This is a genomic window from Bifidobacterium avesanii, assembly GCF_009299475.1.
GTDB classification, from domain to species: domain Bacteria; phylum Actinomycetota; class Actinomycetes; order Actinomycetales; family Bifidobacteriaceae; genus Bifidobacterium; species Bifidobacterium avesanii.
The window spans coordinates 1-57,671 of sequence record NZ_WBSN01000003.1 but is presented as its reverse complement, the minus strand read 5'-3'; the positions used below and the strand labels follow the sequence as shown (position 1 = coordinate 57,671).

The 57,671-nt window shown below is 66.7% G+C and carries 40 protein-coding genes, 4 tRNA genes, 1 rRNA gene and 2 pseudogenes; 28 read left to right on the top strand and 19 right to left on the bottom strand.

Features of this window, described 5'->3' with window-relative positions; genetic code table 11:
* Window positions 1–441 precede the first annotated feature (441 nt).
* The 4 genes from DSM100685_RS02585 (at window position 442) to DSM100685_RS02570 (ending at window position 3,468) form a co-directional block, all read left to right on the top strand.
* Window positions 442–1,038: a metalloregulator ArsR/SmtB family transcription factor gene (locus DSM100685_RS02585; RefSeq protein WP_152349800.1), complete on the top strand. Its 597-nt coding sequence runs from the start codon at window positions 442–444 to the stop codon at window positions 1,036–1,038.
* Between the two features lie 155 nt (window positions 1,039–1,193).
* Window positions 1,194–2,642, top strand: a complete 1,449-nt coding sequence (locus tag DSM100685_RS02580; protein WP_152349799.1) for an MFS transporter — start codon at window positions 1,194–1,196, stop codon at window positions 2,640–2,642.
* A gap of 128 nt (window positions 2,643–2,770) precedes the next feature.
* The gene (locus DSM100685_RS02575) at window positions 2,771–3,034 is read left to right on the top strand and encodes a FitA-like ribbon-helix-helix domain-containing protein (RefSeq protein ID WP_152349798.1); all 264 of its coding nucleotides are present in this window, start codon (window positions 2,771–2,773) and stop codon (window positions 3,032–3,034) included.
* A 2-nt stretch (window positions 3,035–3,036) separates the two neighbouring features.
* Window positions 3,037–3,468, top strand: coding sequence for a type II toxin-antitoxin system VapC family toxin (locus tag DSM100685_RS02570; protein WP_152349797.1), 432 nt, complete (start codon window positions 3,037–3,039; stop codon window positions 3,466–3,468).
* 9 nt (window positions 3,469–3,477) lie between these two features.
* Here the strand turns inward: DSM100685_RS02570 and DSM100685_RS11255 are convergent.
* From DSM100685_RS11255 to DSM100685_RS02560, 3 genes and pseudogenes are all read right to left on the bottom strand, one after another.
* Window positions 3,478–4,476 (bottom strand): annotated as a pseudogene (locus DSM100685_RS11255) (ATP-binding cassette domain-containing protein); the annotation flags it as partial.
* Between the two features lie 95 nt (window positions 4,477–4,571).
* Window positions 4,572–5,622 (bottom strand): annotated as a pseudogene (locus tag DSM100685_RS11250) (ABC-F family ATP-binding cassette domain-containing protein); the annotation flags it as partial.
* A 313-nt stretch (window positions 5,623–5,935) separates the two neighbouring features.
* Entirely contained in the window at window positions 5,936–6,685 is a 750-nt protein-coding gene (locus DSM100685_RS02560) for a type 1 glutamine amidotransferase (RefSeq protein WP_152349795.1), read from the bottom strand.
* Window positions 6,686–6,823: 138 nt separating this feature from the next.
* Here DSM100685_RS02560 and cysS point away from each other — a divergent pair, with 138 nt between their 5' ends.
* Complete coding sequence (gene cysS / locus DSM100685_RS02555; RefSeq protein ID WP_152349794.1) at window positions 6,824–8,464, top strand: cysteine--tRNA ligase; 1,641 nt, start codon at window positions 6,824–6,826, stop codon at window positions 8,462–8,464.
* A 221-nt stretch (window positions 8,465–8,685) separates the two neighbouring features.
* On the opposite strand, the gene DSM100685_RS02550 is transcribed toward cysS, so the two are convergent.
* Complete coding sequence (locus DSM100685_RS02550) at window positions 8,686–9,591, bottom strand: cation transporter (protein ID WP_152349793.1); 906 nt, start codon at window positions 9,589–9,591, stop codon at window positions 8,686–8,688.
* Between the two features lie 362 nt (window positions 9,592–9,953).
* Here DSM100685_RS02550 and ffh point away from each other — a divergent pair, with 362 nt between their 5' ends.
* On the top strand, window positions 9,954–11,585 hold the full coding sequence (gene ffh, locus DSM100685_RS02545) for a signal recognition particle protein (protein WP_152349792.1): 1,632 nt from the start codon (window positions 9,954–9,956) through the stop codon (window positions 11,583–11,585).
* 192 nt (window positions 11,586–11,777) lie between these two features.
* Window positions 11,778–12,836, top strand: a complete 1,059-nt coding sequence (locus DSM100685_RS02540) for an endonuclease/exonuclease/phosphatase family protein (RefSeq protein ID WP_152349791.1) — start codon at window positions 11,778–11,780, stop codon at window positions 12,834–12,836.
* 132 nt (window positions 12,837–12,968) lie between these two features.
* Here the strand turns inward: DSM100685_RS02540 and DSM100685_RS02535 are convergent, their stop codons facing one another.
* Complete coding sequence (locus DSM100685_RS02535; RefSeq protein WP_152349790.1) at window positions 12,969–16,484, bottom strand: glycoside hydrolase family 2 TIM barrel-domain containing protein; 3,516 nt, start codon at window positions 16,482–16,484, stop codon at window positions 12,969–12,971.
* A 744-nt stretch (window positions 16,485–17,228) separates the two neighbouring features.
* Here DSM100685_RS02535 and DSM100685_RS02530 point away from each other — a divergent pair.
* The 5 genes from DSM100685_RS02530 (at window position 17,229) to DSM100685_RS02510 (ending at window position 21,917) form a co-directional block, all read left to right on the top strand.
* Window positions 17,229–18,830 (top strand): glycoside hydrolase family 30 protein, encoded by a 1,602-nt coding sequence (locus tag DSM100685_RS02530; protein ID WP_152349789.1) that lies wholly within the window; start codon window positions 17,229–17,231, stop codon window positions 18,828–18,830.
* 169 nt (window positions 18,831–18,999) lie between these two features.
* Window positions 19,000–19,458 carry a 30S ribosomal protein S16 gene (rpsP, locus tag DSM100685_RS02525; protein ID WP_152349788.1) on the top strand — a complete coding sequence of 153 codons (459 nt, stop codon included), beginning with the start codon at window positions 19,000–19,002 and terminating at the stop codon, window positions 19,456–19,458.
* A 4-nt stretch (window positions 19,459–19,462) separates the two neighbouring features.
* Window positions 19,463–19,696: an RNA-binding protein gene (locus tag DSM100685_RS02520; protein WP_150354689.1), complete on the top strand. Its 234-nt coding sequence runs from the start codon at window positions 19,463–19,465 to the stop codon at window positions 19,694–19,696.
* Window positions 19,697–19,716: 20 nt separating this feature from the next.
* The gene (rimM, locus tag DSM100685_RS02515; protein WP_152349898.1) at window positions 19,717–20,304 is read left to right on the top strand and encodes a ribosome maturation factor RimM; all 588 of its coding nucleotides are present in this window, start codon (window positions 19,717–19,719) and stop codon (window positions 20,302–20,304) included.
* A gap of 536 nt (window positions 20,305–20,840) precedes the next feature.
* A complete protein-coding gene (locus DSM100685_RS02510) occupies window positions 20,841–21,917 on the top strand; it encodes a tRNA (guanosine(37)-N1)-methyltransferase TrmD (protein ID WP_152349787.1) in 1,077 nt (358 codons plus the stop codon).
* A 13-nt stretch (window positions 21,918–21,930) separates the two neighbouring features.
* On the opposite strand, the gene DSM100685_RS02505 is transcribed toward DSM100685_RS02510, so the two are convergent.
* The 3 genes from DSM100685_RS02505 to DSM100685_RS02495 form a co-directional block, all read right to left on the bottom strand.
* The gene (locus DSM100685_RS02505) at window positions 21,931–24,369 is read right to left on the bottom strand and encodes a cation-translocating P-type ATPase (protein WP_204314203.1); all 2,439 of its coding nucleotides are present in this window, start codon (window positions 24,367–24,369) and stop codon (window positions 21,931–21,933) included.
* A gap of 70 nt (window positions 24,370–24,439) precedes the next feature.
* Window positions 24,440–25,243 carry an ABC transporter permease gene (locus tag DSM100685_RS02500; protein WP_152349786.1) on the bottom strand — a complete coding sequence of 268 codons (804 nt, stop codon included), beginning with the start codon at window positions 25,241–25,243 and terminating at the stop codon, window positions 24,440–24,442.
* Window positions 25,240–26,073 (bottom strand): ABC transporter ATP-binding protein, encoded by an 834-nt coding sequence (locus DSM100685_RS02495; RefSeq protein ID WP_152349785.1) that lies wholly within the window; start codon window positions 26,071–26,073, stop codon window positions 25,240–25,242. Before DSM100685_RS02495 ends, DSM100685_RS02500 begins: the two co-directional genes overlap by 4 nt.
* Before the next feature lie 133 nt (window positions 26,074–26,206).
* Here DSM100685_RS02495 and DSM100685_RS02490 point away from each other — a divergent pair, with 133 nt between their 5' ends.
* From DSM100685_RS02490 to DSM100685_RS02455, 8 genes are all read left to right on the top strand, one after another.
* Complete coding sequence (locus DSM100685_RS02490) at window positions 26,207–26,899, top strand: response regulator transcription factor (RefSeq protein ID WP_204314205.1); 693 nt, start codon at window positions 26,207–26,209, stop codon at window positions 26,897–26,899.
* A 13-nt stretch (window positions 26,900–26,912) separates the two neighbouring features.
* Window positions 26,913–27,962, top strand: a complete 1,050-nt coding sequence (locus DSM100685_RS02485; RefSeq protein ID WP_152349784.1) for a sensor histidine kinase — start codon at window positions 26,913–26,915, stop codon at window positions 27,960–27,962.
* Between the two features lie 478 nt (window positions 27,963–28,440).
* Window positions 28,441–29,697 carry an MFS transporter gene (locus DSM100685_RS02480; protein WP_152349895.1) on the top strand — a complete coding sequence of 419 codons (1,257 nt, stop codon included), beginning with the start codon at window positions 28,441–28,443 and terminating at the stop codon, window positions 29,695–29,697.
* Window positions 29,698–29,953: 256 nt separating this feature from the next.
* Window positions 29,954–30,253 carry a hypothetical protein gene (locus DSM100685_RS02475; protein WP_152349783.1) on the top strand — a complete coding sequence of 100 codons (300 nt, stop codon included), beginning with the start codon at window positions 29,954–29,956 and terminating at the stop codon, window positions 30,251–30,253.
* Between the two features lie 158 nt (window positions 30,254–30,411).
* Window positions 30,412–30,484 (top strand) — tRNA-Gly (locus DSM100685_RS02470).
* A gap of 9 nt (window positions 30,485–30,493) precedes the next feature.
* Window positions 30,494–30,565, top strand: a tRNA-Val gene (locus DSM100685_RS02465).
* A gap of 46 nt (window positions 30,566–30,611) precedes the next feature.
* Window positions 30,612–30,684: transfer RNA gene (locus DSM100685_RS02460), tRNA-Val, on the top strand.
* Between the two features lie 16 nt (window positions 30,685–30,700).
* A tRNA-Ala gene (locus DSM100685_RS02455) sits at window positions 30,701–30,773 on the top strand.
* Window positions 30,774–31,253: 480 nt separating this feature from the next.
* Here DSM100685_RS02455 and DSM100685_RS02450 read toward each other — a convergent pair.
* From DSM100685_RS02450 to DSM100685_RS02415, 8 genes are all read right to left on the bottom strand, one after another.
* Complete coding sequence (locus DSM100685_RS02450) at window positions 31,254–33,095, bottom strand: ABC transporter ATP-binding protein (protein WP_420837368.1); 1,842 nt, start codon at window positions 33,093–33,095, stop codon at window positions 31,254–31,256.
* Between the two features lie 53 nt (window positions 33,096–33,148).
* Window positions 33,149–34,957, bottom strand: coding sequence for an ABC transporter ATP-binding protein (locus DSM100685_RS02445; protein WP_152349782.1), 1,809 nt, complete (start codon window positions 34,955–34,957; stop codon window positions 33,149–33,151).
* Window positions 34,958–35,251: 294 nt separating this feature from the next.
* Window positions 35,252–35,836, bottom strand: coding sequence for a MarR family winged helix-turn-helix transcriptional regulator (locus DSM100685_RS02440; RefSeq protein WP_152349781.1), 585 nt, complete (start codon window positions 35,834–35,836; stop codon window positions 35,252–35,254).
* A 209-nt stretch (window positions 35,837–36,045) separates the two neighbouring features.
* Window positions 36,046–37,899 carry a beta-glucuronidase gene (uidA, locus tag DSM100685_RS02435; RefSeq protein WP_152349780.1) on the bottom strand — a complete coding sequence of 618 codons (1,854 nt, stop codon included), beginning with the start codon at window positions 37,897–37,899 and terminating at the stop codon, window positions 36,046–36,048.
* 382 nt (window positions 37,900–38,281) lie between these two features.
* The gene (locus tag DSM100685_RS02430; RefSeq protein ID WP_152349779.1) at window positions 38,282–38,740 is read right to left on the bottom strand and encodes a hypothetical protein; all 459 of its coding nucleotides are present in this window, start codon (window positions 38,738–38,740) and stop codon (window positions 38,282–38,284) included.
* Between the two features lie 212 nt (window positions 38,741–38,952).
* Window positions 38,953–40,455 (bottom strand): amino acid permease, encoded by a 1,503-nt coding sequence (locus DSM100685_RS02425; protein ID WP_152349778.1) that lies wholly within the window; start codon window positions 40,453–40,455, stop codon window positions 38,953–38,955.
* 69 nt (window positions 40,456–40,524) lie between these two features.
* Entirely contained in the window at window positions 40,525–43,989 is a 3,465-nt protein-coding gene (locus DSM100685_RS02420; RefSeq protein WP_163200797.1) for an FtsX-like permease family protein, read from the bottom strand.
* A 124-nt stretch (window positions 43,990–44,113) separates the two neighbouring features.
* Window positions 44,114–44,815: an ABC transporter ATP-binding protein gene (locus DSM100685_RS02415; protein WP_152349777.1), complete on the bottom strand. Its 702-nt coding sequence runs from the start codon at window positions 44,813–44,815 to the stop codon at window positions 44,114–44,116.
* Between the two features lie 152 nt (window positions 44,816–44,967).
* On the opposite strand from DSM100685_RS02415, the gene DSM100685_RS02410 reads away from it, so the two are divergent.
* From DSM100685_RS02410 to DSM100685_RS02400, 3 genes are all read left to right on the top strand, one after another.
* Window positions 44,968–46,416: an amino acid permease gene (locus tag DSM100685_RS02410; RefSeq protein WP_152349776.1), complete on the top strand. Its 1,449-nt coding sequence runs from the start codon at window positions 44,968–44,970 to the stop codon at window positions 46,414–46,416.
* A gap of 221 nt (window positions 46,417–46,637) precedes the next feature.
* A complete protein-coding gene (locus DSM100685_RS02405) occupies window positions 46,638–48,053 on the top strand; it encodes a hypothetical protein (RefSeq protein WP_152349775.1) in 1,416 nt (471 codons plus the stop codon).
* Between the two features lie 559 nt (window positions 48,054–48,612).
* A complete protein-coding gene (locus tag DSM100685_RS02400; RefSeq protein WP_239512595.1) occupies window positions 48,613–50,724 on the top strand; it encodes a UvrD-helicase domain-containing protein in 2,112 nt (703 codons plus the stop codon).
* A gap of 149 nt (window positions 50,725–50,873) precedes the next feature.
* Here DSM100685_RS02400 and rrf read toward each other — a convergent pair.
* A 5S ribosomal RNA gene (rrf, locus tag DSM100685_RS02395) occupies window positions 50,874–50,990 on the bottom strand.
* A 137-nt stretch (window positions 50,991–51,127) separates the two neighbouring features.
* On the opposite strand from rrf, the gene DSM100685_RS02390 reads away from it, so the two are divergent.
* From DSM100685_RS02390 to DSM100685_RS02370, 5 genes are all read left to right on the top strand, one after another.
* Window positions 51,128–51,514: a DivIVA domain-containing protein gene (locus tag DSM100685_RS02390; RefSeq protein ID WP_163200799.1), complete on the top strand. Its 387-nt coding sequence runs from the start codon at window positions 51,128–51,130 to the stop codon at window positions 51,512–51,514.
* A 62-nt stretch (window positions 51,515–51,576) separates the two neighbouring features.
* Complete coding sequence (locus tag DSM100685_RS02385; protein WP_152349773.1) at window positions 51,577–52,713, top strand: lactonase family protein; 1,137 nt, start codon at window positions 51,577–51,579, stop codon at window positions 52,711–52,713.
* A gap of 71 nt (window positions 52,714–52,784) precedes the next feature.
* Complete coding sequence (locus DSM100685_RS02380) at window positions 52,785–53,111, top strand: type II toxin-antitoxin system RelB/DinJ family antitoxin (protein WP_152349772.1); 327 nt, start codon at window positions 52,785–52,787, stop codon at window positions 53,109–53,111.
* 69 nt (window positions 53,112–53,180) lie between these two features.
* Window positions 53,181–53,498 (top strand): hypothetical protein, encoded by a 318-nt coding sequence (locus DSM100685_RS02375; RefSeq protein WP_239512596.1) that lies wholly within the window; start codon window positions 53,181–53,183, stop codon window positions 53,496–53,498.
* A gap of 247 nt (window positions 53,499–53,745) precedes the next feature.
* The gene (locus DSM100685_RS02370) at window positions 53,746–54,834 is read left to right on the top strand and encodes a helix-turn-helix transcriptional regulator (protein WP_152349770.1); all 1,089 of its coding nucleotides are present in this window, start codon (window positions 53,746–53,748) and stop codon (window positions 54,832–54,834) included.
* A 325-nt stretch (window positions 54,835–55,159) separates the two neighbouring features.
* Here the strand turns inward: DSM100685_RS02370 and DSM100685_RS02365 are convergent, their stop codons facing one another.
* Window positions 55,160–55,717, bottom strand: coding sequence for a hypothetical protein (locus tag DSM100685_RS02365; protein WP_152349769.1), 558 nt, complete (start codon window positions 55,715–55,717; stop codon window positions 55,160–55,162).
* Window positions 55,718–56,003: 286 nt separating this feature from the next.
* The gene (locus DSM100685_RS02360; protein ID WP_152349768.1) at window positions 56,004–57,299 is read right to left on the bottom strand and encodes an MFS transporter; all 1,296 of its coding nucleotides are present in this window, start codon (window positions 57,297–57,299) and stop codon (window positions 56,004–56,006) included.
* Window positions 57,300–57,671: the final 372 nt, after the last annotated feature.

The following is a 57,671-nucleotide window of genomic DNA, read 5'->3' as shown; positions in this document are numbered from 1 at the left end:
GCCGAACCAGTCCCGCCAGCGGCCGCCCGCCGGACGGTTCTCGCTTCCCGCCCAGCAGACGGTTCTCTCCGGTGGCCAATCTCGTCCGGCGGTCATCGATTCCCATCCCGGCCAGCCGACAGGCCACGGAACGACTGCATTCTCCGCGTAATCGGCGAAATTCCAACGTTCGGCCCGCAAATGCCGCCCTTCCGTGGTCGGACGGAACGGCTAACGGGACATGGAACGATCACATTCCCACGTAGTCGGCGGAATACCGATGGCCGGCCGATCAATGACACCGTTCCGCGGTCAGGCCCAGCATATTGTCCGCCGGCCTCTCGCATCCCATTGGCTCTCCCGCCCGGCCCGACGATTTTATACAAGAATTGTTGTACAATATTTCTTGTAGATCGAATTCGACAATCGGACATCAGCCAATCAGCGGAAAGGACGGCAACCATGGCCGAGGAAGACGAAGGCCCTGCAAGCCCCACCGGTCGGCCCGTGCACACGATCACTGATTTCGCCCAGCTCAAGGCGCTATCGCACCCCACGCGCATGCGGATCCTCACCACGCTCAGCGACGAACATCCATGCACGGTGGGCGACATCGCCGAAGCGCTCGGCGAATCGGCGGGCACGGTCAGCTATCACCTCAAGCAGCTCGAGAAGGCCGGCATCGTCACGCAGTCGCCCTCCCCCGACGGCGACAGGCGCAAAAGCTGCTGGACCGCCAATCAGGGCGCCTTTCAGTTCAGCGTGAGTCATGACGACAATCCGGCGCTGGCCGACGCGATGGATCAGGCGGGGCGCGAGTTCTATCTGGCCGGTCGGGAACGCTACCAAGCGAAGGCCGAATCGTTGCCCGCCGAATGGCGCAAACCCGCGCAGAGCGTCGCCTCCGTCATCCGCCTCACCGCGGAGGAATACCAGAGGATGTCCGACGAGTTTGCCGAGCTCACCCGCAAGTGGGCCGACGTCAACCTGCAGCACACGGAAGGCGACGGGTCGCAGCCCGTGATGCTCGTCACCGACCTGTTCAAGTGGGTGCCGTAGCGGGACGATTCCATAGCCGCGCGGATCCCAGACCCCACCGGCGGGGCAAACTCCACAACGACGGGACGGATACCGCATGGCGGGCGCACCCACGCACCCACCATCCCATCGACGCCCGTCATCCCCCAAACCCCCGAAGAAAGTCAGGCCAGACCATGGAAGATACCACGAAAGACGGCACTCCATACACGTCGCACACCGAAACCAAAACCGAAGTCACCTCGTCCAGTCCGGCTGCGTCCCCCGCCCCGGCCGAATCCCTGTGGCGCAACGTCCAATACCGCCACTGGTTCACCGCGGACACCGCCGCCGCCATGGGACAGTCCATGCGGTCGTTCGCCATCTCGCTGATCGCCTTCGCGCTCACACAGTCGCTAGCGCTGGCCGGCTGGCTGGGAACGGCCACCATGATCGCCTCGCAGGTGAGCGGCGTGTTCGGCGGCACGGTGGTCGACCGGCACGACCGCAGGACGCTCATCATCGTCAACGCATGCTGCGGCGTGATTCTCTGGGGGCTGACATTCGCGTCGCTGGCGCTGCATCTGCTGAACTTCACGGCGTTCGCGATCATCACGATCGCGGCGTCCACGGTCAATGGGCTGTTCGGCAACGCCACCAACGCCATACTGCGCTCGATCATCCCGACCGCGCAATATCCCAAGGCGCAGAGCCTCAACCAGGGACGCGATTCGATGATCAGCATCGCCGGCTCCCCGATCGGCGGCGCGCTGTATGCCATCGCCCCGTGGCTGCCGTTCGCGGTCGCATCGCTGATGTTTGCGATTTCCGGCGTGAGCGCGACAAGACTGAACACGGCAACGCGCGCCGGCAACGGGGATAACGGGGGCAACGGGGAAGATCGGAGCGACCGGGATGACCGGGATGAGCGCAACGGCCACGGCGACGGCACTGCAACGGCCGCGAAGGTGACCGCAAAGGAGCCGACGGCCACGAAGCGGACGCCCACGGCGCGCAATTCATTTTTCTCCGACTTTCTGGAGGGCTGGCGCTGGATGCTGCGCTGCCGCACGCTGCTCGCGCTGACGCTGATCGCCGCCTTGGTGAACTTCGGCATCAACGGCATCTTCTCCACGGTGAATCTGCACCTCGTGGGCACGCACGTCGATTCGGTGCGCATCGGATTCATAGAGACGGCGATGGGCGTCGGCACGCTGCTGGGCGCGCTGATCGCCGCGAAGGTGACCGACCGCATGCCTTTGGGCACGGGCATGGTCGCCGTTTCCGCGGTGGCATTGGCGGCGCTGGCCCCGCTGCTGTTCAGCGACGCCTACCCGACGATCCTGGCATGCGCGCTGGCGGTCAGCCTGCCGATTCCGGTCGTCAACTCGCTCATCATGGGCTTTGTGTTCGCCAAGGTGCCGGACGAGATGCAGGGCCGCGCGGGATCCACGTTGGGCACGCTGTGCATGCTGCCGATGATGTTCTGCTCGGCGATCGCCGGTTCGCTGCTGCCGCACATCGGGTTCAGCGCGACGATCGGGCTGTTTTGGGCGGCGTTGGCGGTCAACGTGGCGATCGTGCTGACCGTGCCGTCCGTGCGCTCGATTCCGGCCGCCGACCGCTGGGATGAGGTGGCGCTGTAAGGACATGCGGCCGGGCATTCTTTCGGGCAGGTCTTCGGACACGCCGGCCTTCGCGCGCTTCGAACATATGTGCTAGCATTTTGCTTACACATTATGACAGCAAAACGCTAGCATACAGGAGGCGCGCCATGGGAACCATCACCATCCGCAAGGTGCCGGACGAGCAGATTCAGCTGCTCAAGGACGTCGCCGCGAAGAACAACCGCTCCATGGAGGCCGAGGCCCGGTCGATTCTGGAGGAGTACACCGCGCAGTATGTGAGTCAGAAGATCATGAGCTCAACCGATCTCATGGCGGAAATGCAGCGACTGCTTGACGGCGAAGGCCTCGACCCGAATGAAGAGCTGACGCCGCCCCGCGACCCATACATGCGGCCCGTGGATTTGGGGTGATCATGATCGTTCTGGATACCAATGTGGTCAGCGAGATCATCAGCCGACCGAAACCGAACGAAGCCGTACGGGACTGGATCATCAGCCAACCGTTGACGGACATGTATCTCACCAGCATCACGGTGGCCGAGCTGCTTTTCGGCGTCGCGCTGCTGGACGAATCCCGCAAGAAACAACGCATCAAGCAGGCCGTCAGTGCCTGCATCGAGACGTTCCGCAACAGAACGATTCCATTTGACAGCCGGGCGGCGCCTCATTACGCCGTGATCGTCGCGGCCCGGCAGCGCATGGGCAACCGCATCGGCCCGCAGGACGCGATGATCGCGGCGATCGCGCGGTCGCGGGGCATGGCGGTGGCCACGCGCAACGTCAGGGACTTCGAGGGGACGGGCGTGGAGCTCATCAATCCGTGGGAACGACCCCGATCGGGCTGACCGCCACGCTCACTCCCCCAGCTGTTCGGAGAGTTCGAGCCATTCGGCTTCGAGGTCGTCGCTTTCCGTGCCGATGGCGGTGAGCTGCGTGTTGAGCTTGTTGAGGCCCTCATAGTCGGACGGATCGTGCGCGGCCATCTCCTGCTCGAGCTTGTCCTTCTGCTCCTCGAGCTTGGCGAGCTTGCGTTCGATGGCGCGGACGCGCTTGCCGGCCTCGTGGTACGCCTTGCCGGTGAGCTTCGACTGGCCGCCATTCGACCCGTCCGCGCCGGACGCGCCATCCGCGGCGGCGGAGGACCGACCGGCAGCGGCCCCGGCAACCTGGGAAGCCGGCGCGTTCTTGGCCTTCTCGATCATGTCCAGGTAGTCATCCACGCCGCCGGGCAGGTGCCGCACCTTGCCGCCGATCAGCGCGAACTGCTGGTCGGTGACGCGCTCGAGCAGATAGCGGTCGTGCGACACGACGATGAGCGTGCCGGGCCACGTGTCGAGGAGGTCCTCCATGACGGCGAGCATGTCCGTGTCGAGGTCGTTGCCGGGCTCGTCCATGATGAGCACGTTCGGCTCGTCGAGCAGGATGAGCAGCAGCTGCATGCGGCGCTTCTGGCCGCCGGACAGGTCGCGGATGGGCGTCATGAGCTGCGCGGAGGAGAAGCCGAGGCGTTCCATGAGCTGGCCGGGCGTGACCTCCTTGCCCTCCACGATGTAGCTCGGCTTGTAGCGCGAGAGCACTTCCTTGATCTTGTACTTGCCGAGCTTCTCCAGCTCGTCGAGCCGCTGGGAGAGCACCGCGAACTTCACGGTCTTGCCGATGTTCACATGGCCCACGGTCGGCGTGATCGTGCCGTCGATGAGCTTTAGGAGCGTGGACTTGCCGGCGCCGTTCGCACCCACGATGCCGAAGCGGTCGCCGGGACCGATCAGCCACGTCACGTCGTCGAGCACCTTGCGCCCGGAGACCGTGACCTTGCGCGCGGCGGAGGTGACGGGCTCGGCGTCGGCGCCATCAGCCACGACGGCATGAGCGGCAACGGAGACGGAGGCATCGGCGTTGGATGAGGCGGGGGCAGCAGCAGTGGCCCCTCCAGTGGCCTCCGCGGCCACCGCCCCGGTCACGCCGGCGTCCACGAGCCGCGGGTCGGACATATCGTCCACGGCGATCTCCACGGACCCGTACACCTTCGGCTCGGCGTACAGCGACGGCACGATGTCCCCGCCGTTCGCCGCCGCCTCGCCGCGCGCCACGGAACCGTGCGTGTGCTCGAACACCTGCGTCACGTCGATGAGGTCCACCACCTGCTTGCCGAGGCGCGAGGTGGCCATCTGTCTGAGCTCGATGGAGTTGCGCATGGGCGGCACGTCGGCGATGAGCTCGCGCGCGGCCTTGACGTGGAATTTCTGCTTGGTGGAGCGGGCGCGGGCGCCGCGGGACAGCCACGCGAGCTCCTTGCGGGCCAGGTTGCGCCGGCGTTCCTCGCGCACGTCGGCCTGGCGGTCGCGCTCGACGCGCTGCATCATGTACGCGCTATAGCCGCCCTCGAACGGGTCGATCACGCCGTCGTGCACCTCCCACATGGACTCGCACACCTCGTCGAGGAACCAGCGGTCGTGCGTGACGATGAGGAACGCGCCCTGACCGGACGGCCAGCGGTTGCGCAGATGCTCGGCGAGCCAGTGGATGGTCACCACGTCCAGATGGTTCGTGGGTTCGTCCAGCGCGAGGATGTCCCAGTCCTTGAGCAGCAGGCGGGCCATGTCCGCGCGGCGACGCTGGCCGCCGGACAGGGAGCCGATCTTCGCGTTGAGGTCGATGCCGCCGAGCAGCGCCTCCACGATTTCGCGGGACTTGGCGTCCGCGGCCCATTCGTAGTCCTCGCGGCCCTCGAGCGCGGCTTCGCGCACGGTGGCGTCGTCGTCGAGCGGATCGCGCTGGGAGAGCATGCCGAAGGTGAGGCCGTTGCGCTTGGTCACGCGGCCGGAATCCGGGGTCTGCGTGCCCTCGAAGAGTTTGAGCAGGGTGGACTTGCCGTCGCCGTTGCGGCCGACGATGCCGATGCGGTCGCCCTCGAAGACGCCCTGCGTCACATCCGTGAAGATGGTTTTGGTGGCGAAGGCGAGCGATACGTGTTCCAGTCCCAAGTCATAAGTCGGCATAGTGCCTCAATGTAGCGCCACGCCTAGGCATCGGGCCCGACGGCCTTCGCCCGTCCATTCGTTCGGCCATTCGCAGCGAGAGCAACGACGGGGCTGCGGCGGAGGCTGTGACAATGGCCGTGACAAAGACCGCGCATGCACCGCGGAGGCCAACGCGAAACGTTGGAAAATGGCGGTTTTTATGACAGTGTGACAGTGGCCGGACGGACTCCGTCACGGTCAGCGTCACGGAACGAACTTTGTCACGGCCAACGTCACAGCTGCCCGCCACCGCCGAACAGCCAAACGACCGGTCAACCAGCCTCCCGCGCCCCTACTTGTCGCCCTTGTCCGCGTTGGCCGCGAGCGCCTTCGCGTACGTGTTGCATCGGGCCGCGAAGCCGGAAAACACCTGTTCGGCGAGCGGCTCGAGCGTGGGGTTGAATTCGGCGAACTGGTCGCGCAGCTGCGACTTGGAAAGCCCGGCGGCCTTGAGGTCCTTGACCATGGACGGCTCGGCGAGCCAGTCCTCGAGCAGCTGGGCGGTCACCTCGAGGTGGAACTGCATGCCCAGCGCGGAGCCGACGCGGAACGCCTGCACCTTGGTGCCGGACGTGCGCGCAAGCAATTGCGCGCCTTCGGGCAGGCCCACCACGTCGTTGTGCCAGTGCAGCACGTTGATCTGCTTGTCCCACATGGAGAAGAAGTCGTGCTTGTCCACGCGCTTGATCGGCGCGAACCCGATCTCCGGCGCCGGCCCCTTGGAGAGCTTCGCCCCGAGCGCGGTGGCGATGATCTGATGGCCTAGGCACACGCCGAGCACCGGCTTGCCCACGCTCACGGCGGCGCGCACCAGCTTGGCCTCCGCCTTGAGCCCGGGATAGTCGTCGTAGTCGAGCGCACCCATGGGACCGCCCATGACCACCACTCCGGCGACGTCCTTGAAGTCGGGCAGATCGGGGTTCTTCTTCGACGCGATGTTCATCGTCTGGTATTCGAGCCCCAGATCCTCGAGATTCTGCAGGATCCTGCCCGGACGCTCCCAAGCGACGTGTTGGAGGATAAGCACTTGCGGTTTGGCCATGTCTCCCATTGTGTCACCTCGCCGTTACCTAATTGCGTTCGCCGATTCGCGTTTCCGACCGTCACCCTACACGCCCGTCCCGTCACAGCGTGGAACCGCACCGCCGCCTTGTCTGGTTTCGCGCATACGCTCATGACTATGGGAACAAGCCAAGAACCGCAGAATTGCAACACTTCCGAAGCAGAACACCCGCTCGCCAAGGCGGCCGCGGGCCTGAAGCTCTATGACACGGCCTCGCACGCCGTCTCCGCGTTCACGCCGATCAAGCCCGGCAAGGTGGGCATCTACGTGTGCGGTGCCACCGTGCAGTCCTCGCCGCACATCGGCCACATCCGCGCGGCCGTGGCGTTCGACGTGGTCCGCCGCTGGTTCATGCGGCTCGGCTACGACGTCACGTTCGTGCGCAACGTGACGGACATCGACGACAAGATCCTCGACAAGGCCGCCGCCGCGGGTCAGCAGTGGTGGGCGCGCGCATACTTCTACGAGCGCGAGTTCACGCACGCCTACGAGACGCTCGGCGTGCTGCCGCCCACCGTGGAGCCGCGTGCGACCGGCCACGTGCCGGAGATGGTCGCGCTGATCCAGAAAATCATCGACAACGGACACGGCTACGTGGTCACCGACGCCGACGGCAAGCCGACCGGCAACGTGTACTTCGACGTGGCGAGCTGGCCGGCGTACGGCGAACTGACCCACCAGAAGGGATCCGCGGAGGTGGACGAGGCCGCCGCCGTGGCCGACCGCATGGGCCCGTCCGTGGACGCGACCGGCAACGACAAGTACAACCCGGTCGATCCGGCCGACGCCTCGCCGGACAAGCACGATCCGCGCGACTTCGCCCTGTGGAAGGCCCCGAAGGACACCGATCCCGAAACCGCGCGCTGGGCGACGCCGTTCGGCGTGGGGCGCCCGGGCTGGCACATCGAGTGCTCGGCCATGAGCCACCGCTACCTCGACGGCATGTTCGACATCCACGGCGGCGGTCTGGACCTGCGCTTCCCGCACCACGAGAACGAGATGGCGCAGACCCGCGCGGCCGGCTACGAGTCCGCGGCCCGCTGGATGCACTCGGCGTGGGTGACCACCAAGGGCGAGAAGATGTCGAAGTCGCTGGGCACCGGCCTGTCCGTGCCGAGCGTGCTCGCGAACCACTCCGCGTGGGTGGTGCGCTACGCCCTCGGCTCCGTGCAGTACCGCTCCATGCTCGAGTGGTCCGATCAGGCGCTGGCGGAGGCGCAGGCGGCGTACGACCGCGTCTCGAACTTCATCGAACGCGCCGGCGCGGCGGTCGGCGAGCAGCCGTCCCGCGAGGAGATCGAGGCCGTGGGCGCCGACGAGCTGCCCGAGGACTTCGTCGCCGCGCTCAACAACGACGTCAACGTGCCGGGCGCGCTGGCCGCGATCTTCGGCGAGATCCGCAGGGGCAACATCCTGCTCAGCCAGCTTGAGACGAAGTCGACGCAATACACGCCGGAGATGGCCGTGGAGCAGGTCAGGCTCGCGCTGCGCGGCGTGCGCGCCATGCTCGACACGCTGGGCCTCGACCCGCTGGCCGAGCCGTGGCTGAGCTCCGGCGCGGCCGGTTCCGCCGAGGACGAGGACGCCAGCCCGGAGCGCAAGGCCCTGGACGCGCTGATCGGCGAGCAGCTCACCGCGCGCGCCGAGGCCCGCAAGGCGAAGGACTTCGCCAAGGCCGACGCGATCCGCGACGCACTGGGCGCGGCCGGCATCGCCATCGAGGACGGTCCGCAGGGCTCCACGTGGAGCCTCAAGTAGGCCCCGCACAGCGCCAAGCACGCAACGCAACGCACGCAACGCAAATCGGCCGATCGGTCCAACCTGCACTCCTGACGGTGCAGCTTGGACCGATCGGCCGATTGTTATCGTTCGCATTGTGCCGCAAATCGCGCATTCGGTCCAAGCTGTGATTTTGGAGGCGCAGATTGGACCGAATGGGAGATTCACGGACGGACGGGACGTGCGAACAGGCAGACGCGTCAGTCGAACACGAAATCCACGTCCACGATGTGCAGGCGCTTCGTGAGCTCCCTCTCCAGCCTGCGCTTGCACGCCACCAGATCCGCCACGTCGATCGTGTCGGACGCGCCGGCCAGATACACGTCCACCGTGTAGTTCATGCCGGTCTTGAACACCAGCGTCTTCTCGTATTCCGTGCCGGCGGGCAGATGACGCAGGGCCGCCTCCTGCACGAAGCCGTTGGTCTCCTCGTCGTCGTGCACGCCGCCCACGAGCTCCACGAACGCGTCCTTGAGCACGCCGAACGGCTCCTTGACCGTGAGCAGCACGATCGCCAGCGTGATGAAGAAGTCGCCGGTGTAGTGCAGGAAGTCGAGCGGGGTGCCGGCGGGCAGCAGGAACAGGAACACGGCCACCACGCCGATGCCGAACGACATGGCGGCGTCGATGAGCGTGCTGTTCTGCTCGGCGATGAGCATGGTGCTCGCGCCGCGCAATTTGCGGTTCCGCCGCCGATAGTAGACGAACAGGGCGAAGCAGATGACCACGGTGACGATCTCGTAGATCACCACCGGGCCGGTTTCGATGCGCTCGCCCTCGCCGAGAACGAAGTAGTCCCAGGCGACCTGCGTCACGTCGAGCAGGGAGAAGGCGAGCAGGGAGATGGTGAGCAGGGCCTTGCAGATGGCGTAGATCGGCTCGAGGGCGAACTTGCCGTTGGGGAAGCGGTCGGAGGTGCGGATGGTGTGCGAGGAGAGGAAGACGGCCACCAGCCCGGAGATCACCGAGATCACGGTGAAGGTGGTGTCGAGGAACATGGCCTTGAGGCCGGTCATGAAGAACACGATCATGCCCATGATCACCGTCGTGACGTTGACGATGATGCCGACGATCAGTGCTTTGCGTTCAATTTGCTTTTGAGGCATCGTTGGGCCTTCCTTTGCTGAGTACTGCTTGCATCGGGGTGTCCAGCGATATATGAAATGAATATCAATACCACTGCCCATCCAGTGTAGCGGTCGGGCTGGATCGGCGCACCGGATTCGCTCAATCCAGCCGTGCCCCACCGCGGATCGAGCGAATCCAGTGTTTGAGAACGCAAACATGCCGCGTCACGCACTGGATTCGCTCATTTTGTGGATGGGGGGGGCAGAAGCGGGCGGCACGGGAGCGGGCAGCGGAAGCAGGCGATGGACAGGGACGGCGGGAGCAGGCAGCGGACGGGACGCCGAGCGCGCACGGGGGCATCGGTCCGTTTTCCCGCGTGACGGCTAGACTGTTACGCATTATGGCTGCTTTTAGTTCTTTGACCGATAGGCTTTCGAACGCATTCAAGAACCTGCGTTCCAAGGGCAAACTGTCCGAGGCGGACATCGACGGCACGATCCGCGAAATCCGCCGCGCGCTGCTCGACGCCGACGTGGCGCTCGACGTGGTGCGTTCCTTCACCGCGCGCATCCGCGAACGTGCGCTCGGCATCGAGGTCTCCGAGGCGCTCAACCCCGCCCAGCAGGTGGTGAAGATCGTCAACGAGGAGCTCACCGACGTGCTGGGCCGCGGCGTGGACCGCCCGCTCAACTTCGCCAAGAATCCGCCGACGATCATCATGCTCGCCGGTCTGCAGGGCGCCGGCAAGACCACGCTCGCCGGCAAGCTCGGCTACTGGCTCAAGGAATCCGGTCACACGCCGATCCTCGTGGCCGCCGATCTCCAGCGCCCGAACGCCGTCACCCAGCTGCAGGTGGTGGGCGAGCGCGCCGGCGTGCCGGTCTACGCGCCGGAGAAGGGCGTGCAGTCCGACGGCGGCGAGGCGGTCGCGGCCCCCGGCGAGACGACCGGCGACCCGGTCAAGGTGGCGCGCGACGGCGTGGCACTGGCCAAGCAGAAGCTGTACGACGTGGTGATCATCGATACGGCCGGCCGTCTGGGCGTGGACGAGGTGCTCATGAAGCAGGCGCGCGACATCCGCGACGCCGTGCAGCCCAACGAGATCCTGTTCGTGATCGACGCGATGATCGGTCAGGACGCCGTCAAGACCGCGAAGGCGTTCGACGAGGGCGTGGACTTCACCGGCGTGGTGCTCTCCAAGCTCGACGGCGACGCGCGAGGCGGCGCGGCCCTGTCCGTGGCGAGCGTGACCGGCAAGCCGATCCTGTTCGCCTCCACCGGCGAGGGTCTCAAGGACTTCGAGGTCTTCCACCCGGACCGCATGGCCTCCCGCATCCTCGACATGGGCGACATCCTCACCCTGATCGAGCAGGCGCAGAAGCAGTTCGACGAGGAGCAGGCCCGTCAAGCCGCCGCGAAGATGTCCGAGGGCAGCTTCGGTCTGGACGACTTCCTCGACCAGCTCCAGCAGGTGCGCAAGCTCGGCCCGATGAAGAACCTGCTGGGCATGATCCCCGGCATGGCGGCCCACCGCAAGGAGCTTGAGCAGTTCGACGAGAAGGAGATCGACCGCACGGAGGCGATCATCCGCTCGATGACGCCGGCCGAGCGCCGCGACCCGAAGATCATCGACGGTTCCCGCCGCGCCCGCATCGCCTACGGTTCCGGCACCACCGTCTCGCAGGTCAACGCGCTGCTGCAGCGCTTCGACCAGGCCGCGAAGATGATGCGCCGCATGACCAACCGCGCCGGCGGCGGCATCCCCGGCTTCGGCGGCCCCGGCATGGGCGGCGGCAAGAAGAAGAACGGCAAGAAGGGCAAGAAGAAGGGCGGCAAGTCCGGCAACCCGATGAAGCGCGAGGCCGAGGAGAGGGCATTGCGCGAGCGTCTGGCCGGCGGCGGCAAGAAGGGCGGCAGCGGCTCCGGCTCCGCGTTCGCCAAGAAGCCGCAGAACCCCGCGCTTCCGGCCGGTCTGGACGTGAACAACCTGCCGCCGAATCTGGGCGGCGGCCTGAGCGGACTGCTCGGCTGAACCGGTTCGTCCGACTCGCATGATCCACAGGGACCCCTGCCAGCCGCGTTCGCGTGCGACGGCAGGGGTCCTTCGCTATGCTTGGACGACTGGACGATTGAACGGCCGGACGATTGAACAGCTGGACGGCCGGACGGCGTTGAGGACAAGCGACCGCGCGACGGCCGCATGCAAGGAGATTGATCAAGACTTATGGTGACGACGGTTTGGGTTCTGGCGTTCGTGTGCATGCTGTGGGTGCTGCTCATCCGGCTTCCGGCCGGCAGCGAGGCGCACATGCCGATGCCGTACATGATCGCGCTGGTGCCGTTCATGTGGATTCCGCTGCTCGCGGTGGCCGTCTGGTCGGCCGCGGTGCAGGCGTGGGCGCCCATGTGCCTGTGCCTCGCGTGGCTGACGGTCGCGTGCGACAGCGCGATCGAATACCGCATGGCCAAGCTGCCCAAGTGGATGGCCCAGCCCACGCCGGCGCTGAAGCTGCCGGTCGGCCCGTCCACCGAGCCGATGGAGAACGCATTCCGCGCCGCGCGCAAGGCGATCGAGGAGGCCGCCGAAGCCGGGCATGCGGAGGACCGCCGCGTGATGACGCTCAACTGCCGTTACGGCCGCGCCGACGCCGCCGCGATCGTGGACGCCGTGCGGGGGCGGAACATCGACGTGCTCGCCCTGCAGGAATGCAACGACGCGCTCGTCGGCCGCCTCAACGAGGCCGGTCTGGGCGCGGTCATGCCCTACATGCAGCAGGGCGAGGGCAAGGCGACGGACAACGGCGGGTTCAACGTGCTGTTCACGCGCGAGGAGCCGGTGGGCCGTCAGCTCAGCGCCGCGAACATCCCCGCGGCGGACGTGCCGGCCATGACGCTCATGATCGCCGGGCGCGAGGTCACGTTCGCGTCCGCCCACCCGAAGTCCCCGATGCGCGGATGCCCGGACTGGTCGGCGGGCATCATCGGCCTCAGCGTGCTGGCGCAGGAGGCCATCGCGGAGGACCACGACGTGGCCGTGGTGATGGGCGACCTCAACTCGCAGATCGAGCATCCGAGCTTCCGCATGCTGCTGGCGAGCGGGTTCCGCGATGCATCGCTCACCGTGGCGAACGGCCGGCACACCACGTTCCCGTCGTGGCTGCCGTGGCCGCGCATCGAGCTCGACCACGTGCTGTTCACGCCGGGCGCCCTGCCGGTCGACGTGGAGTCGTTCGTGGTGCCGGGCACCGATCATCTGGCGCTGACCGCCACGCTGCGGTTCTAGGGTTCCGGGTTATAGCGACGAGGCCCGGCCCATCCGCAAGTGTGTGGATGGGCCGGGCCTCGTTGCGTTGTCATGCGTCTTGTGCCGTCATGGCCACGCGGCCACCGGGCCTCCGGTCAACGCCTCGGCCCCTCAGACCTCCGGCTTCAGGGCGATGCGGAACGTGAACGCCTCCGCGTCGAGCCGGTACGCCTCGATCAGGGCCGGGCCGCAGCTGTTGGAGCCGACGCCGGACTGCCGGTAGTCGAGGCAGACCACGTTGGCGTCCGGGCAGGGTTCCAGCTCGTGGTTGTGGCCCTTGGCGGTGAGCTCCTCGGCGGCGTACGGCAGGGCCTGGAAGTCGAAGCCCTCGCCGTCCGTCCGCCCGGTGTAGGCGGTCAGCGTCACGCCGTCGCCCATGAGGGACGCCCAGTCGCAGTCGTGGTGGTTGCCGTTCTCCTGCGGCTTGATGTACGGCTCGAACAGCGTGGCCGGGGTGGCCTCGAACACGCCGTGCCAGCTCGCGCGGCGCTTGTCGATGTAGCTTTCGCCCGGGCCGAGGCCGCAGTAGCGCACGCGGCCCAGCTCCTTGGGCACGAACAGGCGCAGGCCGAAGCGCGGCAGGAACGGGAAGACGGGATCGCGCTTTACGTCCATGGCGAGCGCGACCGTGCCGTCCGGGTGGATGGTCCAGGTCGCGTCGATCGCGGCGATCGGCTGCACGGTCGGGGCGAGCAGGGCCATGCGCGCGCGGATCGTCACGTCGCCGGAGCCGGGAGCGTCCTCGGCGGCGATGGACACGAGCTTGCCGTCGCGCATGATCGTCACGGACTCGTCGGCCGCGGATTCGTCGGCCGTGTCCCCGGCATCCACGCTCACCTCGTAGGCGCGTGCGTACGCGCGGTCGTACTGCGCGAGCTCCCACTCGGCGCGCACGTTGCGGTCGTTGTCCGTGGGCGCGCGCCACACGTTGAGCTCCATGGGCCGCGTGAGCAGGGTGTGCCCGCCGAACGTCATGCGGCTGAACAGGCCGGTGCGCTTGTCGAGCACGTAGCGGAAGCCCTCGCCCGCCACGGTCACGGACGACTCGTCCTCAGCCACGCTCGGCGCCTCGCGGTGGCGCAGTGCGTCGGCGATGTCCTCGTCGTCCACGTAGTCGACCATCCAGTCGGCGGGATGCCCGGCGGCGAGCGCGAGCTTGGCCTTGACGAGCTGGTTGACCGGATCGGCGGTGGGCACGGCGACCTCGTCGAAGCCGAGCTCGAACAGCTCCGGGGTGAGGTATCGCAGCACGATGGCGATGCGGCCGTTCCAGTCCTCGGGGATGCTCAGGCCCGGCAGCGTGACGCGGCCCTCGGCGTGCGGGGCGATGTTGAGCTGTTCGTTGTCGTCGTCGCCGAACAGGTAGTACGAGTCGAGCTCACCGTCCACATACAGCTCCCACATGACCGTGGCGGCCTCGTTCAGCGGCGCGAAGTCGAGGTAGTTGTGCAGGACCACGCTGGCGGTCGCGCGGTCCTCGGAGAATTCGACGCCGCCGACCACGCGGGCCGGGCGGTACACGTTCTTGAACTCCGCGAGGCCGGTGTGCGGCGTGCGGTCCGGGTAGACGAGGCCGTCCATGCAGAAGTTGCCGTCGTGCGGGTATTCGCCGGAGTCGCCGCCGTACGCGTAGACGCGCCGGCCGTCGGGCGCGGTGCCGCGGTCGATCGCGTGGTCACACCACTCCCAGATGAATCCGCCCACCACGCCGGGGAAGCGCTGGATGCGCTCGAAGTAGTCCTCGAGGTCGCCCGGACCGTTGCCCATGGCGTGGCAGAATTCGCACAGCACGTAGGGCTTCACGCCGGTGCCGTCCTCGCGCCGGCCGTCGTGCCCGTTGCCGCCGTGGCCGCCGTCGCCGCGCGGGGAACCGTCGTCGCCGGGCGCGAAGTACTCCTCGATCTGCTCGACCGGCGGGTACATGCGCGAGTGCGTGTCGAGGTTCGAATAGTCGTGCGGGGCGTCCTTGTCGCTCACGTAGCGCGCCGACTCGTAGTGGGTCAGGCGCTCCGGGTCGAAGCCCTTGGTCCACGCGAGGGCCGCCTCGAACGCGCAGCCGTACGCGCTTTCGTTGCCCATGGACCACATGATGATCGACGCGTGGTTCTTGTGCTCCTCCACGCAGCGGCGCACGCGGTCCACGGTCGCCGGAGTCCACGCCGGGTTGTTGGCCATGCGCTCGTTCCAGCCGAGACGGTTCTCGCCGCCGCCGGGCTGGTAATCCATGTTCATGCCGTGCGACTCGTCGTCGGCCTCGGCGACCACGTAGAAGCCGAGACGGTCGAACAGGTCGTAGTACTCCGGCGCGTTCGGGTAGTGGCTTGTGCGGATGCCGTTGACGTTGTGCTGCTTCATGAGCGTCAGGTCGGCGAGCATCTGCCCCTCGGAGATCACCGGGCCGGTGACCGGGTCGGAGTCGTGGCGGTTGACGCCGTGGATCTTGATCGGCCTACCGTTGACGGTCACGACCCCGCCCACGACGGCGATCTCGCGGATGCCGAGCGGCTGGGTGATGACCTCGGAGGGCGCGTCTTCACCGGTGGTATCCTCACCGGCGGCGACTTCCCCAGCAGCGACTTCCCCGGCGGATGCGAGCGCGAGCGTGTATAGATACGGCTGCTCGGCGTTCCACAGGGTCGGGTCCTCCACGCGCAGCGTCACGTGCGCGCGCGGCGTGAACGCGGCCGTGGTGGCGGTGTGGTCGCCGGTGGACGCCTCCACGTATTCGGCGGGCTCGACCGCGCGCGCGTCCCCGATCTCCACGGACTCGGCGCGGGCCACCTCGTTGCCGTCCTCGTCGCGCAGCACGGCGGTCACGGGCACGACCACGCCGTCGTAGAAGTCGAGGTCGATCTCCACGCGGGCCTCGGTCTCGCCCCAGTCGGACGCAAGCGGCGTGACCGGCGTGCGCACGAAGTAGTCGCGGACCGCGCGCTCCGGACGCTTGAGCAGGTAGACGTCGCGGAAGATGCCGCTCGTGCGGAACTTGTCCTGATCCTCCATGTAGCTGCCGTCGCACCACTTGAGCACGAGCACGGCCAGCGTGTTCTCGCCGTCCTCGAGCAGCTGGGTCACCTCGAACTCGCTGGTGGAGTGCGAGACCTGGCTGTAGCCCACGAACTCGCCGTTGAGCCACACGTAGAAGCAGCTGTCCACGCCCTCGAAGTTGAGGAACGCGCGCGGGGCCGCGGGGTCGGTCTCGTACGCGAAGCTCGTCAGGTACACGCCGCACGGGTCGTCCTCGGGCACGAACGGCGGATCCACCGGGAACGGGTAGTGGATGTTGGTGTACTGGTGGCGGTCGAAGCCGTGGTTCTGCCACACGCTCGGCACGGGGATGGTGGTGTAGCCGCCGGCCGCGTCCGGCACGAAGCCGTTGTCCCAGAAGGCCGGGTCATGATTGGCGTGTGCGCGTTCCACCGCGGCGTCGAGCTCGTGGATCGACCCGTAGTAGCGGAAGTCCCATTCGCCCGCGTCCGGCCCGCTGAGCAGCTGGAACCGGTCGGATTCCACGCGCCGGCCCACGCTCGTGTCCATCTCGCGCGAGGCGGGGACGTAGTACGCGCGGTTCGGCTGACACCCCACATGCAGATGCTCAAGGCTCTCGTAGTACTTGGGGACGAACATCGGGCAACGCTCCTTTACGTTGGTGGTTGATACGAATTTCCACCTCCCAGTATGCCGTCAGCCGTCGATCGCGGGCGCGTGATGGTTGCGCACATGGTGGCCGCACGCGTGCCATGCGCGTGCCATGCGCAACGCGTGTGCCGCTTGCATGCCGCGCGCACGATATCCACACGCATACGCACGCACGGTGAGGTGCATGCCGAAGACGCACTGCGTGCATGCCACGGGCGCGCTGTACGCCGGGCAACATCGAAACTTGTGAAATTGACCCCGCGAGCGCACGATTCCAGCCCTCCGCAGCCTTTGACCGCACCGCGCATGTCCTCCTGCCCCCCTACGCACTGGATCCGCTCAATCCGCCGGCTACCAGACGCGGATTGAGCGAATCCAATGGGCGACTCGTGCACTCGGGGGTGCGGACGAAAAGTTGGACGCCAAAGCGTCCAACTTTTCGTCCGCACCCCCATTTCCCCTCAAGCACACTGGATTTGCTCAAGCTGGCGGATCGAAATATGCATTCGTTCCAACCTGCGTCCCGATTGGCACAGCTTGGAACGATCAACGGCAAAACAAGCCCCGCAAGGGCACGAAAACGGTCCGATCGTTCCAATCTGCGATTTCGGAAACACAAGTTGGAACGATCGGGCCAGAATGCGATGACAGGATAGGGCGAATTAGGCCAAGCGACGTGCATGCGCATAATTGAGAAACGGACGCAATCACACACCGGCAAGGAGGCCCGCCATGAATCAGACAAACAACCCGAACAGCCAGACAGCCACGTCCACCACCCCCAATCCCAATCCCTATCCCTTCGAGGCATGGACCGCCACGTCCGGCGACCTCGAGCAGCGGCGTGAGCACATCCCCACGCCGACGGCCACGCGGGCGGGCGACGCCCCGGCGGGCGCGGTGCCGATCGTGATCGACCCGGCGGACCGCAAGCAGCCGTGGGTTGGCCAGGGCGCGGCCATCACCGACGCGGCCGCATACCTCATCCAGTGGGCCATGAGCCCCGAGCAGCGGCGCAACCTGCTCACCGAACTGTTCGACCCGGTGAACGGCGCCGGATTCAACATGGTGCGCGTGCCGATCGGCTCCACCGACTTCAACGAGCAGGACTACTACACGTACGACGACCTGCCCTTCGGCGAGCACGACAACACGCTGTCCCGCTTCTCCCTCGGCTCCGGCGAGCCCGGGCGGCCCGGCGCGACCGGCGACCTCAAGTCGATTGTGCCCGTACTGCAACAGATCCTCGAGATCAACCCCGGCGTCAAGGTGATGGCGTCGCCGTGGAGCTCGCCCGCGTGGATGAAGAACACCGGGCATTTGACGCTCGGCGGCCGTCTGCGCTTCGGCGAGTGGACCGGCAACGGCTTCGACCCGATGCACGATTCGTTCGAAGGCACCTACGCCCGCTACTTCGTGCGTTACATCGACGAGATGGCCAAGTACGGTATCCCGATCTGGGCCCTGACCATCCAGAACGAGCCCGCCAACGCCTCGCCGTGGCCGGCCATGATCTGGAGCCATGGGGAGATGGCCGCGTTCGGCGCCGACTACCTGCGTCCGGCGCTCGACGCCACGCACCCCGAGGTCAAGCTGTTCTTCCTCGACGACAACACGCACACGCTCACCCACCCGCTCGACGAGGACGTCACGGCGCATCAGGCGGCCAGCTTCGACGGCATCGCCGTGCACACGTACGAGCCCACGTACGGCAACCTGTTCAACGCCACGCGCTCGTTCCCCGGCTGGAGCGTGTGGATGAGCGAACGCCGCTGCATGATGCGCGACAGCGTGGAGGACGCCTCGCACATCATGTTCGGCGTGACCAGTTCGTGGCTCATCCGCAACGGCATGGGCATGGTCACCCTGTGGAACCTCGCGCTGGACGAGCGCGGTCTGCCCAACAAGGCCGGATCGACCGGCCGCCGCGGCGTGGTGACCATCCAGCACGAGACCGGCGAGGTGCAGCGCAACCTCGAGTACTTCATGCTGCGCAACCTCGGCCAGGACGTGCCGGCCGGATCCGTCGTGATCGGCTCGTCGTCCTACTCCCCCGACGGCTACACGGGCGGGCTCACCTCCGTGGCGTTCCTCGCGCCCGACGGCTCGGTCAGCGCGATCGTCTACAACCCGACCGGCTCCCCGATCACCGCGCGCGTGGCCATTTCCGGCCGCGGCGACGAATGGCAGGCCGTGGAGGTGCCGGCGTGGGGCACGGTCACGCTGCGCAAGTCGTACGCGCCGCTCAATCTGTCCGAAGTGCCGGCCGACGACGACTTCCCGCTCAACCCCTCCCCCGAGCAGTTCCACGGCGACCGCGCGCCCGGACGGTGAGGGCGCCACGCGGCGACGCCTCGTCCGCGGGTCGGCGTTATAATTACGCAGTTATTCGCGCGCGCGAGGCCCTCTCACACTCGGGTGGCGCGAGGAACACGTGGGTTTCGGATTCCGTGCCCCACACAGAAGAAGAAAACCACACCCCGAAATTACAAGGAGAGCCATTTTGGCAACCAAGATTCGTCTGAAGCGACAGGGCAAGAAGTTCTACGCCTTCTACCGCGTGGTGATTGCGGATTCCCGCAAGAAGCGCGACGGCAAGGTCATCGAGGAGATCGGCACCTACGATCCCAACACCCAGCCCTCGACCATCAAGATCGATTCCGAGCGCGCTCAGTACTGGCTCGGCGTCGGCGCTCAGCCGTCCGATCCCGTGCTCAAGCTGCTCAAGATCACCGGCGATTGGCAGAAGTTCAAGGGCCTTGAGGGCGCCGAGGGCACCCTGAAGACCGTCGAGGCCGGCCCGGACGCCGCCGCCCGCGTGGAGGCCGTCGAGGCCCAGGCCCAGAAGCTGAAGGCCGCCAAGTCCGAGGCCGAGGCGAAGGCCAAGGCTGAGGCCGAAGCCGCCGCTGCCGCCGAGGAAGCTCCGGCTGAGGAAGCCGCCGCCGAGACCGAGGCTGAGTGATCATATGCTCGCTCAGGCTGTGGAACATCTCATCAAGAACGTCGTTGATTTTCCCGACGACGTCTCCGTCAAGTCCCATGAGAACGCGCGCGGCGAACTGCTTCGCGTGCGCGTGAACCCCGAGGACATCGGCCGCGTCATCGGTCGCGGCGGGCGGACGGCCAACGCGATCCGCACCGTGGTTCAGGCTCTGGCCGACCACAAGGTGCGCGTCGACATCATGGACGTGCGCAGGTGAACCCCAGCGTGGCGAGTCCCATGCATTCCGACGGCCCTCAGCAGCGCGAGCTGTTGAGGGTTTGTCGTATCGGCCGCGCCCAGGGACTCAAGGGAGAAGTGAACGTGCGGCCGTTCACCGACGAACCGGAGAAGCGCTTCGCCCCCGGTTCGGTGCTGTACACCAAGGATGGTTCGCGGGAGTTCCACGTGCTGCGGTCGCGCACGCACAAGGAGCGCTGGATCGTCCTGTTCGACGGCGTCACGGACCGCAACGCGTCCGAGGCGCTCAACGGCGTGGAGCTGTACGGCGAGCCCGCCACCGAGGAGGAGCTCGCCGAGGAGGACGCCTGGTATCCGGAGGATCTCATCGGGCTCGAGGCCCGGTGGGATGAGGAGAACGCGCTCGGCCACCCGGCCGACGAGGTGATCGGCACGGTGACCAACCTGCTGGAGAGTCCGGCGCAGTATCTGCTCGAGGTGGCCGTTCCCATGCCCACCGACGACGATCCTGACGCCACGTTGCCGGTGCTCGTGCCGTTCGTGGACGAGATCGTGCCGGAGATCGACCTCGACGAGGGGTATCTCACGCTCGACCCGCCCGGCGGCCTCATCCCGGAGCGGGCTTAGCGTTCGGAACGTTCGGAGCACCCGGAACGCTGAGCCGCTGGATTGGCGCGGGCCGTCACGCGAGTCGTTGCGTGACGGCCCGCGGATTCTTCCGCAAGCCAGCTCATCCCCGCCCTAAACGGGGATTAATTCTCTGGACAGGGAGCGGATCCTCGGACAGGGAGTGACCGCTCCCTGTCCACCAAGTTTCAAAATGGCAGTATTTCAACGGTTTTCCCGATACCGGACCGGGAGTGGGCGCTCCCGGTCCGGGGAATCACTCCCTGTCCGAAGAGTCGTGCCCGGTCCGACCATCCGCCCCGGTCCGAGTGATTCCCCCGGTCCGGCCATCCACTCCCGGTCCGATCATGCATGACCGTGACGGTAACCGTGACCGTGACAATGACCGTAGCGTGACCGTGTCCGTGACAATGACCGGACGGTCTATGTCACGGGCAACAAGAATCGTTGCAATTCCGCCATTTGCTGATTGGCAAGAGCGAAGCCGTCCGGTCTGTGTCACGGTCACGGTCACACATCGCCTACGCTAGGACCTTATGAAGATCGACATCGTTTCCGTATTCCCCGAATACTTCGACGTGCTGGGGCTCAGCCTGTTCGGCAAGGCGCAGGCCAAGGGACTCGTGGAGGTGCACGCGCACAATCTGCGCGACTGGACGCACGACGTGCATCATTCCGTGGACGACACGCCCGTGGGCGGCGGCGCCGGCATGGTGATGAAGCCGGTCGTCTGGTCCGAATGCCTTGACGATCTGCTGGGCCTCGAACCCGCCACGGTCGGCAGCGCGGCGGCCGACGCCGAGGACACCGCGGAAGTCGTGAACCGTGGAGCCACGGAGAATGATGCGCACGCCGCAACTGCGACCGAAGTCTCCAACAAGGTCGAAACCGGCGAGGCTGCGGCAATCGGCACGGCAGCGACGGACGCCGGGGCATGCGCGAACGGCGACGCGACAACCAGCCCAGCCGCGCAGACGGAAGACGGCGTCGACGGTGACGAGCCCGGCAACGCCACTGCCGCCGACGTCCCCGCCGAACCCGCCGAGCCGCCCGCCGACCGCCCGGTGCTCATCTTCCCCAACCCGTCGGCCCCGCTGTTCACCCAGCGCGACGCCACGGAGCTCAGCCGCGCAAAGCACCTGCTCTTCGGCTGCGGCCGCTACGAGGGCTACGACGCGCGCATCCCCGAGTACTACCGCGCGCAGGGCGTGGACGTGCGCGAATATTCGATCGGCGACTACGTGCTCAACGGCGGCGAGGTGGCCGTGTCGGTGATGCTCGAGGCGATCACGCGGCTGCTGCCCGGATTCATGGGCAACCCGGAGTCGATCGTCGAGGAGTCGTACACCGGCGAGGGCGCGCTGCTCGAGCACCGCCAGTACACCAAGCCGGCCGAGTGGCGAGGCATCCGCGTGCCGGACGTGCTGCTGAGCGGCGACCACGGCAAGGTGGACCGGTTCCGCCGCGACGAGGCGCTGGAGCGCACCGACGCGATCCGCCCGGACCTCATCGCCGCGCTCGACTGCGCCAAGCTCAGCAAGCAGGACCGCAAGACCCTCATGGCGCTGGGCTGGGAGGTCTCCGGCGCCCATCCGCGCAAGCTGGACAGGTAGCGCACCGCCGCGATCACGACTCCTTGCCGAGGCCCTTCAGCGCGGTGAAGTAGCCGAGCAGCGGGATGACCATGCAGATCAGCGCCATGACGAGGTAGCTCACCATCGGCTTGGTCACGGCCGTCACCTCGAACAGCTTCGGCAGGATCACCAGCGCGAGCGGCGTGCCGGCGACCATCGTCGCGCACACGAACGCGCGGATGCGGCTGAACGGGACGCAGCTCTTGATCACCGCGATCATGGACACCACGATGAGCAGCAGGTACATCGCGGTCCGCGTCTCGTCCGTGGGGAACGGGTTCAGCAGGCTCGTCACGACGATCATCGCGCTCACCACCACGGCGAACGGCGCGGCCTTGGACAGCGCGGTGGGCAGGAAGCGGCCCCGGATGCGGCGCGTGTCCGACTCGAAGATGGTGAGGAACGACGGCCACGCCTCGATGCACGCGTCCACGAGCGTGATCTGGATCGGGATGAAGGGGAACGGGATGTTGAGCGCGAGGCAGAAGAACGAGACGAGCGTCGAGTAGACGGTCTTGATGAAGAACACGGCGGCCGTGCGCGTCACGTTGTTGACCACCTTGCGGCCTTCGAGCACCACCTCGGGCAGGTAGGTGAAGTCGGAGTCGAGCAGCACGATCTGCGCGATCTGCCGGGCGGCGTCGGAGCCGGACGCGATGGCGATCGAGCAGTTGGCCTCGCGCAGGGCGAGCAGGTCGTTCACGCCGTCGCCGGTCATGGCCACCTTGTGCCCCTTGCGCTGCAGGGCCTGCACGAGCTGGCGCTTCTGCTTCGGAGTGACGCGGGAGAACACGGCGTAGCGGTCCACCAGCGCGTCGAACGCCTCGTCGGGGGCGCCGGCGGGCACGCGGGTCATGTCGATCACGTCGGCCCAGAGCGCGAGCCCGGCCTGACGGGCCACGGCGGACACGGTGTCCGGATGGTCGCCGGAAATGACCTTCACGTCCACGCCCTGCTCGCGGAAGTACGCCAGCGTCTCGCGGGTGCGCGGGCGGATCGTGTCGCGCAGGGCGATGAGGTACAGCGGCGTGAGGTCCTGGGGCAGGTTCATGTCGTCGTTCCACACGCCCGGGCGATAGCCGACCGCGACGAGGCGCAGGCCCTGCTTCATGAGCCGGGCGGCCTCCTCGCCCGTGCCGCCGAGGATGCGTTCGGGCGCGCCGAGGAACACCGTGCCGGCCGTGTCCGAGGCGTGGCCGGGGACGCCGTCGAACGTGATCGCGCCCCACTTGCGCTTGGAGGAGAACGGGATGACCGCGGCGGCGGGCAAAGCCGGGCCGCCGTCGGACGCGAACCCCTCATAGGCGCGCAGCGCGGCGATCGTGGCGTTGTTGTCCTCGCTGGCGGCGAGGTAGGAGCGCATGAGGAGCGCCGCGTCCACGCCGGGCAGACCGGGAACTCCGGACGGACCGGGGACTCCGGGCAGGCCAGCCGCACCGGGCGCATCGGAGGCACCGCCGCCCGCGCCCAGCTCGACCACCCGCTCCACGCTCATGTTGCCGTCGGTCAGCGTGCCGGTCTTGTCGAGGCACAGCACGTCCACGTGCGCGAGCGTCTCCAGCGAGTAGATGTTCTGCACGAGGATCTTGCGCTTGGCCAGCCGGATCACGCCGGTGGCGAGCGAGACGGAGATGAGCAGCACGAGGCCCTTCGGCAGCATGCCGAGCAGGGCGGCCGAGGAGGAGACCACGGCGTCGTACGTGCCGGCGTGGCGCCAGAACGTGGCCTGCGCGAAGAGCAGCACGCCGAGCGGGATGATGAGGAAGCTGGTGAAGCGGGTCACCTTGCGCATGGAGTCGAGCAGCTCCGAATGCACGCGCTTCTCCTGGCGCACCTCGTTGATGAGCGAGTTCGCGTAGTTGGCGTCGCCCACGTGGACCACGCGCGCGAGGCAGCGTCCGGAGATCACGGAGCTGCCGGAGAGCAGCTGGTCGCCGGGCTTCTTGTCCACCGAGTCGCTTTCGCCGGTGAGCAGGGATTCGTTGACCTCGAGGTCGCCGGAGAGCACCACGGCGTCGTTGCAGATCTGGCGGCCGGATTCGAGCACGATCACGTCGTCCCTGACGATCTCGCGGGTCTCCAGTTCGGTCTCGCGGCCGTCGCGCAGCACGGTGGCGTGCGGCTGGTTGAGGATGGTGAGCTCGTCGACCAGCTTCTTGGCCTTGAGCTCCTGCGCGATGCCGATCACGATGTTGAGGATGATGATCGCGATGAACAGCATGTTGGTGTACGCGCCCACCGCGAACAGCAGGATCGCGATGGCGAAGTTGAGCGCGTTGAACAGCGTGCAGATGTTCTCGCGCAGGATCGCGCCCGTGGATTTGGTGACGCTGTTCGCGCCGGTCTCGCCCTCGCCGCGCGCGCGTCGCTCCTCGACCTCGCGCGCGGTCAGGCCGGTGATGGCTTTGGCCCACGTTGCCGTGTTCGTCATGTTTCGCCCTCCGTCGGGTTGTTTGTCCGAATTGTCACGGCAACCCTACGGAAGGCGGTCTCAGGCGGCCCTAAGATTCGGCGCGGTACTGGTCGAGGGCGGTGAACGAGGTCCTGTAGACGAGGACCATGATGAGCGAGTCGGCGATGAGCGTGAGCGCGCTGATCACGGCGAGCACCACGAACTGGTACTTAGCGGCGGTGAGCGGGTCCGCGCCGGCGATCACCTGGCCGGCCATCATGCCCGGGATGAGCACGATGCCGCTGGACGCGAGCTGCGAGATCGTGGGGATCATGCCCATCTTCACGGACGAGACGATCGACGGCTTCGCGGCTTCGAACGGCGTGGCGCCGAGCGCGAGCAGCATCTCCACCTCGTAGCGGCGGGACTTCATGTCGGAGAAGAAGCGGCTCATGGCCACGGCGGTCGCGGCCACCACGTTGCCCAGCAGCATGCCGGCCATGGTCACGAGCACCGCGGGCGCGTACCACGGCTTGGGCCGCACGATCAGCTCGATCACCACCGAGATCTGCAGGATCACGCACACCAGCAGCGTGAGGAACACCTGCGGCGCCAGTCCCTTGGGAATGTTCGAGGCGCGCGTGAGCGTGATCTGCACGGCCGCCACGATCATCACGGCGATGAGCGCGAAGCAGATCCACGGATTGTTCCACGCGATCACGAAGCGGATGATGTAGCCCATCGCGAGCAGCTGCACGAGCGAGCGCAGCGTGGCCCACAGCATGCGGCGCTCCACGCCGAGCTTCATCACGAACGACATGCCGGCGGCCACGGCCACCAGAATCACGGTGATGAGCAGCCCCCATCCGTCGATCGGGTACGCGCCGGCGTTGGCGGAAACGACGTCGTTCATCGTGCGACCTCCTCGTTGCTGTGAGCGTCGTGCGCGGCGAGCTCCGTAAGCGTCCCGTCGGCGAGCCGCCATGTGCGCGTGGCCCGGCCGTCCGCGGGGCGGTGCCGCACGCGGATGATCGCCATGCCCTGATGCGCGGCGTAGGCGAGGATGTCGGCCACGCGGTCGGCGTTCTCGTCGTCGAGGCCGGCGTCCACCTCGTCGGCGAGCATGACGCGCGGCTTGGTGAGCAGCGTGCGCAGCATGCACACGCGCGCCTGCTGGCCCACGGACAGATCCTGCGGCGGGCGCTCGAGCTCGATGTCGTCGCAGCCGACCCGGTCGAGCGTGCGGCGGATCATGCCCTCGTCCGGCACGGGCTCCCTCACCGCGGCGCCGGCGTCGTCGCGCTGGTGGACCTTGAGCGTGAACGGCAGGGTGATCGCGTCGCGCACGGTCTCGCCGATCAGCGTGGGGCGCTGCGGCAGGTACGCGACGAGCCGGCGCCAGCGCTCGGGCGTCATGGCGGCGCTGTCCGTCCCGTCGAGCGTGAGCGTGGCGGTGGCATGCGGGTTGAGCAGCGCGAGGGTGGTGAGCAGCGTGGACTTGCCGGAACCGGACGGGCCGATGAGATCCACGATGTCGCCGCCATGGACGGTGAACGAGAGGTCTCGGAAGACGGTTTTGCCGGGGGCGGCATGGCTCTCGGAGCGGGCGTCGCCCGAGGCGCCCCGGCGCCATGGCCGGACGGCCCGCGGGCGCGGCGACTTCGCCGGCGCGGCATGAGCGGGCTGGGGCACGGTGCAGGTCACGTGCGCCGCCTCGAGCACGATTGGAGTAACAGTGTTCATGCTGGATATCCTAGGGAGCGATCGGCGGAATTCCGCGCCCTCCGCGTTTCTTAGAATGGTCTTAGAAACGCCGGCGCCAAATGGATTGTGGAGAACTGTCGCGGGACGCGAGAAGGACGGGGAAGGACGAGACATGGACGAGCTGACGAACGCGATGCGGATGCTCAGGCCCAAGGTGCTGCTCATTGAGGACGACGAACGGCTCGGGGCCATCACCAAGGAACTGCTGGACGACGACTACCGCGTCACGTGGGTGACCGACGGCGGATCGGGCCGTCGCGAGCTCACCACGGGCGCGTACGACGCGGCGATCATCGACCGTCGTCTTCCGGACATGGACGGGCTGGAGCTCGTGCGCATGCTGCGCGCCCGCGGCGTCTCGCTGCCCGTGCTCATGCTCACCGCGCTGTCCAGCGTGGAGGACATCGTGACCGGCCTCGACGACGGCGCGAACGACTACGTGACCAAGCCGTTCCAGTTCAAGGAGCTCGACGCCCGCCTGCGCGTGCTGCTGCGCGGGTCCGCCGCCAACCAACGCGCGTACGCGATCGGCGACTGGACGTTCCTCGCCGAGTCGGAGGAGATGGAGCGCTTCGACGGCACGCGCGTGCGGCTCACCGCGGCCGAATCGGCGCTGCTGCGCGTGCTGTGCGCCTCGCCGGACCACGTGTTCAGCCGGCAGGAGTTGCTCGCCGCCGCGTTCCATCCGGACGACGTGCTCGGCACGATCGACACGTACGTCTCGTACATCCGGCAGAAGACCGCGAAGGACGTCATCGTGACCGTGCGCGGGCGCGGGTACCGCATCGGCACGCCGGAGGAGTGACGGGGGGATCGGCATGGCACTGGGGATCTTCGGCAACGGCGGCGAGCGCGGCCGCGGGGACCGCAATGACCGCGGCGGGCGCGAGGCCACGCGCGCGGCATCGTCCATCAGCCTGAGGATGGTGGTCGCCATGAGCGGCATCACCGCGATCGGGCTGGTGATGCTCGTGGTGGGTGTGATTCTCGGTTCGCGGCACGAGTTCAGCGAGCACGGCATCGACCCGAACACGGTCAACACGGCGGCGAGCATCATGCAGGGCACGTGGGTGATCGACATCAAGAAGGCGATCCTGTTCATCGGGGTGTTCGGCGTGTGCATCATCCTCGCCACGGGCGTGGTCGGCTGGTACTTCTCGCGCAGGGAGATCGCGCCGATCCAGGAGGCCATGCGGCTGCAGCGCAACTTCGTGGCGGACGCGAGCCATGAGCTCAAGACGCCGCTCGCCGTGATCGGCGCGCGCACCGAGCTGCTCGAGCATCGGCTCAAGGCCGGGCGCCCCCTCGAACCGGTGATCGACGACCTCAAGGACGACGTGACGCGCATGAACGACGTGATCAACGACCTGCTGCTCGCCGCCACGAGCGCGTTGGAGAACGTGCCGACCGACGTGGGCAAAGCCGTGGAGGATGCGGTCGACTCGATCCGCCTGCTTGCGGACAGTCACGGCGTGACGCTGGACGTGATGCTGCCCGGCGGCGGCTCCGGGCATGACGCGCCCGTGATCGTCTCCGGCGGCGAAACCGGTATCCGCCGCTGCGTGGTGGCTGTGCTCGACAACGCGATCGCCCATTCCCCCGCCGGCTCCTCGGTCGAGGTGCGCGTGGCGGCCGAGCACGGGCAGGCGGTCGTCACCATCCGCGACCACGGCCCCGGCCTCGGAGACGACCCGGAGCGGCTCTTCCACCGGTTCTCCCGCGCCGGCGGCGGCTCCGACCATCAGGGCTACGGGCTCGGCCTCGCGCTGGCCCGCGACATCGCCGTGCGCTACGGCGGCTGGATCGAGGCCGCGCCGACCGCCGGCGAGGGCACGACCATGCGCCTGACCATCCCGCTGGCTCACTAACGCCGCGGCACACCGGGCACCGCGTCTGTGCAACACCGATTTGCCGCAGTACTTGGCCTTCCGAGGGCGGATTTCGGGTTATGCGGACATCTACTCCCTCTTCCAAGGGCATCGCTGCGGCGCGCAAAGCCGTTCCAACCACCGAATTTCAAGGCTTTTCGCGGTTTCACGGGCATGTGCACGGCGGGCGGGTGCCCTCGGAAGGCCGAATGGATGTCCGCAATGCCGGAAATCTGCCCTCGGAAGGCCGAGTAGCCGATCAGCCGTCCCATACAGCCCGCAGCGACGGGGGCACAGTACGCCGCAGTACGCCGGGCACTGCGGCACCGTGACACACCGTGGACCGCGATTTCGTGACAGCGCGGAACCGTGCTTAGGATGATCGCCGGAAAATCCAGTCTTTTGCACGCGCAACAGCCTGCACAACGCACAACACGCACAACAGCCCGCAACCCACGGAACCGAACCGCCCATGTCCATGTCTCAGAACGCCACCACCCAGACCAACCAAGGCGGCCAAGCCGCGCCGCAGCCGCGCGACGACCGCTTCTTCACGCCCGCCGTCGTCACCCTCATCATGATCAGCTTCGCGCTGGGCATGAGCGAGTTCATCATCGTCGGCATTCTGCCGGACATCGCGACCGGCATGGGCGTGCCGCTGACCACCGTGGGCGGACTCGTCTCCCTGTTCGCCTTCGTGTACGCGCCGGCCACGCCGATCGGCGCCGCGCTGACCTCCCGCTTCGAGCGGTTCCATGTGATGGCCGCGCTCATGGCGATCTTCCTCGTGGGCAACGTGCTGTGCGCCGTCGCCCCGAACTACGCGGTACTGCTCGTGGCGCGCGTGATCATCGCGCTCATCTCCGGCACCACCGTCACCACGTCCATGACCTTCGTGGACGACGTGGCGAGCCCCAAAAACCGCACCAAGTTCGTGGCGTGGGTGTTTTCCGGCTTCTCCGTGGCCGCGGTGTTCGGCGTCCCGGTCGGCACGGCTGTGGCGAACGCGCTCGGCTGGCGCTGGGCGTTCTACGTGATCGTGGCGCTGACGGTGGCGCTCATCGCGGCCATGTTCAAGGTGCTGCCCAAGAACCACTACGGCCCGCGCAGCCGCTTCCTCGCGCAGTTCTTCATCTTCACCGAGCCGCGCATCTGGGCGGGCATCCTCGCCGTGCTGTGCGGCGCCGCGGCGACCTACGTGTTCTACACGTACCTCTCCCCCATCCTGCAGGACGAGATCGGCATGCCCGCCGACTGGGTGAGCATCGCGCTGAGCGCGTACGGCCTCATGTGCCTCGCCAGCAACCTGTACAGCGGCAGGCTCGGCGACCACGGCCGCGGCACGAAGCCGCTCATCCGCGTGCTGCCCATCTATCTCGTGCAGGCCGTGCTGCTTGCGCTGCTGCCGCTCGCGGTGATGAACCCGATCGCCGGCTGCGTGCTGCTGCTCGTGCTGGGCTTCTTCATGTACCTGCAGAACACGCCGTCGCAGGTGCTGTACATGGACGTGGCGGCGGAGACGTACCCCGGTTCGCTCAACCTCGCGTCCTCGTTCAACTCGATGGCGTTCAACATCGGAATCGCGGTGGGCTCCGCGGTGGGCGGCCTCGTGACCGACACCGTGGGCATGCACTGGCTCGGACCCTTCGGCGCGATCTTCGCGCTGCTCGCCGCCGCCTGCGTGTTCTGGCTCAGGATCGACGACCGCAGGCGCACCGCGGCCGGCGCGCGGTAAGTCGCCCGTCAATGTAGTTCCTCGGCACCGGAGCCGAAGCCGGAACCGGGGAACCATGGAGGCGCGATGATTACCCCGCCTCGATGCCGCTTCAGGAGAGGCAACGTTTCAGCGGGCAAATCCACGTAGCCGCATGCCACATACCGGCACCACGCCGACCGAAATTATCCCCACGGTAAAATCGCGCCCGACGCGCTGCACAACGGGCGCAAAGGCTTCTACCGTGGGAGCCATGAGCATTCCAATGAAGTATCCCATGAAGCAATATCTCGGTGGCATTGTCGAAGCGCTCAAGGCCGCTCCCGGCAACGATGCCAACCCGAACGACGTGGAGACCATCCGCTTCTACAGCGAGCTTGGCAACGACGCGCCCGACTCCCAGCTGCCCAACGTGCTGGTGGCCATCGCCCGCGTGACCCGCGCCGTGTCCGAGGAGGCCTCCACGAAGGCCAAGTTCTCGGCCGCGAACGGCTTCGCCTACGTGAAGGACGCGCAGACCGCCATCATGGCCACGCTCGACAAGGCCTCGGAGGAACTGGTCGAGAAGCGCGGCTGATTCCCGCATCGGGAAACACTTTCACGAGCCCGTCGGCGCCCTCCAATCCAGCGCCGACGGGCTCGTTCGTTTTCCGCCCGACCCAACGCGACACGCGGGGATTTGCGTCTGGCGGACCCTTGGCGTAAATTATCTGTCTGTTGCTCACAAGGCAGCATGCGGACATAGCTTAGTTGGTAAAGCGCAACCTTGCCAAGGTTGAGACCGCGGGTTCGAGTCCCGTTGTCCGCTCGCAGACCCGGGCGGTTGGCGCAGAGGTAGCGCACTTCCCTGACACGGAAGGGGTCACAAGTTCGAATCTTGTATCGCCCACGCAAGTCGGAGCAATCCGGCCTACAACTGAATACCGTAAGGGATCGGGCGATTGGCGCAGCGGCTAGCGCACTTCGTTCACACCGAAGGGGTCGTAGGTTCGATTCCTACATCGCCCACCCAATGGCGAATTACGGGGCTATGGCGCAGCTGGTAGCGCATCTCCATGGCATGGAGAGGGTCAGGGGTTCGAATCCCCTTAGCTCCACTTTTAGAGAAAACCCGCGGAATGGCAACGTTCCGCGGGTTTTTCGTTATGCTCGCGCCCGCATCCGTGTCCGAGACCGGTTCCGCCTTTCGCTCCGCCCGCTTGTGCATGTCGGTATTCCGTTCCTGCCCAATCTGCGATCGTACATTGCGATATTGGGCAGGAACGGAAGCTGAGCGTTGCAAGAGAGCTTCTCATCCTGCGTTTCTGCCCAATCCTGCAATGTGAAGGCACAGATTGGGCAGATACGAAGGGATGAGCGGGGACGAGCCGCAGATGAGTGATGAGTCGGGAGCCGGGGCGAGCCGGAACCCGCCGGGACAAGCCCGCAGACCGCAGACTACGGGCCACGGATCACGGACCGCAGACCACAGACCACACAGATCGGACCGCCCACAGCCGCAGCCCGCAACCGCCCGCAACGAGCAAGCGGCAAGCGACACACGCCATGCCACACAGCCCGCAACGCACAGCCCCGCGCTAGGCGGCCTTGGTGAACTGGCTGTTGTACAGGTTCGCGTAGAACCCGCCGGCCGCCAGCAGCTCCTCGTGCGTGCCGCGCTCGATCACGTCGCCGTGGTCCATCACCAGGATCATGTCGGCGTCGCGGATCGTGGACAGGCGGTGCGCGATCACGAACGACGTGCGCCCGACCGTCAGCGCGTCCATGGCCTTCTGGATGAGCTCCTCGGTGCGCGTGTCCACGGAGGACGTGGCCTCGTCGAGGATGAGGATGGGCGCGTCCTGCACCATGGCGCGCGCGATGGTGAGCAGCTGGCGCTGGCCCGCGGACAGCGACGTGTTGTCGTCGAGCACGGTGTCGTAGCCGTCCGGCAGCGAGCGCACGAAGTGGTCGAGCCCCACGGCTTTGCACGCGGCGACGACCTGCTCGTCCGTCACGCCCGGCTTCGCGTAGGCGACGTTCTCGCGCACGGTGCCGCGGAACACCCACGTGTCCTGCAGGACCATCGAGAACTGGTCGTGCACGTTCCAGCGGGGCACGGAGGCCGTGTCCACGCCGTCGATCGAGATGGATCCGCCGGCGATCTCGTAGAAGCGCATGAGCAGGTTGACCATGGTGGTCTTGCCGGCGCCGGTCGGGCCCACGATCGCCACCTTCTGCCCGGCCTTCACGGAAGCGGAAAAGTCGTGGATGATCGGCTTGCCCGGCTCGTATTCGAAGCGCACGTGGCTGAACTCCACGTCGCCGCGCACCGGCTTCGCATGGCCGTTCGCGTCGCGCCCGAGCAGCGCGGGCTTGGCGGACTCGTCGGCCATCTCCGGCTCCTCGAGGAAGCCGAACACGCGCTCGGAGGCGGCGGCGCAGCGCTGCAGATTCTGGAAGGCCTGCGCGAACTGGGCGAGCGGCTGGGTGAACAGGCGGATGTACATCATGAACGCCACGATCACGCCGAACTCGATCTGCCCGTCCATGGCGAGCGCCGCACCCACCACGCACACCACCACGTAGCCGAAGTTGCCCACGAAGTTCATGAGCGGCATCATGAGGCCGGAGAGGAACTGGCTCTTCCAGCCGGAGTCGTACAGGTCGGCGTTGTAGCGCTCGAAGCGGCGGATGGAGTCAGCCTCGCCGTTGTACGCCTTGACGATGAGGTGACCGGAGTACATCTCCTCCACGTGCCCGTTGACGTCGCCGAGCGCCGCCTGCTGCGCGGTGAAGTAGCGCTGCGAGACCTTCATGATCACCATCATGATCGCGAATCCCACGAGGCTCGCGCCGATCGCGCACAGCGTCATGATCACGTTGTTCCAGAACATCATCACCAGCGCGCCCACGAACAGCGTGACCGAGGTGATGAGCGAGCCGAGCGACTGGCCCAGCGTCTGGCCGATCGCGTCCACGTCGTTGGTGATGCGGCTGAGCACGTCGCCGTAGCTCACCTTGTCGAAGTAGCTCAGCGGCAGCTTGTTGATCTTCACGCTGATCGCCTCGCGCAGGCGCTGTGCGGTGCGCTGGGTGACGTTGGCCATGAGCCAGCTCTGCACGTAGCTCAGCACCGCGTAGCCCACGTAGAGCGCCACGAGCGCCCAGCCGATGCGCGTGACCTCGCCGAAGTCCACGGCGCCCATGACGGGCCTGCCGTTCACCATCGCGGGCAGGCCGCGCACGATCGCATTGGTCATGTCCTTGAGCTTGTCCGGCCCGATGATCTGGAACACCGTGCCGACGGCGCCCATCACGAGCGCCGCCACGATCACGGGCACGTACGACTTGCAGAAGCGCACGAGCTTGCCCATCACCACGCCGAAATCCTGCGGTTTCTCCACGGCGGCGCCCATCGCGCCCGGCCCGTGGCCCATCGGCCCTCTTGCCGTTGGTCTTGCCATGTGTATCAGGTCCTTCCTATGCCGTTCTAAGCCGTCAGTTCCGTCTTGCTGAGCTGCGATTCGGCGATCTGCCGGTACACCTCGCAGCCCTCCATCAATTCGCTGTGGGTGCCCTCGCCCACCACGCGCCCGTCGTCGAGCACCACAATGAGGTCGGCGTTCATGATCGTGCCGATGCGCTGGGCCACGATCAGCTTGGTGGCGCCCTTGGCATGCCCGGCGAGCGCGTCGCGCACTTTGCGATCCGTGGCGAAGTCGAGCGCGCTGAACGAGTCGTCGAACACCAGGATCTCCGGGTTGCGGTAGACGGCCCTCGCGATCGACAGGCGCTGTCGCTGTCCGCCGGAGACGTTGGATCCGCCCTGCGCCACGGCCGCGTCGAACCCGCCGTCCATGCGGTCGACGAACTCGGTGGCCTGCGCCACGTCGGCGGCCGCCCTCACGGCGTCCATGTTCACGGCCGCGGAATCGGCATCGGGACCGGGCGCGTCGGAAGCCCCGCCGGAAACCCCGCCGCCGGCACGGTCGCCGTACGCCACGTTGCCGGCCACCGTGCCCTTGAACAGCACGGAGCGCTGCGGCACGTAGCCGATCCTCTCGCGCAGGGCCGTGAGGTCCCAGTCGCGCACGTCCACGCCGTCCACGAGCACCTGGCCGCCGGTCGCGTCGTACAGGCGCGGGACCAGATTGACGAGGCTGGACTTGCCGGAGCCGGTGGAGCCGATGAACGCGACGGTCTGGCCGGGCTTGGCCGTGAAGCTGATGTGCTCGAGCGTGTTCTCGCGCGCGTCCGGGTAGGCGAAGCTCACGTCGCGGAACTCGACCGTGCCCTTGGGCGCCGGGGTCTCGCCGTTCGCGGGGTTCTTCACCATCGGCTCGGTGTCCAGCACCTCGAGCACGCGCTGGGCGGACACGTCGGCGCGCGGCCACAGCACGAACACCATGCTCATGAGCAGGAAGCTCATGATCACCTGCACCGAGTAGCTGGAGAACACGATCATGTTGGAGAACACGGTGAGCTTGTCCGTGAGCCCGGCGGCGTCGATCAGGTACGCGCCGATCCAGTAGACGGCGAGCATGAGGCCGTTCATCACGGTGTTCATGAGCGGCATCATCACGGCCATCGCGCGGTTGGTGAACAGCTGCGTGTCCGTGAGCTCGCGGTTGGCCTCGGTGAACTTGGCCTCCTGCCAGTCCTCGGCGTTGTACGCGCGCACCACCTTGAGGCCGGTGAGGTTCTCGCGCGCCACGAGGTTGATGTTGTCCGTCAGGCGCTGCATGGCCTTGAACTTGGGCATGACGAGCGCCATGAGCACCACGATCGCGGCGAGCAGGGCCGCGGTGGCGACGCCGGTGGCCAGCGTCCATTCGAGGCCCTCGCCGGCGATCTTCGCCACGGCCCACACGGCCATAATGGGCGATTTGACGATGAGCTGCAGGCCCATGGTGATGAACATCTGGATCTGCGTGATGTCGTTCGTGGAGCGCGTGATGAGGCTGGCGGTGGAGAAGCGGCTCATCTCCGCCGGCCCGAACGACTCGACGCGCGCGAACTCGAGCGAGCGCAGTCGCTGGCCGAAGGAGGCGGCCACGCGCGCGGCGATGAAACCGGTCACGACCGCACAGGCGACCGATCCGAGCGAGACGAGCAGCATCTTGCCGCCGGCGATCCAGATGTCGACCATGGCGCTGCCGGGAGTCTCCACCAGCGTGGTGATGCTGGACATGTAGTCGGGCAGCTTGAGGTCGAACCAGACCTGTCCGACGATGGTCGCCAGCGCGACGATCATCTGGCCGACCTCCGATTTGGAGAGGTACTTCATGATGCGAAACATGGCGTCCCCGTCCTTTCCGTTTTCGAATGTGTGTTGTTGGTTATTTTCTAGTATTGAATTACTTACAGTGCAAGATATTGAGCATGCGTGGGCGGCGGACTTTTGCCGGCACCAGCCTTCGCCGATTCCGATCATCCCGAGCGAGCGACGGCGAGCAGAGCCCGTCGGACCATCGGGTCACCGGGCCACCGGCCAGTCCGGGCGAATCCGGCGATCCAGCGGCCAATCCGCCGTTCCGAACGGACTCGGCGAACCGAGTCAGGGGGCCGGCCCGGGAAGGCGCCTCCGGGATTCCTACGCCCCGAACATCGGGCAGCCGCCGCCAGACTCCGTTCCCGGCCCCGCTTCCGGGGCCGTTTCCGCACCCGCCGCCGGGCCTTCCCCCGCTTCGGCGCCGGACCCGGCCCGCTCGGCGAACGCCTCGCGGACCTCCTCGGGCGTGGGACGCGGCTTGCCGGGATGGCAGATCGACATGTACGTGGCGAACTCCTCAAGCAGGTCGACGAACTCGCGCGTGCGGCGCTCCCCCATCTGCGAGAAGATCCAGCACATCGCGTCGCGCATCTCGTCCAGATCGGCGTGCGCCTTCTCGCGGCCGGCGGGAGTAAGGTTCACGTGCACCACGCGGCGGTCGTCCGGGTCCACGTCGCGCGTGACGAAGCCCTTTTTCTCCAGCGCAGACAGCAGCGTGGACACGCGCCCGGAGCTGGCGCACAGGGCGTCGGCCACCTGCGAGGGCGTCATGGTGCCGCGGAGCATGAGTTCGTGCAGCACGAACGGCTCGCCGTGGTTGCCGCGGACCATGTCGCGCTGCATCTTCGACCGCTTGCGCCGCATGCAGGTCATGAGCGACGTCACCGCCTCCTGTTCAAACCCCATGCGCACTCCTTTCGTATGTCTGCGAGATATCTTACACCCAAAGGTAAATTTGGCAAATCCGACGGCGGCAGGGAGACAACAAGACGGCAAAGGGACAGCAAAGGAACAACAAAGGGACGGCCACCATGCGGTGAACCGTCCCCTGATTGTCCCATACCGTCATTCCAAGCGCAGCCCCATCGGGCCACGCCCGGGACGACGGCGAGGAATCAGCCCTTGTAACCGAAGTTCGGGATCTTGGCCCAGCGGTCGCGCAGGAAGTGCGCGGCCATCTTGGGCTGGCGGTCGCGCGTGAGGATGCCCTTGCGGTTGCCCTCCACGCGCATGGTGCCCTGGATGGTCACGAAGTCGGCGAAGTTCCACAGCTGCTCGCCGATGAACCACGGGCGCTTGTCGATCTCCGCGTCGATGCGGGCGAAGTAGTCGCGCTGGTACTCCTCGCTCCACATCTTGCCGTGGGTGCCGTGCACGCCCTCCATGGTGTCCGCGCCGTACTCGGTGAACATGACCGGCTTGCCGATCTTCTCCCACCAGTCGAGCTCGTAGTTCAGGGCGTAGCAGGCCGCGTCGAGGTCGCCGGACAGGTTGTACCAGCCGTAGTAGCGGTTGAGGCACACCACGTCCATGGTGCGGGTGACGAGGTCCTTGGTGTAGTCGTTCTGGCAGCACACGATCGTGACCGGGCGGTTCTGCGGGTCCACCTCGTGCGCGAGCTCGTACAGCGGGGTGAAGTACTTGAGCGCGCTCTCGGACTTCTCGCCGCCCTGGTCGTACCACGGCTCGTTGGCAAGCGACCACATGACCACGCTCGGGTGGTTCTTGTCGCGCGCGATCATGTCCCTGATCACCTGCTGGTGGTGCTCGAACAGCGGCTTGTTGGTGTACTGCGGCCAGCTCATGCCCACAGCCGGGGTCTCGTCGATGATCACGATGCCCTCGCGGTCGCACAGGTCGTACATGTTCTCGGCGTACGGGTAGTGCGAGGTGCGGAAGGAGTTGGCGTTGAGCCAGTGGATCAGGGAGACGTCCTTGACGTTGAGCAGCTGGTCGGTGCCGCGGCCGTGGAAGTAGCTGTCCTCGTGCTTGCCGAAGCCCTTGAAGTAGAACGGCTTGCCGTTGATGAGGAACTTCTGGTCCTTCACCTCCACGGTGCGGATGCCGAAGGTCTGGTCGTACTCGTCGCTCTCGCTCTCCGCGAAGCCGGCGAGATCGACGTGCGCGGTGTACAGGTACGCGGCGCCGGGGTTCCACAGGTGCGCGGCGGGCAGCGTGATCTCGCCCTTCGCGCCGGTGGCGGTGGCGACCGTGTTGCCGAACTCGTCCTGGATCGTCACGGTCACATGATCGTCGCGCTTGGCCGCGAACTCGCCGCCGAGCGTCACCTCGTAGCCGATGGTCGCGGGGCCGGTCTCGCCCTCGCCGAGGCCCTCGGTCACGGACTTGGTGGTCACGGCCACGTCGGCGATGTACGTTTCCGGCGTGGTGTAGAGCTCCACGTGGCGGTTGAGGCCCGCGAAATTGAAGAAGTCGAAGTTCGGGCGGTTCTGCGGCTTGGCCCAGCGCTTGCCGGCCTCCACGGACGGGATGCCCGCGTTGTCGGAGCCGAAGAACGCCACGTTGCCCTCGTTGCCGATCGGCAGGGTGGACTGGTTGATGCGGTTGTCGATGGCGACGGCGAGCAGGTTGTCGCCGGCCTTGACCTTGCCGGTCACGTCGAACTCGAACGGCAGGAAGCCGCCCTTGTGGCTGCCGAGCTTCTCGCCGTTGAGGTACACGTCCGCGGCGTGGGTGGCGGCGTCGAAGCGCAGGACCACGCGCTGGCCCTCGATCGTGCGCTCGGGCAGGCTGAAGGTGCGCTGGTAGACGACCCAGCCGTACACGTCGTACAGGTCGGTCATGTCATTCTGGTCGTTGTAGGAGCCGGGCACGGCCATGGGGATCGGCTCGGGCAGCGCGGCCGAGGTCCACTCGGTCGGATAATCGGTTTCGCCGGCGGTCTTGAAGTCCCACACGCCATCGAGGCTGAACACCAGTCGGGCGTCATTCGTCTGAGGGTAAAGCATCCTGTTCCTCCCTGTATGCTGACAGCTTTGTCTCTTGCTCTTCATGATACACGAGCTTCACACAGTTTTGATCAGTTTCGCGCATTTTCCATCAGAAAGCGTCAGATTTTTTGGGCGGGGCGGATGACGGGGCAGCACTTCACGTCCCTCACGCCTTTGCCCGTCAAATGAGCGGAGGATGCATGCCCCATACCGTCGGCTGGCAAAGAATCCGCCGCATTATGATTGCCGTCCGCGTCATTCCGCCACTTTGCGGAATAATGCCCGCGATTATTTGTCGTCCGCGAAGCAATTGGCCGAAGGCCGGGTGGTCGGACGGTCGGGCAATCGGCCGGCCAACCGACCGGACGCCTTCCCGATGTAAGCGGGCCGACTAACCCGATCAGATCCGCCCGACCAGATCCGCCCGGCAACGGAAGCCGGACTTCCCCGGACCGGGCGGCGCGATTCTGCCGATCATGGATAAAAATCGGCCTTCCGTTGCCGATTCGGTCAGCCCGCCCGACAACGGAAGGACGATTTTTCCGGCCAAGCGGCGGCATTCCGCCAATCCGGGAGAAAAATCCGCCTTCCGTTGCCGACCGGCCGGTTTGTCCGGCTTCCCGCCAGTCAATGAGTTCATCCATCCGGCCAGTTCACCCCCGACCGGTTCTTTCGGCAGACCAATCAGACCGTCCCGGTCATTCTGATCAGTCTTTCCCGCTTCCGAAGACGCGACCACCATGCCCGCCCGATCGGTCGACCACGGAAGACCAATATTCGCCGCCCGGTCCGCGGCATTCCGCCATTCCCGAAGAAAATACCCGGATTCCGTGGTCAGAAAACAAGAATGGACGATCACGGAAGGACGGCATTGTTCCCTGACAGCCCGGCATTCCGCCAATCCGGAAAAAATGCCGCCCTTCCGTGGTCGGCAGGCATCCAATCAGACAGACCGATCGACCGGATCCGTCAGACGGGCCAGCCAGACAGACCAGCCAGACCGCCGGACCGCCAACGTCCGGCCGACCCAACCGATCGGCCAACGCATCCAGTCGGTCAGTCCGCCCGGTGTCAGTCCAAAGCCACCTCGCCCGCGTCCCGCCGGGCCTTGCGACGCTCCCGCCACAGGCAGTAGCCGCCGAAGCCGACCAGCCACACCAGACCGGCGACGGCCGAACCGCGGGTGTCGTCCGCGAGGAACAGCGTGGCGTAGATGAACACGAAGAACGCCAGGGCCAGCGTGTTGGTCGTCTTCCACGCGGGCATCACGAAGCCGTCGGCCATGAAGTCGCCGGAGCGGCGGTAGCGGCGGTGGGCCAGCATGGTGAGGATGTAGATGAAGATGAACACCGCGGAGGACGCCGAGGCGAACAGCACGAACAGGCTGGAGACGCGCGGGAACGCGTTGATGATCGGCGAGAGCACAATGAGCGCCGCGGAGATGAGGATCGCGCGGGCCGGCACCTTGCGGTCGGACACGGTGGCCACCCAGCGCACGCGCGGGTTCGACGACTCGCCGGTCAGCTGGAACAGGTGGCGGCCGGCCGAGTACAGCAGCGAGTTGAGCGCGGAGGACGCGGCGGTGATCACCACGAAGAACACCAGCGCGCTCGCCCAGTTGAGGCCGGCGTACTGGAACACCATGATGAACGGCGAGGCGAAGGATCCATCCGCGTTGGGCTGGAACGTGCGCCACGGCACGATGAGCATGATCGCCAGCAGCGCGCCCACGTAGAACACCAGCACGCGCACGATCAACTCGTTGATCGCCTTGGGCAGCACCTGCCGCGGGTTTTCGGTCTCGGAGACGGTCACGCCCACGAACTCGATGAGCTGGTAGGCGAAGAACACCATCTGGAAGCTCATGAGGAACGCCATCCAGCCGTTCGGCGCGATCGAGAAGCCGTCCAGCAGGTTCGGCAGCCCCGCCTGCCCGGCCGGTCCGGCGTGGTCCATGCCCTGGATGGTGACCGCCGGGTAGTGGTAGCCGATCACCACCATGACCACCGCGGTGACGATCATCGCCACGATCAGCGTGATCTTGATCATGGAGAACCAGAACTCCACCTCGCCGAACACCTTCACGGCGATGAGGTTCACGGATGTGAGCACCACGAGGAAGCACAGCTCGATGAGCCACTTCCACGACGTCAGGTCGATGCCGAACGTGTCGAAGAACGTCACGAAGTACGTGGAGACGGCGGTGATCTCCGTCATGCCGAGCAGCACGAGCGCCAGCCAGTACGTCCAGCCGGCGAAGTGCCCCCAGCCCTTGCCGAGGTACTTGGTGATGAAGTTGATGAAGGTGTGCTGGCTCGGGTCCTTGTACATCATCTCGCCGATGGCGCGCATGAGGAGGAACATGATCGCGCCGACCGCGATGTACACGAACACGATGGACGGACCGGTCAGGCTGATCGACTTGCCGGACCCGAGGAACAGGCCGGTGCCGATCGTGCCGCCGATGGCGATGAACTGCACGTGCCGGTTGTTCAGGCCGCGCGCCATCTGGTTGGATTCGTCGAGCGAGGCGACGCTGGACGTTTGAGACTGGGGTGCTTGCGTTTCGGACATAATGCGCCAATCCTACCCCAGCGCATGTGAACGGTCCATAGCGGACGGGATTCGCCCCGCCGGCCCCGGCTACTCCACGGACTTGAGGGAGCTGACCGGGTCGATGCGGTCGAGCACCGGGTTGGTGAGCAGCTGCACAACCAGCGCGAACGCCAGCGTGGCGGCCGCCGCGATCACGTAGCTCAGCGGCTTGACGCTCACCTCGAAGTACAGGCCGGACATGTTCAGCGCCGCGGTGAGCAGACCGCCCACGAACCGGCCCAGCGGCAGGCCGACCGCAATGCCCATGAGGGTGAGCACGGTCATCTCCTTGTTCACGTACAGGTGCACCTCGCGGTCGAAGAATCCGAGCACCTTGAGCGTGGCCATTTCGCGCACGCGCTCGGACACGTTGGTGTTGGCGAGCGTGAAGAGCACCACGAGCGCGAGCAGGCCGGCGAGCAGCGTGATGAGGGCCACCACCGCGCCCATGAGGTCGAACTTGAAGCTGCGCTCCAAATGGTCGCTGCTCATGGCCGTGAGCACGGCCGGGTCGGCGGCGAGGGCGTCCGCGTAGGCGATGTTCTCGTCGGCGGTGCCGGTCAGCGTGGCGTAGACGGCGTTCCATGTGATCGGCGCGGCGGTTGCGCCCCCGGAGCCGGACGCGCTCCCGGAACCGGACGCGCTCCCGGCACCGCCCGCATCTCCGGAGCCGCCCGAGCCGCTCCCCATGAACAGGCTTCTATACAGCGTCTCACTCATGTACACGTTCGAGCCGATCAGATTGCGCGTCACCATGCTCACCCGCGCCTGCGCGCGGCGCCGGCCGCCGTTGGCGAGCGTCACCGTGTCCCCGCCGCGGACGCCGAGCGCGTTGACGGCCGACCGTTCCGCGATCACGCCGTCGTCGCCCAATGGCCCGTCCAGCGCGACCATATCCCCCAGCTTCGCAAGATCGGCCTCCGGCACCACGATGAGCTGGATCGCACTGCTCCTGCCGTCGGCGCCCGAAACCTCGCCGGATTCGAGGCGCACGTCCAGCGTCTCGGCCGTCCGACCGTCGGAGGCGAGGCGTGCGCGCATGTCGCCGGCCTTGGCGTCGCCGGACACGGCGAGCAGGTCGTAGCGGTACAGCTCGCCGTACTGCGCGGGGCCGAGCATGTTGATGGTGTCGTTGATCGCCAGCCCGCACACGATCAGCGCCGTGCATCCGGCCACGCCGAGCACGGTCATCACCAGCCGCGACTTGAAGCGGAAGATGTTGCGCGCGGCCACCTTGTTGAGGAAGCCCATGCGGCTCCACAGCGGGCGGACGCGTTCGAGCAGGATGCGCGCGCCGGCCTTGGGCGCCTTGGGCCGCATGAGCGCGGCGGGCGTCTGGCGCATCTCGCCGCGGCATGCAATCGCGGTGGCCGCGAGCGCGCCGACCACGAACAGCAGCACGCCGAGCGAGCCGACCGTCCAGTCGTATTCGAGCCGCACGTCCGGCACCATGTACATTTCGCCGATCACGATCCGCAGGAACGCGGGGATGCCGAGGAAGCCCACGAGCAGGCCGGCCCCGCCGCCGATCAGGCACGCCAGCAGCGCGAAGAGCACGTAGCACATGGCGATCGCGGCGCCGCCGTAGCCGAGTCCCATGTAGGTGCCGATCAGCCCGCGATCCTCCTCCACCATGCGGGTCATGGCCGTGAGCGTCATGAGCACGGCCACGAGCAGGAACACCACGGGGAACGCGCGGCCGATCGACTCGATGGAGCTCAGGTCGGAGTCGAGCGCGCTGTAGCCGCCGATGCTGTCGCGCGTCTGCACGTACCACTGCGCGGCGGCGATGTCGTCGATGTTCCGCTGCTGCCCCGCGAATTCGGCGTCCGCGTCCGCGCGCTTGGCTTTGAGCTGTTCGCGGGCGTCGTCGAGCTGTTGCTGCCCTTGCGCGAGCTGGGTTTCGCCGTCCGAAACCTGCTTGAGACCGGCTTCGACCTGCTGCTTGCCGGCGGTGAGCTGCGCGGCCTTCGCCTCGAGTTCGGCCGACTGGCTTTCGAGCTGCGTGGACTTTGATTCCAGTTCGGCGGACTGCGCATTGAGCGTCGCCTCGCCGTCCGCGGCCTCCTGCTCCTTCGCGGTGAGCTGCGCGTCCTGCTCGGCGAGCGTCTTTTCGTTGGCTGCGATGGTCTCCAGCCCGGCCTTGGCCTGATCGCGCTGTGACTCCAGCTGCGCGGCGGCCTTGTCGAGCTGCGCGCGCACGTCGGCGAGCGAGGTCACGTCGGCCGGATCCGCGGGCACGGTCACGCCGAGGCGGGCGAGCAACGCGGCGATCCGCGACCATGTGGCCGCGTCCACCGATCCCACGTCCACGCTCGGCAATCCGTCGAGCAGCGTGCGGACCTGCTGCACCACGCCCAGCATCTGCTCGACCTGCGCGAGACCCTGCTGTGCCTGCGTCTTCGACGCGGCGAGCTGCTGCTTGCCGGCGTCCAATTGCGAGCGCGCGGAGGCCAGCTGCCGCTTGCCCGAGTCAACCTGCTGCCGCGCGGTTGCGAGCTGCTGCCGCGCGGTTGCGAGCTGCTGGCGTCCCGCCGCGATCTGCGAGCGCGCGGAGGCGATTTGGCTTTCCCCGTCGGCGATCTCGGTCCGCTTGGTCTCGAGCTGCGCGCGCGAATCGGCCAGGGTCTGCTTGTTCGCGTCGATCGTGGCCTGCTGGTCGTCAAGCTGCTTGGAGGCGTCGTCGAGCTGGCCGTAGGCGTCGGTTTTGGCGTCATTGAGCTTGCGCTGCGCCGCGTCCACGATCGTCTGCCGGCGCGCCTGCTGCCGGTCGGTCTGCACGGCGTTCTCGATCCGGTCGGTCACGGCCTTGACGGCGGCTGCGTACCGGTCGTCGAACGTGTTGAGCCCGGCTGCGCCGGCGACGGTGAGGCTCACGGACGTGTACACGTTGCCGGTCACGCCGTCGGAGGGCGCGAAGAAGTTGTAGTCGCTCGCGGCGGTGTTGCGGAAGTTGCTGCCCGCGTAGCCGTACGGGTTGCTCAGGTCGGTCGGGTCGAGGACCACGCCCGTGATGGTGAGGTCCGTGGGGAAGCTCGGGGCGGATTCGCCGTCGATGGCGGAGGATTCGCCGGTCTCGTTCTCCGCGGCGGTCACCGTGAGCCGGTCGCCCACCTTGAGCCCGCTGTCCTTGACGAACTTGTCCGTGACCGCGATCTCGCCGGCCTTCCCCGGCATGTGCCCGGTCTCCAGCCGCGGCCGGTTGAGGCCCGCCGAGCCGAGCTCGTTGATCGTCGCGCGCTTCTCCGAGCCGTCCACCGCCACGGTCACGCTCTGCGAGCGCTCGGGCTGCACGGTCTGCACGCCGCTCACCCGCTTGAGCGCCGCCACGTCGTCGTCCGTGAGGCCCAGCGTGGAGAGCACCTGCACGTCCATCAGGCCCTGCTCGTCGTAGAAGCGGTCGGCGGCGAGGAACGTGTCGCGGCAGCCGGCGTAGATGCCGGTGAGCACGGCCACGCCGAGCAGCGAGATCAGGGCGATGGACGCGAACCGCTTCCACGCGCGCAGCCACATGCGCCACGTGTCCTTCGCGAACGCGCGGCCCGCGAACGCATAAGTCGTCGGCGCGCAGTCCTCCGCCGCCCGTCCTTTCGACGCCCGTCTCGCCCGTGCCCGGCGCATCGCCATCACCCCGCCGTCACCATTCGATGTCCGCGACCGGCGTGGGCGCGGCGTTGTCCTCCTGGGCGACCACGCGGCCGGATTTGAAGCGGATCACGCGGTCGGCCATGGGCGCGATCGCGGAGTTGTGGGTGATGATCATCACGGTCATGCCCTCGTCGCGCGCCACGTTCTGCAGCAGGGCGAGCACGTCCTTGCCGGTTTCGTAGTCGAGCGCGCCGGTCGGCTCGTCGCACAGCAACAGCTTGGGCTTCTTGGCGATCGCGCGCGCGATGGACACGCGCTGCTGCTCGCCGCCGGAGAGCTGCGCCGGGAAGTTGCCGAGGCGGTCGCCGAGCCCCACCTTGGCGAGCGTCTCCGCGGGGTCGAAGTGATCGGGGCAGATCTGGCTGGCGAGCTCCACGTTCTCCAGCGCGGTCAGGTTGGGCACGAGGTTGTAGAACTGGAACACGAAGCCGATGTCCGTGCGGCGGTAGGCGACCAGCTCGCGCTTGGACAGCCCGGAGATGCTGCGCCCACCCACGCTCACCGTGCCGGACGTGGCGGTGTCCATGCCGCCCAGAATGTTGAGAGCCGTGGTCTTGCCGGCGCCGGACTGCCCGAGGATGATGGTCAGGCGGCCCCGGTCGGCCGTGAAGCTGGCGTCGTCAAGCGCGCGGATGGCGGACGCGCCGGCCGCGTATTCCTTGACCACATGATCGAATTCGATATACGCCATCGCACGCCTCCTTGCCATCTTTCAGCCTAACATCCGAACCTTGGAAACATCGGGAAGCCGCCGAGGCCGTACAATACGAGCGTCGCCGGCGCCCCCGCCGGCCAAGGAACCGGCAGACAACCGGCTCACACAACCGGAGAGATGAGAGTCCCATGACCAACAAGCATGAAACCGACGACGTGCCGGTGCCGGCCACGTTGCGCAAATCGCTGAAGAACCGCCACATCCAGCTGATCGCCCTCGGCGGCGCGATCGGCACGGGCCTGTTCTACGGCTCGAGCGAATCGATCAGCCTGGCGGGCCCGAGCATCCTGCTCGCCTATCTCATCGGCGGCCTCGCGATCTTCATGATCGTGCGCGCCCTGTCCGAGATGAGCGTCGAGGACCCGAAGGCCGGCGCGTTCAGCTACTACGCCACCCGCTACTGGTCCAAGCGCGCGGGCTTCATCTCCGGATGGAACTACTGGTTCAACTACATCCTCGTGTCCATGGTGGAGCTCGCCGTGGTGGGCAGCTTCGTGAACTACTGGTTCCCGGCCATCCCGCAGTGGGTGTCCGCCGCGTTCTTCCTCGTGGTGATCACCGCCGCGAACCTGCTGGGCGTGAGCAAGTTCGGCGAATTCGAGTTCTGGTTCGCCATCATCAAGATCGTGGCCGTGATCGCCATGATCCTCGGCGGCCTCGTGGTGCTCGTCATGGGCGTGAGCACCGTGAGCGGCGTCGCGCCCTCGTTCGCCAACTGGTTCACCGTGGGCGGCGGATTCCTGCCCAACGGCCTCATGAGCCGCACCGCGGACGGCCAGTGGACCGGCCTGCTCATGGCCCTCGTCGTGGTCATGTTCAGCTTCGGCGGCACCGAGCTCATCGGCATCACCGCGGGCGAGACCGAGAACCCGCGCACCACCATCCCCAAGGCCACGAACGACATCATCTGGCGCATCCTCGTGTTCTACATCGGCGCGCTCGGCATCATCATGGCCGTGGTGCCGTGGAACACCATCGACGGCGAATCCAGCCCGTTCGTGCAGATCTTCGACTCGGTGGGCGTGCACGCGGCCGCCGGCATCCTCAACTTCGTGTGCCTCACCGCCGTGATGAGCGTGTACAACTCCGGCCTGTACGCCAACTCGCGCATGCTCTACTCGCTCGCCAAGCAGGGCAACGCGCCCGCGTATCTGGGCAAGCTCAACGGGCGCGGCGTGCCGGTGGCCGGCGTGCTCACCTCCGCGGTGATCACCGCCCTCGCCGTGGTGGTAGTGTTCCTGTGGCCCGAGTTCGCGTTCAACTACCTCATGTCCATCGCCACCATCGCCGGCGTGATCAACTGGACCATCATCATGATCACGGAAATGCACTTCCGCCGCGTGGTCGCCTCCGGCAAGGGGCCGGGCGAGCTCGCGGGGCTCACCGGCGACGACGCGCTGGCCCACCTGCAGTTCAAGCTGCCGTTCGCGCGCGTAACCCCGTGGGTGGTGCTCGCGTTCCTCGCGCTCGTGGTGGTGCTCATGTGCTTCTCCGCGAGCTACCGCATCGCCGTCTACGCGGGCGTGATCTGGCTGGCCGTGCTGTTCGTGGCCTCCCAGTTCCTCAAGCGCAAGTAAGCCGGACAGGCGCGGCGACCTCCGGCATTACCTCCCGATCGGCGGCGGTGCCGGAGGTCGCCGCCGGTTCCCTTTTCCCGCAGTATTCGCCAAGTAATGCGCGCGTTGTACCATCGGCGCTGATGGCACAATCACAGCAGCAATCCCGGCAATCGCAACAGCTCCCGCTCACTCCCCCGGCTCCACCCCAATCGGCGCAACCAGCGTCATCGGCGCAATCTGTGGCGGACCAACCATTCCCCACCATCAGCTGGACCGGCCCGGCGCGCACGCATCTCGTCACCCTGACCGACCGCGGCGACCTGCTGTTCCATCTGGCGCTGCTGTCCCTGCCCGTCGACGGCACGCGGCTCGGCGTCTACGCCCCATTCTGGACGCCGATCGCCCCGTGGCTGTTCCTCGCCTACGCACTCCTCAACTGGCGCGAACTGCCGAACGTGTACCGGCACTTCCGCGTGTGGTTCCTGTTCCCCGCCGCGCTGATCGTGCTGTCCGGGCTCGGCTGGGCGACCGTCGGGTTCCCCCCGGTCGCGGCCGTGGAAAGCTGGACGGCCGTCGTGGGCGCGCTGGCCACCCTAGTCGCGGTGGACATCGCCATCCGCGTCAAACGGCTTCCGTGGGGCGAGGCCATCCGCACGATCATCGTCGCCTACTGGTTCGCGTTTGCGGTCGGCGTGATCCAGTGGATCGGCATCGTGCTCGACCTGGGCTCCCTGCGCTCGTATTTCGACCAGCTCATGACCCGCTCCTACGTCATATCCGACTCCCCGTGGGGCGGCGGGCGGCCGCAGTTCCTGTTCGCCGAGCCGAGCTACATCGGCATGCACCTGTTCGGCGTGCTGCTGCCGCTCATGTGGCTCATGCGCGGGCGCGACCGCATCTACGCCAAGCGCCTGCGGGACCTCATCGTCGTGTTCGCCGCGGGCTCGGTGCTCATGGGTGCCGGCGTGCGCATCATCCTCGACTCGCTCGTCGCGCTCATCATCGTCATCGTGGAGCGCGTGCGCTGGCGCGACCCCGCCGCACGCAGGCGCGGTTCCATCGGGCTCGTGGTTTCGGTGGCCGTGGGCGTGGCCTGCGTGGCGCTCAACGGGCGGCTCAACTCCATCGCGTCGAACGGCATGGAGGGCGACGGCTCGTTCTACGCGCGCTTTTGGCAGTCGCTCGGCCCCCTGAGCGGGCTCGTGCGGCACCCGATCTACCTGCTCACCGGCTACGGCGCGGGCAACATCGCCGACGCCACCCACGCGGGCTCCGACCTTGCCGCGGGGCTGCTGACCTCCCTGCGCCTCGACACCGCCGCGCCCTCCGAATGGTACGCCCGCATGACCCCGGACACCATCTGGACCATGAGCGCCTACACCAGCTTCCTCGCCGAATACGGCGTGGTCGGACTGGCGCTGGCGATCTGGCTCATCGCCCGTCACCTCACCGACCGCCGCGCGTGGAACAAGACCACCATCTGCTGGTTCGCGCTCGTCGTCTACCTCTACATCCAGTTCGAGGGCTACGCGTTCGCGGCCATTCCCCTGCTGGTATGGGCGGTCTCCATGCAGTACGGGCTGAATCCCGCGCATGCGGCGGGTATGGGTGCGGGTTCTGCGGCCGTGTCCACAACTGCAAGCGCGAAACGGTAACCATAGAGGCGCCCGACCACGTCCACAGACTCCTACTCACCCTTCCGAGGGCAGATTTCGGCTCCCGCAGACATCTACTCATCCTTCCGAGGGCACCGCCATCGGCCATCAACCATCTACAGTCCACCGACCTGCACCGGAAAACGGCGGAAAGACGCGGCCCATCATCCCGGTGTTCACCGAGTACCTGCCCTAGGAAAGCCGAGTAGATGTCCACAACCAGCAAAATCTGCCCCCGGAAGGGCAAGTGGCATGCACAATAGCCACCGGACCGCATCACGCCGGGTACAATGAACGCTCGTTTGCCCAGTTTTTGCCGTCACACGACCGCGGAGGTTCATCCATGGAGACGCTCGCCCTCATCCGCGACATTCTCCACATTCTGCTCCGCCCCGGCAAGGACGAAGCCACCGCCCCTGAACGGCAGAGCACAGGCGAGCCGCGCCAAGCCACGCGAGGACTCAGCCGAACGCGCACGGGCGGCACCCGCGCAACCACAACGGGCAAGGCAGGCGCAGCCAAAACACGATCGGGCGCCGGCAAGCCCTCAACGACCGTCATGAACCGCGCCAATGCCAGCACCACGTGCAGGAGCAACGGCCACGGCACCAGCACCGGCGCCCGCAAGGACAACACGAGTCAAGCAACACCGCCAATCCCCACCGCCGCCGGCCGCGCCGACGCCACTACCCGCGGAAATGGCGGGAAGAGCGCGCGCCCGTCAATTTCGGCAGCCTCCAACCACGGCACCGGAACACATCGCGGCACCGGCGCCTGCCATCCCCGGCTCATGCCCTCCCCCATGCCGCCGAAGGCCAAACTGGACGCCGCCCGTGCCACAATCGGCCCGGTCGAAGGCCATGATCTGAGCGACGAGCAGCTGGCCCCCATCGTCGGCGCCGGCCGCAGCACGCTCGTGCTCGCGGGCGCGGGCACCGGCAAGACCACCACGATCAACGGTCATGTCGCATGGCTGCTCGCCACCGGACGCGCCAAGCCGGAGGAGATTCTGGTGCTGTCGTTCACCAAGTCGTCCGCCGACGAAATGTCCGCGCGCATCCGCAAACAGACCGGCGCCGGCATCCGAGCATGCACGTTCCACAGCCTCGGCCTGGACATCTGCAGGCGAGCGAACCCCGGCAACCCACTGCGCGTCGCGGATGAGACAACGCTCACCGAAGCCGTGCGCCAGACGTTCTCCGACCGGATCGGGAGCGCCGCCAATTCCGCCACGGCCGCCGACCCCGCCACCGCCCGGTACCGCAAGACCGTGCTGGCGCTCATGCCCAAGCCGATCGCCGGCAAGTACCGCGCATGGGCCTCGCCAAACCCGGCGGCCTTTCCCGCATCCAATCCGCTCGAAGACCCCGCGTTCGCCCAGTGCGCCGACCATCTGCTTGCCGCCGCCCGGACGATCATCCTCCACATGCGCGCCAACGCCCTGACCGTCGCCGACCTGCGCCGCCTCAACCGCGATCGCACGCCCCGGAACGCCCAAACCGCCGCAGCCGTCAAAACCACCGCAGCCGACGCGTCCCGCAACGCCCGCATGATCGACTTCCTCGCCCCGCTGCACGAGGCCTACCAGCGCCGTCTCGACGCCGACCACGCCGTGGACTTCGCCGGCATGATCACCGAGGCGACCCGTCACGTGCGCGAGGGCCGGTACGCAAGCCCGTTCCGCTTCATCCTCATCGACGAATACCAAGACATGTCCCGCCCGCGCTACGAGCTCATCCGCGCTCTGCGCGAGCAGACGGACTGCAGCCTGTTCGCCGTGGGCGACGACTGGCAGTCGATCTACCGCTTCGCCGGCAGCGACGTGAGCCTGATCCTCGATTTCGACCGGCTGTGGCGCGACTGGGGCCCGACGCGCATGTTCCAGATCACCGCCACGCGACGCTTCCGCACGAGCCTGATCGAGGCGAGCGGCGCGTTCGTCATGGCCGATCCGGACCTGTACGTCAAGCATCTGCACAGCCTCAATCCGAAGGCCGACCATTCGATCAAGGTGCTGTGCGGCCGCGGCAACGACGGCGACACCGGCAACGCCGCCAACGAGGACAGGGCGCGCGCGGAAGCCGTCGTCGCGCAGCTCGCCAAACTGCCCAAAAACGCCACGGTGATGCTGCTCGGCCGGTATGCGAGCGACCTCGACCCGCTGCTCGCGCACAGCCCGCTCCGGCCGCCGCAGGCGCAGCAGACGCAGTCGCGCCCCGGCCGCCTCGCGCTGCCCGACCGCCCGGACCTGGACATCACGTTCATGACCGTGCACAAGTCCAAGGGTCTGCAGCGCGATTTCGTGTTCCTGCTCGCCACGTCCGGCGGCCCGCACGGCTTCCCGAGCGCCATCGCCGACGAGCCGCTGCTCGACCTGCTGCTGCCCGCCGCCGAGCCGTTCCCATACGCCGAGGAGCGCCGGTTGTTCTACGTGGCCATGACCCGTTGCGTCAAGAAGCTGTTCATCGTGGTCGACCGCCGTCGTCCGTCGCGCTTCGTCTACGAGCTGCGCGACTCGATCTGCCCGAACGTCTTCCGCGGCGTGAAGCTGCCGCCCCGCTGCCCCGACTGCGGCGAGGCCCTCGTGCTGCGCGCCTCCGGAACCGATCAGCGGCAGTTCTACGGCTGCACCAACTGGCCCCTGTGCGCCTACACATGCGCCGCGGCGTAGGGTGCCGCGTAAGGTTCTGGCCTGAACACGTCGCGCAGAGCCGGAACGGCGCGCACGCATCGCAATACGCCACGCGCAGCCTGACAAGTCGGATTGCTTGACCAACACGCCCCTCGTCCTTGAAGAGCGCAATTGATCAGAAAAAGAAAATGCGGCGATGTGCTACTCTCCCGCACCCTATCGAGTGCAGTACCATCGCCGTGTCAGGCCTTAGCTTCCGGGTTCGGAATGTAACCGGGCGTCTCACCTGAGCCATGATCGCCGCAAGAGATGAATATACACGAACATCAATCGCATGCCAACCTCGGCGTGTCGCGCAGCACCTCCAGCCAAGCCGCGCCTGACGGCAATGTCTCAAAACCACCGCAGCGGAACCGCCGCCCGCGCCGAATACAATGTGACCATGAGCGCCAACAACATCGACAGCATCACATTCTCCACGACCGGCCTTCGGCAGGGATACGACAGCGAGGCCGTGGACGACCTGCTGGACCGCATCTCCGACGCGCTTGACGGCAACGGCACCATGCGCGGCGAGGACGTGCGCCGCGAGCACGCGGAGCTGCCGACGGTGAGGCATGGCGGCTACGACATCGCGCAGGTGGACGAGACCTTGGAACGCATCGCGAACGATCTGGACAGCGGCCGCATGCTCGGGCTTGATTTGCAGCGGGTGCTCCTGCTGCTGCAGGTCGCCGACAGCGAGCACGTCTCCGACTACGCGCGGAACACGGCGCGCGCCCGGCTCCGGATGATCTCCGACGAACAGTGGGGCACGCTGCTGCGCTAGGCGCCGCGATGAGGAGTGTCGCGCGACGTGCCGGCTCAAGCGCGCGCCTACCATTTATAGGCATGAAGCATGAGCTTGACATTCTGACGGGTGGATTCGGTTCGCTGCAGGGCTCGCACAGCCCCGGCATCGAGCGCTACGTGCTGGGCGTCGACGAGGACGCGGTGACCGTGGAGCACCGGGAGCTGCTGTCCGACGTTCCGTCGCCGGCTTGGCTGGAGCGCGACGACAACCGCGACGGCGACATGCTGTACGCCGCGCTGGAAAACAGCAACGAGCTGGCGGCCCTGCGCATCGAGCGGCCCCAGTCGGATCGCGTGGCGCTTACGCTCGTCTCCCGCGTGCCGGTTCCGGGCGTCCATCCCACGCACGTCGCCGTCACCGCGGACGATTCCGGTCACAGGCATGCGATCGTCGCCGACTACGTTGACGGCACGGTCGTCGTGTTCCCGGTGTTCGCGGACGGCTCGCTCGGCCCGGCCGCGCAGGTGCTGCACGGCGAAGGCCACGGTCCCCTGCCCGCGCAGGAGGGCCCGCATGCGCACTGGGTTCTGCCCCTGCCGGACGGCCGCGTACTCACCACGGACCTGGGCGCCGACCGCATTCACGTGCATCGCTGGCACGACGGCGAACTGACGCGCGTCGGCGCGGTGACGCTCGCGCCCGGCACCGGTCCGAGGGACATGCATGTGCTGCCAAGTCATGACGGCTCCCTGCGCATCGCCGTCGTGGACGAGTGGGGCGACACGGTCACCGTGCTCGGCTGCGACACGAACGGCGGCGAACCAGCCGATCTGCAGGTGCTGCAAACCGTTGATTTGGGAGGTGACGACGACCCGCGCGATCAGGCCGCGTCGCTGGCGTACGCGCCGGATGTGGTGATCGCCGGAAACGATGGCGCCTCCGCTTATCCGGGATTCGCATACGTCGGCCTGCGCGGTTCCGAGCGCATCGTGACCCTGCGCTGGGACGGCGACCGGCTGCAGCGCTTGGCGCCGATTGACGCGCCAGGCTGGCAGGGCCGCGGCATTTTCAGCGGCGGCAGCCGTCCGCGCCACCTGCGGCTGATCGGGCGTTACCTGATCGCCGCCAACGAGGTCTCCGACGACCTGTCCGTGTTCCGCATCGCCCCAAACGGCGAGCCGATCCCCTGCGGCAACGTCCCGGTGGGCTCCCCCGCCGTCATCCTGCCGTTGTGATTCGCGCATAATGATGATGTCTCTTGCGTTTGATTTAGAATACAATTGACATACATTTTAGCGGGAGGTGGATGATGGTCACATCAACGTACCGGGTGGATGCGGATCTGAAGAAGCAGGCGTCCGAACTGTATGAGTCGATGGGAATGAGCCTGAACACCGCCATCAACGTATTCCTGCGGCAATCGGTCAAGGAGCAGCGCATGCCGTTCCAGCCGAGTGCCGCCCCGGTTGCATCCCCATTGCCCGAGGCGGGGTCGGTCGCCGCAAATGGCGTGGCATACCGAGGTCTGGACGACCGGGGCTATCCGGTTCTTTCAATCCCCGACCGAATGGTCGTCGAGCCAAAGCGCGACGAGGACGGCACGCCCGTGCTGCCGCAGTCATGGAAGGACTGAGCACCTGTGCTGGACCGTCCCGTATTGCGACCCGTCCCGGAGACCCTGCATACGTTTGACGTATACCGTATGCCCGTCAGGTTTGAGGAAGACAGGACGCGCTCTCGGAATCACTACGTCACCTGCATCGTCGTCGATGTGGACGGCAATGGCGGCGTGGCGGTCAAGCTGACCAGCAATCCGAAATGGAATGATGCCGGCGACGTCCGGCTGCTCGACTGGGAACAGGCCGGCCTGACCCATGCCACCACCGCGCGGTGCGCGCAGTTGGTCCGATTCAGACGCGAGGATTTGCAGGGGTACACGGGCACGTTAAGCAGGGAGGACGCCGTCAGGCTGGCGAGCGCGCTGGGCGACGTGCCGCCCGACCGATCCGTGTGGCTATGACGACGGCCGCAGTGCGTCCGCCGCTGCACCGCCCCCCCCGCACAGAAGCCCCGCGCAAGGCCAAATCGGCGGAATTCCACCGATGCAACCAGTGGTTGCGACGCGGCTGCAGCGCGGCTGCGCACGATTTCGGTTGCGTTTTGCCGTTGCAACCGGAAGATGGTGGCGGGTCCGGCGCCGGCGTGCCACAGTGGAATCATCGTTCGGACGTGACATGATGAAACCACCGGCTAAGGGGATGATGACGATGAGCTTCCGCACCAATTTGCAGTACCTTCGGTCACGGCGCAACATGACGCAGGAGCAGCTTGCGATGCTGCTCGGCGTCTCGCGGCAGGCGATCTCGAAATGGGAGTCCGAGAAGGCGTACCCGGAGATGGACAAGCTGCTGGCGATCTGCGACCTGTTCGGCTGCACGCTCGACGATCTGGTGATGGGCGACGTGAGCCGGCCGGCGACCGCCACGGCACCGGCATCCGGTCCGGCCAGCACCAGCCCCACCGCCGATGGCAAGTCCGGTAACGGCGACGAGACACACGGCACGCCCGCCGCGCAAACAACGATCTCCGAACAACGGGAGCGCGCGCAACAGAACCTGCAGACCCCCGCCGCAGTCCTCCCGAAGGACATCACCGGCTACGACGCCCATCGCCTCCGATTCTCGATGATGATCGCATCCGGCGTCGCGGCGATCATCGCGGGCGTCGGCGTCGGCAACCTCTTCGACTCGGAGCATTCGATCATCGGCGACAGTCCGCTCAACGACTTCCTCACGTTCGTGTGCATCTGCGTGGGCGTGATCGTCGGTCTGGCGCTGATCATCCCGGGCAGCATGGCGCACAGCGACTTCAGGCGCCGGCATCCGTACGTCGAGGACTTCTACACGGAGGACGATCGCTCCCGCGAAACGCGCATGACGGCGGTCGGCGTGGTGGCGGGCATTGCGGCGATCCTGATCGGCATCGCGGTGTCCGAGTATGCGGACACGGTGCTGGAGATCGGCGCCGGCTGGCCGATCGCGGTCATGCTGCTGTTGATCGCGGCCGCGGTGTTCGGATTCGTCTACTGCGGCATCCGGCGCGGCATGCTCAACATCGACGGTTACAACAAGGAGACCGAGCAGGAGAAGCGCAATCGCGCCGGGGACGTGCCGCGGTCCGCGCAACTGTCCGGAGCCCTGAGCGGCATCATCATGCTCGTCGCCACGATCGTCGGTCTGACGCTGCTGTTCCTCGTGCCCGGGTCATTGTTCTGGATGTCGTGGGTGATCGGCGGCCTGCTGTGCGCCGTCAGCGGCGTGGTCGTCGGCCTGTTCAAGGACCGCTTCGACAAGTAGGCGGGGAATAGCAAGATAGCGAGGCGGGCCAATCTACGGCCGCTTCCGCCCGCCGCGCAGATCATAGGGATCGTAGGTCCCGTCACCGGGCCCTGACCGGCGGACGAGGAACCGGCACACACGCACCTGCCGGTCAGGGCAATCAGAACCAGATCACGGCAATCGGATCACGTCACGCTCATATCACGGGCTCAAAAGGACGAAATCCACGGTTCTAAGCGCCAAACCCCCGCAATTCCGTCCTTTTGAGCCCGTGATCCGAACGCGCGCAAGCGCATAGCAGAGCAGATGCTCGCATTGCCGGTCAGACAACCCGAGCAATAGCTCACCGCTTGCCGCGCAGGTTGTAGGGATCGTAGGTCTTGGCGTCGTCCGACCGGCCCGCCCGAGCGCGCCGCCCTTCGCGGATTTCGTCAAGCGTTTCACGGTTCAGCCGCCGCAACTCCTCCGTCCGGCGCTCGACCACGCTCTCCTCCTCACCCTTCCATGGTTGTTCAAGACCGACGATCTCCACCAGCCGAACCGCCCCGACGGCGATGCTCGCGGCCGCGACGACTATAACGTCCTCGCGCAGCAGGACCGTCGGCCATGGCAAAGCGAACGGAATCAGCGCCTTGACGACGACCAGCGGCCACGGCATCGGAGGGGCCGTGCGATTGGCGGTCCGCTGCAGTTCGTAGTCGAGACGCGAATCGATCAGCGAGACGGCGATCCATGTGATCGCCAGCACAATGCCCAGTTCCCCGCCGTCGAACGCGGCGCGCGCGATGATGCGCAGTCCCAGCCACGCAACCAGGAAACTGACCGGGAACGAGACGGCCATGCCCAGCAGCAGATGTCCGCCGAGCACATGCCCGTATTTCGGCCGATAATCCGACGCCATGCAGCACCCCTTCCCGTCGCGCGACCCGTTGGCCACGGTCTGCATTGCAATCCCAGCTTACCGGGCCATGACTGGCCAGCCGGGAACCGGTACACGCACGCGCACCGGGTTGGCAACCGATCATGACCCAGATCACGGCAATCGGATCACGTCACGCTCAAATCACGGGCTGAAAAGGACGAGATCCACGGTTCTAAGCGCCAAACCCCCGCAATTCCGTCCTTTTGACGCTTAGAATTCGGGATTTCGTCCTTTTGAGCCTGCAATATGAGTGCGGTTGGCTCCGTCACGCAGCCTTGGTCGGATCCTTCTGCAAGGCGAGGAACACCAGCGCCACCACCAGCAGCACCGCGATGGACAGCACGCCGATGCTCGCGTTGCCGGTCAGCGACGTGGTGGTCGCCACGAGGAACGTGCCGAGAATCGAGGCGGTCTTGCCGAAGATGTCGTAGAAGCCGTAGTACTCGTTGGCGTGGTCCTTGGGGATGATCTTGCCGTAGTAGGACCGCGAGAGGGCCTGAATGCCGCCCTGGAACATGCCCACCAGAATGGCGAGGATCCAGAACTCCACGGCCGAGCGCAGGAAGAACGCGGCGAAGAACACGATGCACATGTAGGCCACGACCGCGGCCACGATCATCGGCTTGCAGCCGTAGCGGCCGGCCATGCGACCGTACAGGATCGCGCACGGGAAGGCCACGAATTGGGTGACGAGCAGGGCGATCACGAGCTGCGTGGAGTCGATGCCGAGCTGCGTGCCGTAGGAGGTGCTCATGGAGATCACCGTGTTCACCGCGTCGATGTAGAAGAAGAACGCGATCATGAACATCCACAGCGGCTTGTCCTTGACGATTTTGCGGAACGTGCCGCCCAGCTCGGTGAACGTGCCGCGCACGGCCGCATCCAGATGATCGCGCGTGGCGCGGTAGTGGACCTGACGGTAGCTGGTGATGAGCGGCACGGTGAACGCCACCCACCACACGGCCGTGATCACGAAGCTCGCGCGCGTGCAGGCCGCGGTGGACCAGCCGAACAGCGCCGGACCGCCGAAGATCAGCGCGATGCAGGCGATGAACGGCACGGTCGAGCCCACATACCCCCAGCCGTAGCCGTGCGAGGAGACCTTGTCCATGCGCTCGTTCGACGTGGTGTCGATGAGCATGGAGTCGTAGAACGTGAGGGAGCCGTTGAGGCCGATCGTGGCGAGGATGTACACCACCAGGAACGGCAGCCACGCGAGCGGCAGGGCCATCGCGGCGCACATGACGGCGCCGGTGCCGAAGAAGCCGAGGAAGAACTTGATCTTCATGCCCTGCACGTCGGCGATGGAACCGAGCAGCGGCATGAGCAGCGCGATCACCAGCGACGCGATGGTCTGCGCATAGCCCCACGCGGACACGATGTTGCCGTCGGCGGGCATGAGCGACTTCGCATAGATCGGCGTGACGGCGGTGCTCAGCAGCACGAAGGCGGAATTGCCCACGTCGTAGACGATCCACTTCTTCTCGCGGGCGGTGAGCTTCGCGGAGGCCGGCGTGCGACTGGTCGCGGTCGGCGCGGCGGTGCTGGCATTACTGGACATAAGGCGCTCCTGACGTTCAAACCACCTTTCATCCTAAAGTTCCGGACCGGGTGGACGGCCGAAACCGGGTGAACAGCGGATGAACTTCCGTGGCAAGCCGAAGCGGACGGGGATGCCCGACGCCCCGGCGATCGGGCGCGGCGGGCCGTAGCGGGCCGGAATAGACAGGAGCGGGATGGAATGGACGGGGACGGAAACGGCCCGGACGAACGGGGACGGACCGGAATGGACAGAGCCGGACCGGGACGCCCTTGACGAATTTTCGCCGGGATTCCCGCCACGATCGTCGGTTTCGCGCGACGACTGCCTGAGCCCGCCCACCCACCCTGCCCACCCTCCCCCCCCCCCCCCGCCGCCACCCCCCCCCCACAC

What these genes read in the sequence shown, in the direction of transcription:
- DSM100685_RS02585 (WP_152349800.1), top strand. Translation starts at nt 442, where the DNA reads ATGGCCGAGGAAGACGAAGGCCCTGCAAGCCCCACCGGTCGGCCCGTG.
- DSM100685_RS02580 (WP_152349799.1), top strand. Translation starts at nt 1,194, where the DNA reads ATGGAAGATACCACGAAAGACGGCACTCCATACACGTCGCACACCGAA.
- DSM100685_RS02575 (WP_152349798.1), top strand. Translation starts at nt 2,771, where the DNA reads ATGGGAACCATCACCATCCGCAAGGTGCCGGACGAGCAGATTCAGCTG.
- DSM100685_RS02570 (WP_152349797.1), top strand. Translation starts at nt 3,037, where the DNA reads ATGATCGTTCTGGATACCAATGTGGTCAGCGAGATCATCAGCCGACCG.
- DSM100685_RS02560 (WP_152349795.1), bottom strand. Translation starts at nt 6,685, where the DNA reads ATGGCCAAACCGCAAGTGCTTATCCTCCAACACGTCGCTTGGGAGCGT.
- cysS (WP_152349794.1), top strand. Translation starts at nt 6,824, where the DNA reads ATGGGAACAAGCCAAGAACCGCAGAATTGCAACACTTCCGAAGCAGAA.
- DSM100685_RS02550 (WP_152349793.1), bottom strand. Translation starts at nt 9,591, where the DNA reads ATGCCTCAAAAGCAAATTGAACGCAAAGCACTGATCGTCGGCATCATC.
- ffh (WP_152349792.1), top strand. Translation starts at nt 9,954, where the DNA reads ATGGCTGCTTTTAGTTCTTTGACCGATAGGCTTTCGAACGCATTCAAG.
- DSM100685_RS02540 (WP_152349791.1), top strand. Translation starts at nt 11,778, where the DNA reads ATGGTGACGACGGTTTGGGTTCTGGCGTTCGTGTGCATGCTGTGGGTG.
- DSM100685_RS02535 (WP_152349790.1), bottom strand. Translation starts at nt 16,484, where the DNA reads ATGTTCGTCCCCAAGTACTACGAGAGCCTTGAGCATCTGCATGTGGGG.
- DSM100685_RS02530 (WP_152349789.1), top strand. Translation starts at nt 17,229, where the DNA reads ATGAATCAGACAAACAACCCGAACAGCCAGACAGCCACGTCCACCACC.
- DSM100685_RS02520 (WP_150354689.1), top strand. Translation starts at nt 19,463, where the DNA reads ATGCTCGCTCAGGCTGTGGAACATCTCATCAAGAACGTCGTTGATTTT.
- rimM (WP_152349898.1), top strand. Translation starts at nt 19,717, where the DNA reads ATGCATTCCGACGGCCCTCAGCAGCGCGAGCTGTTGAGGGTTTGTCGT.
- DSM100685_RS02510 (WP_152349787.1), top strand. Translation starts at nt 20,841, where the DNA reads ATGAAGATCGACATCGTTTCCGTATTCCCCGAATACTTCGACGTGCTG.
- DSM100685_RS02505 (WP_204314203.1), bottom strand. Translation starts at nt 24,369, where the DNA reads ATGACGAACACGGCAACGTGGGCCAAAGCCATCACCGGCCTGACCGCG.
- DSM100685_RS02500 (WP_152349786.1), bottom strand. Translation starts at nt 25,243, where the DNA reads ATGAACGACGTCGTTTCCGCCAACGCCGGCGCGTACCCGATCGACGGA.
- DSM100685_RS02495 (WP_152349785.1), bottom strand. Translation starts at nt 26,073, where the DNA reads ATGAACACTGTTACTCCAATCGTGCTCGAGGCGGCGCACGTGACCTGC.
- DSM100685_RS02490 (WP_204314205.1), top strand. Translation starts at nt 26,207, where the DNA reads ATGGACGAGCTGACGAACGCGATGCGGATGCTCAGGCCCAAGGTGCTG.
- DSM100685_RS02485 (WP_152349784.1), top strand. Translation starts at nt 26,913, where the DNA reads ATGGCACTGGGGATCTTCGGCAACGGCGGCGAGCGCGGCCGCGGGGAC.
- DSM100685_RS02480 (WP_152349895.1), top strand. Translation starts at nt 28,441, where the DNA reads ATGTCTCAGAACGCCACCACCCAGACCAACCAAGGCGGCCAAGCCGCG.
- DSM100685_RS02475 (WP_152349783.1), top strand. Translation starts at nt 29,954, where the DNA reads ATGAAGCAATATCTCGGTGGCATTGTCGAAGCGCTCAAGGCCGCTCCC.
- DSM100685_RS02450 (WP_420837368.1), bottom strand. Translation starts at nt 33,095, where the DNA reads ATGGGCCACGGGCCGGGCGCGATGGGCGCCGCCGTGGAGAAACCGCAG.
- DSM100685_RS02445 (WP_152349782.1), bottom strand. Translation starts at nt 34,957, where the DNA reads ATGTTTCGCATCATGAAGTACCTCTCCAAATCGGAGGTCGGCCAGATG.
- DSM100685_RS02440 (WP_152349781.1), bottom strand. Translation starts at nt 35,836, where the DNA reads ATGGGGTTTGAACAGGAGGCGGTGACGTCGCTCATGACCTGCATGCGG.
- uidA (WP_152349780.1), bottom strand. Translation starts at nt 37,899, where the DNA reads ATGCTTTACCCTCAGACGAATGACGCCCGACTGGTGTTCAGCCTCGAT.
- DSM100685_RS02425 (WP_152349778.1), bottom strand. Translation starts at nt 40,455, where the DNA reads ATGTCCGAAACGCAAGCACCCCAGTCTCAAACGTCCAGCGTCGCCTCG.
- DSM100685_RS02420 (WP_163200797.1), bottom strand. Translation starts at nt 43,989, where the DNA reads ATGTGGCTGCGCGCGTGGAAGCGGTTCGCGTCCATCGCCCTGATCTCG.
- DSM100685_RS02415 (WP_152349777.1), bottom strand. Translation starts at nt 44,815, where the DNA reads ATGGCGTATATCGAATTCGATCATGTGGTCAAGGAATACGCGGCCGGC.
- DSM100685_RS02410 (WP_152349776.1), top strand. Translation starts at nt 44,968, where the DNA reads ATGACCAACAAGCATGAAACCGACGACGTGCCGGTGCCGGCCACGTTG.
- DSM100685_RS02400 (WP_239512595.1), top strand. Translation starts at nt 48,613, where the DNA reads ATGAACCGCGCCAATGCCAGCACCACGTGCAGGAGCAACGGCCACGGC.
- DSM100685_RS02390 (WP_163200799.1), top strand. Translation starts at nt 51,128, where the DNA reads ATGAGCGCCAACAACATCGACAGCATCACATTCTCCACGACCGGCCTT.
- DSM100685_RS02385 (WP_152349773.1), top strand. Translation starts at nt 51,577, where the DNA reads ATGAAGCATGAGCTTGACATTCTGACGGGTGGATTCGGTTCGCTGCAG.
- DSM100685_RS02380 (WP_152349772.1), top strand. Translation starts at nt 52,785, where the DNA reads ATGATGGTCACATCAACGTACCGGGTGGATGCGGATCTGAAGAAGCAG.
- DSM100685_RS02375 (WP_239512596.1), top strand. Translation starts at nt 53,181, where the DNA reads ATGCCCGTCAGGTTTGAGGAAGACAGGACGCGCTCTCGGAATCACTAC.
- DSM100685_RS02370 (WP_152349770.1), top strand. Translation starts at nt 53,746, where the DNA reads ATGAGCTTCCGCACCAATTTGCAGTACCTTCGGTCACGGCGCAACATG.
- DSM100685_RS02365 (WP_152349769.1), bottom strand. Translation starts at nt 55,717, where the DNA reads ATGGCGTCGGATTATCGGCCGAAATACGGGCATGTGCTCGGCGGACAT.
- DSM100685_RS02360 (WP_152349768.1), bottom strand. Translation starts at nt 57,299, where the DNA reads ATGTCCAGTAATGCCAGCACCGCCGCGCCGACCGCGACCAGTCGCACG.